The sequence below is a fragment of the Micromonospora sicca genome, from assembly GCF_003172935.1.
GTDB lineage: Bacteria > Actinomycetota > Actinomycetes > Mycobacteriales > Micromonosporaceae > Micromonospora > Micromonospora sicca.
Genome location: NZ_QGKS01000494.1, coordinates 1 through 42,909, shown reverse-complemented (window position 1 = coordinate 42,909; position 42,909 = coordinate 1). Strand labels below are relative to the sequence as shown.

The 42,909-nt window shown below is 73.0% G+C and carries 35 protein-coding genes and 3 pseudogenes; 19 read left to right on the top strand and 19 right to left on the bottom strand.

Annotated features, from left to right (window positions below):
• Positions 1-622 (top strand): SDR family oxidoreductase (locus DKT69_RS36040; protein WP_109805830.1); only part of this gene is annotated, 622 nt, incomplete at its 5' end.
• On the opposite strand, the gene DKT69_RS36035 is transcribed toward DKT69_RS36040, so the two are convergent.
• A complete protein-coding gene (locus DKT69_RS36035; protein WP_109805828.1) occupies positions 607-1,335 on the bottom strand; it encodes a dTMP kinase in 729 nt (242 codons plus the stop codon). The two genes, DKT69_RS36040 and DKT69_RS36035, sit on opposite strands and share 16 nt — an antisense overlap.
• Positions 1,336-1,434: 99 nt before the next feature.
• Between DKT69_RS36035 and DKT69_RS36030 the strand changes: the two genes are divergently transcribed.
• From DKT69_RS36030 to DKT69_RS39300, 4 genes and pseudogenes are all read left to right on the top strand, one after another.
• Entirely contained in the window at positions 1,435-2,073 is a 639-nt protein-coding gene (locus tag DKT69_RS36030) for a nucleotidyltransferase (protein WP_255420265.1), read from the top strand.
• Positions 2,070-2,339 (top strand): hypothetical protein, encoded by a 270-nt coding sequence (locus DKT69_RS36025; RefSeq protein ID WP_109805826.1) that lies wholly within the window; start codon positions 2,070-2,072, stop codon positions 2,337-2,339. Before DKT69_RS36030 ends, DKT69_RS36025 begins: the two co-directional genes overlap by 4 nt.
• A gap of 10 nt (positions 2,340-2,349) precedes the next feature.
• Positions 2,350-3,128 (top strand): annotated as a pseudogene (locus tag DKT69_RS36020) (metallophosphoesterase family protein).
• Entirely contained in the window at positions 3,119-3,265 is a 147-nt protein-coding gene (locus DKT69_RS39300) for a GPGG-motif small membrane protein (protein WP_201750034.1), read from the top strand. The pseudogene DKT69_RS36020 and the gene DKT69_RS39300 overlap by 10 nt, the downstream one beginning before the upstream one ends.
• A 156-nt stretch (positions 3,266-3,421) precedes the next feature.
• Here the strand turns inward: DKT69_RS39300 and DKT69_RS36015 are convergent, their stop codons facing one another.
• Positions 3,422-4,195 (bottom strand): M23 family metallopeptidase, encoded by a 774-nt coding sequence (locus DKT69_RS36015; RefSeq protein ID WP_109805824.1) that lies wholly within the window; start codon positions 4,193-4,195, stop codon positions 3,422-3,424.
• Between the two features lie 261 nt (positions 4,196-4,456).
• Here DKT69_RS36015 and DKT69_RS36010 point away from each other — a divergent pair, with 261 nt between their 5' ends.
• The 5 genes from DKT69_RS36010 (at position 4,457) to DKT69_RS35990 (ending at position 10,758) form a co-directional block, all read left to right on the top strand.
• Positions 4,457-5,800: an ABC transporter substrate-binding protein gene (locus DKT69_RS36010; RefSeq protein WP_109805823.1), complete on the top strand. Its 1,344-nt coding sequence runs from the start codon at positions 4,457-4,459 to the stop codon at positions 5,798-5,800.
• 72 nt (positions 5,801-5,872) lie between these two features.
• Positions 5,873-6,922: a carbohydrate ABC transporter permease gene (locus DKT69_RS36005; RefSeq protein WP_109805822.1), complete on the top strand. Its 1,050-nt coding sequence runs from the start codon at positions 5,873-5,875 to the stop codon at positions 6,920-6,922.
• Position 6,923: 1 nt separating this feature from the next.
• Complete coding sequence (locus DKT69_RS36000) at positions 6,924-7,886, top strand: carbohydrate ABC transporter permease (RefSeq protein WP_109805821.1); 963 nt, start codon at positions 6,924-6,926, stop codon at positions 7,884-7,886.
• A 61-nt stretch (positions 7,887-7,947) separates the two neighbouring features.
• Positions 7,948-9,021, top strand: coding sequence for a LacI family DNA-binding transcriptional regulator (locus DKT69_RS35995; RefSeq protein WP_109805820.1), 1,074 nt, complete (start codon positions 7,948-7,950; stop codon positions 9,019-9,021).
• Positions 9,022-9,102: 81 nt separating this feature from the next.
• Complete coding sequence (locus DKT69_RS35990; RefSeq protein WP_109805819.1) at positions 9,103-10,758, top strand: glycoside hydrolase family 13 protein; 1,656 nt, start codon at positions 9,103-9,105, stop codon at positions 10,756-10,758.
• An 87-nt stretch (positions 10,759-10,845) separates the two neighbouring features.
• Here the strand turns inward: DKT69_RS35990 and DKT69_RS35985 are convergent, their stop codons facing one another.
• The 3 genes from DKT69_RS35985 to xylA all read right to left on the bottom strand — a co-directional run bounded on the left by DKT69_RS35985 (position 10,846) and on the right by xylA (position 14,982).
• A complete protein-coding gene (locus DKT69_RS35985) occupies positions 10,846-12,258 on the bottom strand; it encodes an MFS transporter (RefSeq protein WP_109805818.1) in 1,413 nt (470 codons plus the stop codon).
• Between the two features lie 64 nt (positions 12,259-12,322).
• Positions 12,323-13,783, bottom strand: coding sequence for a xylulokinase (gene xylB / locus DKT69_RS35980; protein WP_109805817.1), 1,461 nt, complete (start codon positions 13,781-13,783; stop codon positions 12,323-12,325).
• A gap of 11 nt (positions 13,784-13,794) precedes the next feature.
• Positions 13,795-14,982, bottom strand: a complete 1,188-nt coding sequence (xylA, locus tag DKT69_RS35975) for a xylose isomerase (RefSeq protein ID WP_109805816.1) — start codon at positions 14,980-14,982, stop codon at positions 13,795-13,797.
• Positions 14,983-15,030: 48 nt separating this feature from the next.
• Between xylA and DKT69_RS35970 the strand changes: the two genes are divergently transcribed.
• A complete protein-coding gene (locus tag DKT69_RS35970; protein WP_109805815.1) occupies positions 15,031-16,290 on the top strand; it encodes an ROK family transcriptional regulator in 1,260 nt (419 codons plus the stop codon).
• A gap of 57 nt (positions 16,291-16,347) precedes the next feature.
• Here the strand turns inward: DKT69_RS35970 and DKT69_RS35965 are convergent, their stop codons facing one another.
• The gene (locus DKT69_RS35965) at positions 16,348-16,878 is read right to left on the bottom strand and encodes a MarR family winged helix-turn-helix transcriptional regulator (protein ID WP_109805814.1); all 531 of its coding nucleotides are present in this window, start codon (positions 16,876-16,878) and stop codon (positions 16,348-16,350) included.
• A 95-nt stretch (positions 16,879-16,973) separates the two neighbouring features.
• Between DKT69_RS35965 and DKT69_RS35960 the strand changes: the two genes are divergently transcribed.
• Positions 16,974-18,104 carry a PP2C family protein-serine/threonine phosphatase gene (locus tag DKT69_RS35960; protein ID WP_109805813.1) on the top strand — a complete coding sequence of 377 codons (1,131 nt, stop codon included), beginning with the start codon at positions 16,974-16,976 and terminating at the stop codon, positions 18,102-18,104.
• Between the two features lie 42 nt (positions 18,105-18,146).
• Here DKT69_RS35960 and DKT69_RS35955 read toward each other — a convergent pair whose 3' ends face one another.
• The 9 genes and pseudogenes from DKT69_RS35955 to DKT69_RS41305 all read right to left on the bottom strand — a co-directional run.
• Positions 18,147-19,631 carry a sugar transferase gene (locus tag DKT69_RS35955; RefSeq protein WP_109805812.1) on the bottom strand — a complete coding sequence of 495 codons (1,485 nt, stop codon included), beginning with the start codon at positions 19,629-19,631 and terminating at the stop codon, positions 18,147-18,149.
• 208 nt (positions 19,632-19,839) lie between these two features.
• A complete protein-coding gene (locus DKT69_RS35950) occupies positions 19,840-21,591 on the bottom strand; it encodes a VWA domain-containing protein (protein WP_109805811.1) in 1,752 nt (583 codons plus the stop codon).
• Between the two features lie 187 nt (positions 21,592-21,778).
• Complete coding sequence (locus tag DKT69_RS35945) at positions 21,779-22,816, bottom strand: lactonase family protein (RefSeq protein ID WP_201750033.1); 1,038 nt, start codon at positions 22,814-22,816, stop codon at positions 21,779-21,781.
• A gap of 113 nt (positions 22,817-22,929) precedes the next feature.
• Entirely contained in the window at positions 22,930-23,532 is a 603-nt protein-coding gene (locus DKT69_RS35940; RefSeq protein WP_109805809.1) for a GTP-binding protein, read from the bottom strand.
• Positions 23,513-23,902, bottom strand: coding sequence for a DUF742 domain-containing protein (locus tag DKT69_RS35935; protein ID WP_109805829.1), 390 nt, complete (start codon positions 23,900-23,902; stop codon positions 23,513-23,515). Before DKT69_RS35935 ends, DKT69_RS35940 begins: the two co-directional genes overlap by 20 nt.
• Positions 23,892-24,314, bottom strand: a complete 423-nt coding sequence (locus DKT69_RS35930; RefSeq protein ID WP_109805808.1) for a roadblock/LC7 domain-containing protein — start codon at positions 24,312-24,314, stop codon at positions 23,892-23,894. The genes DKT69_RS35935 and DKT69_RS35930 overlap by 11 nt, the downstream gene beginning before the upstream one ends.
• Positions 24,314-26,656 carry a sensor histidine kinase gene (locus DKT69_RS35925; RefSeq protein ID WP_109805807.1) on the bottom strand — a complete coding sequence of 781 codons (2,343 nt, stop codon included), beginning with the start codon at positions 26,654-26,656 and terminating at the stop codon, positions 24,314-24,316. The genes DKT69_RS35930 and DKT69_RS35925 overlap by 1 nt, the downstream gene beginning before the upstream one ends.
• A 235-nt stretch (positions 26,657-26,891) precedes the next feature.
• Positions 26,892-27,350 (bottom strand): annotated as a pseudogene (locus tag DKT69_RS35920) (catalase); the annotation flags it as partial.
• A gap of 24 nt (positions 27,351-27,374) precedes the next feature.
• Positions 27,375-27,507, bottom strand: a pseudogene (locus DKT69_RS41305) (hypothetical protein); the annotation flags it as partial.
• Between the two features lie 298 nt (positions 27,508-27,805).
• Here DKT69_RS41305 and DKT69_RS35915 point away from each other — a divergent pair.
• The 4 genes from DKT69_RS35915 to DKT69_RS35905 all read left to right on the top strand — a co-directional run bounded on the left by DKT69_RS35915 (position 27,806) and on the right by DKT69_RS35905 (position 29,988).
• Positions 27,806-28,399: a hypothetical protein gene (locus DKT69_RS35915; RefSeq protein WP_109805806.1), complete on the top strand. Its 594-nt coding sequence runs from the start codon at positions 27,806-27,808 to the stop codon at positions 28,397-28,399.
• A gap of 13 nt (positions 28,400-28,412) precedes the next feature.
• The gene (locus DKT69_RS35910; RefSeq protein ID WP_109805805.1) at positions 28,413-29,315 is read left to right on the top strand and encodes a hypothetical protein; all 903 of its coding nucleotides are present in this window, start codon (positions 28,413-28,415) and stop codon (positions 29,313-29,315) included.
• A gap of 9 nt (positions 29,316-29,324) precedes the next feature.
• A complete protein-coding gene (locus DKT69_RS40790; protein ID WP_255420264.1) occupies positions 29,325-29,453 on the top strand; it encodes a hypothetical protein in 129 nt (42 codons plus the stop codon).
• Between the two features lie 160 nt (positions 29,454-29,613).
• A complete protein-coding gene (locus DKT69_RS35905; protein WP_109805804.1) occupies positions 29,614-29,988 on the top strand; it encodes a hypothetical protein in 375 nt (124 codons plus the stop codon).
• Positions 29,989-30,101: 113 nt separating this feature from the next.
• Here DKT69_RS35905 and DKT69_RS41670 read toward each other — a convergent pair whose 3' ends face one another.
• Positions 30,102-30,350 (bottom strand): hypothetical protein, encoded by a 249-nt coding sequence (locus DKT69_RS41670; RefSeq protein WP_497529442.1) that lies wholly within the window; start codon positions 30,348-30,350, stop codon positions 30,102-30,104.
• A gap of 1,560 nt (positions 30,351-31,910) precedes the next feature.
• Between DKT69_RS41670 and DKT69_RS35890 the strand changes: the two genes are divergently transcribed.
• Both DKT69_RS35890 and DKT69_RS35885 read left to right on the top strand, forming a co-directional pair.
• Entirely contained in the window at positions 31,911-32,411 is a 501-nt protein-coding gene (locus DKT69_RS35890) for a hypothetical protein (RefSeq protein WP_109805802.1), read from the top strand.
• Positions 32,398-33,177 (top strand): class F sortase, encoded by a 780-nt coding sequence (locus tag DKT69_RS35885; RefSeq protein WP_109805801.1) that lies wholly within the window; start codon positions 32,398-32,400, stop codon positions 33,175-33,177. Before DKT69_RS35890 ends, DKT69_RS35885 begins: the two co-directional genes overlap by 14 nt.
• 69 nt (positions 33,178-33,246) lie before the next feature.
• Here DKT69_RS35885 and DKT69_RS35880 read toward each other — a convergent pair whose 3' ends face one another.
• Positions 33,247-38,304, bottom strand: a complete 5,058-nt coding sequence (locus tag DKT69_RS35880) for an NAD-glutamate dehydrogenase (protein ID WP_109805800.1) — start codon at positions 38,302-38,304, stop codon at positions 33,247-33,249.
• A 286-nt stretch (positions 38,305-38,590) separates the two neighbouring features.
• On the opposite strand from DKT69_RS35880, the gene DKT69_RS35875 reads away from it, so the two are divergent.
• On the top strand, positions 38,591-40,558 hold the full coding sequence (locus tag DKT69_RS35875; RefSeq protein WP_109805799.1) for a penicillin-binding transpeptidase domain-containing protein: 1,968 nt from the start codon (positions 38,591-38,593) through the stop codon (positions 40,556-40,558).
• Positions 40,559-40,685: 127 nt separating this feature from the next.
• On the opposite strand, the gene DKT69_RS35870 is transcribed toward DKT69_RS35875, so the two are convergent.
• Together DKT69_RS35870 and DKT69_RS35865 are read right to left on the bottom strand one after the other, a co-directional pair.
• Complete coding sequence (locus tag DKT69_RS35870) at positions 40,686-42,011, bottom strand: arginase family protein (protein ID WP_438361910.1); 1,326 nt, start codon at positions 42,009-42,011, stop codon at positions 40,686-40,688.
• A gap of 66 nt (positions 42,012-42,077) precedes the next feature.
• Positions 42,078-42,909, bottom strand: an 832-nt coding sequence (locus DKT69_RS35865) for a tetratricopeptide repeat protein (protein ID WP_109805798.1), incomplete at its 5' end; no start/stop codon positions are given.

The window sequence follows — 42,909 nt, the reverse complement described above, 5'->3', positions numbered from 1 at the left end:
CCTCCGGGCCGGCTGGCGAGTGGTCGTACCGGAGCGTGAGGGCGCGGCGACGGAGCCGGCGGGGGCCGGACCGGTCCGGCTCACCGCGGACCTGCTCGAACCCGCCGGGGCCGCCCGGGCCGTCGAGCTGGCCGCGGCCGACCCCGCCGCGCCGCTGCGCGCCGTGGTCAATCTCGTCGGCGGGTACGCCAGCGGCGGGCTGGTGCACGAGACCCCGGTCGAGGAGTTCGACCGGATGCTCCGGATCAACCTGCGCCCGACGCACCTGGTCACCCAGGCGGCGCTGCCGCACCTGGTCGCGGCCGGCGGCGGCGCGGTGGTCTGTGTCTCGGCCCGGGCCGCGGTGGCCCCCTTCCCCGGCGCGGCGGGCTACGCCACCGCCAAGGCCGCCGTGCTGGCCTTCGCTAACGCGGTGGCGGTGGAGTACCGGCCGCGCGGGGTCCGCTGCAACACGGTGCTGCCCAGCGTGATCGACACCCCGGCGAACCGCGCCGCCCAGCCCGACGCCGACCACCGGCGCTGGGTCTCCCCGGCCGAGATCGCCGCGGTGATCCGCTTCCTGGCCTCCGACGAGTCGGCGCCGACCAGCGGCGGGAGCATCCCGGTCTACGGCCGGGCCTGAGCCCTCACCGGACCGGCCGGCGCCGCGCCGTTCGACGGCGGGCCGGCCGGCGGCGCGGTGCCGGGGTCGGCCGGCGGCGTCGCCGGCAGCCACTCGGTGAGGTGGGCCCGGATCCGACGGGAAACCTCCTCCGGGGAGTCGCCCGCGTCGACCACCACGAAGCTCGGATACTCGGGCAACGTCCGGTACGCGGTGGCGGCGGCGGTGAGCCAGCGCATGCTCTCGTGGTCGGTGCCCCGCCGTTCGATCCGCCGGTACGCCTCGGCCGGGTCCACGGTCAGCAGGAAGGTCACCCGCGGGGCCGGGAAGAGCCGGTAGCCGGCCCGGGCCAACCGCTCCCACCGCTGACCGCCGTGCGCCCGGATGCTCGCGTACTGGCAGGCGGAGTAGCGGTCCATCACCGCGGTTCGGCCGGTGATCAGGCAGCTCAACAGGGCGAGGGCGATGGCGAGCCAGCGGAGCGCGGACTCGATCGCGAGCATCCCGTTCCGCCCGACGAGCCGCTGGGCGTCCGGGCGCCCGACCCGGTGGGCGAGCCGGCCGAGCCACCGCCGACCGCCGGCGTTGCGATGGTAGGTGGCCGGGTGGCCGGCCGCGCTGAGCGCCTCCGCGAGCCGGTGCGCCTGGGTGGTCTTGCCCGACCCATCGATGCCGATCAGGGCGACCGTACGCAGTCGGGCCCTGCCGCGCCACGCCCGCAGTGATCCGCCCACCTTCCCGAGGCTATCCGACCCGCGCTCGCCCCTCGGCGATTTGTCCCTTCCCGTGCCCGTCGACGCCACACCGTGTCACGGCCAGGTGTGGCCGACCGGATTGCCGGGTACGCAACTTCATTCCCACCGCCGAGACGACGACGGGAGACCCAGATGGCCGAGCGCGGGGACGAGACCCTGGTCCACACGCTGAAGAAGGTCGCCGCCGTGCTCAAGCAGTCCGAGATCCCGTTCGCCCTGGGCGGCAGCTTCGCCGTGTACGCCCACGGCGGCCACTCCAGCGACCACGACGTCGACTTCCTGCTCCGCGAGCAGGACGTGGACCGGGCCCTGGAGGCCCTGGTCGCGGCCGGCTTCACCGCCGAGCGCCCGCCCGAGGACTGGCTGGTCAAGGTCTACGACGAGGGTCGGATGGTGGACCTCATCCACCGGCCGATCGAGACCCCGGTCACCGAGGAGACGTTCGCCGACACCATCGTGCGCCCGGTCGACGCGATCCACATGCCGGTGCTCTCCGCGAGCCAGCTCATGGTGCACAAGCTGCTCAGCTTCTCGCAGCACTACTGCGACTTCGCCCGGGCCCTGCCGCTCGCCCGCTCGCTGCGGGAACAGATCGACTGGGAGCGGGTACGGAAGGAGACGCAGCACTCGCCGTACGCGGAGGCGTTCCTGGTGCTGCTCGACCGGCTGGACGTGCTGCCGCACGACGGCACACCCGGAGGAAGGGAGACACCGTGACCGAGGAGCACGGCGGCGCGCCGCCCGACGAGTACGTCGAGGCGGAGATCCACCGGCTGCTGGCCGAGGATCCGGCCGTCGCCGAGCAGGGGATCACCGTGGTCCACCGCGAGCGGGGCCTGGTCCTCTACGGCGAGGTGGAGAGCCCGCACCGGCGCGAGGAGATCCTGCGCCGGGTGGCCGAGCGGTTTCCCGACCTCCCGATCACCAGCGACATCGGGGTGATCCGGGCGCAGGCGCCCACCCAGGCCGAAGAGCTGCCGTGAGGGAGGTGGGATCGTGATCCGGATCGCCGCCGTCGGCGACGTGCACCTGGACGAGGACGTGGTCGGTCGGTTCCGGCCGGCCCTGGAGGAGTTGCCCGGCTGCGCCGACGTGCTGCTGCTCGCCGGCGATCTGACCCGCCACGGGACCGAGTCTGAGGCGCGTTGCGTGGCGCAGGAGTTCGGCAATCTCGGGGTGCCGGTGATCGCCGTGCTCGGCAACCACGACCACCAGTGCGACCAGGTGCCGCAGGTGGTGAAGGTGCTGGAGGACGTCGGAATCACCGTGCTGGAGGGGACCGGGACGGTGGTGGAGTGTGCCGGCGGGCGGCTCGGCGTGGCCGGGGTGAAGGGCTTCGGCGGGGGCTTCGCCGGGCGGTGCGCCAGCGACTTCGGCGAGCCGGAGATGAAGTCGTTCGTCCGGACCACCAATGAGAGCGCGGAGGCGCTCGCCGAGGCGCTGCGCGGGCTGGAGTGCGACCTGCTGGTCGCGCTCACCCACTACTCCCCCGTGCCGGACACGCTGGCCGGCGAGCCGCTGGAGATCTACCCGTTCCTCGGCTGCTACCAGCTGGGCCAGGCGATCGACGCGGCGCCGACCGCGCTGGCCCTGCACGGGCACGCCCACCACGGCACGGAGCGGGGCACCACCCCGGGCGGGGTGCGGGTCCGCAACGTCGCCCACCCCGTGATCAAACAGGCGTACAGCATCTTCCACCTGGGAGATCATCTAGTCGGGTGACCCAGGTTTCCAGGGTCGGATGGCCGGGTATTCAGCGGCCATGGAGCTGATTCTCTGGATTATCGCAGTGGTACTCGTGGTCGCCGGCATCCTCGCGCTGTTCCGCCGGCAGATCCTGTGGGGCATCGTCCTCATCGTGGTCGGCCTGCTGGTCGGCCCGGGTGGCGTCAGCATCTTCAACAATTAGACGCCGGTTCCGTACCATCCCTGACCCGCCGGGGTCGTCGGGTCCGGTGCTCCGTCCTCCCAGACCGGAGCAACCGGGCACGACGACCCCGGCGTCGTGCGGTCCGGCGGGCTGTCCCGGATCCGGACCGAGCCCGAGTCCGGCCGGCCCGCAGGGTCAGCAGCGGGGGACGTTCGGGATGTAGCCGTCGTAGCCGGTCTGCACGTACGCGTCGGAGACGTACCGGCCGGTGCCGATCCGGTCCCAGATCGAGCTGGTGCCGTACGTGCCGGTGACCGTGGTGCCGGAGGTCTGGCAGTAGATGGTCACCGTGGTGCCGTCGGCGACCGAGCCGACCGCGCTGTAGCCGGTGCCCGGCCCGGAGCGGACGGTCAGGTCCGCGCCGGCGGTGTTCACCGTCCCGGTGGCGGTGGTCGAGGAGCAGTTGTTGTCGCTGGTGTACGTCTTGGTGCCCCAGTAGAGCGCGAGCGTGCCGTTGAACCGGGCCTGGATGTCGTTGCCGTTGAGCCGCTGCTCGTAGTGCAGGTGCGGGCCGGTGGAGCCGCCGGTGCTGCCCACCCAGCCGATGACCTTGCCGTAGCCGATGCTCTGGCCGACCGAGACGTTGAAGCCGTTGAGGTGGGCGTAGTACGTGGTGTACCCGCCGCCGTGGTCGATCCGGACGTATTTGCCATAGCTGGTGCCACCGAGGTCGGTGACCCGGTCGACCGTGCCCGGCGCGCTGGCCACCACGGGGTCGCCCAGGTCGTCGGTGCGGTTGAAGTCGATCGCGTACGCCGGGCTGTGGTCGGAGCGGGTCTGCCCGGACCAGGACTGGCCGCAAGGGAAGGGCACCTTGAAGGTGGGCGCGGCCATCGCCGGGGCCGCGGGCAGCAGGGTCGCCGCGACCAACAGGCCGGCCGCCACGAGGCTGAACCACCGTCTACGCATCCAGCACCTCCTATGTCGAAATCCTTCGATCCGATCGGTTCAGCGTGACAGAAACTTGCATCGATGGGAAGGGGCCGGAGCGGGCCGGAAAGTGCGGCTGGTGGGAGCGCGCCCACGGCCGGTGAGCGGGTTTCGGGATTGTTACCGGGCCGTGTCCGGCAGGGGGTGGACTCGGGCTGATGCAAGCGCTTACATGTGGGGACGACCATCGGACCGGCGCGGGTTCGGTTCCCCCACGCGCCGGCAAGGAAGGAGATCGGCATGGCGTTTGCCAGATCACGCCAGGCTCTCGCGATCGCCGGCGTACTGGGGCTGGCGCTCGGCGCCACCGCCTGCGGCACCGGCAACGACAAGAAGAGCGACAAGGCGAGCTCCCCCGAGTGCGCCGCATACGAGAAGTACCAGGGCCACGACGGCAAGAAGGTGACGATCTACTCGTCGATCCGGGACCTCGAGGCCGACCGCCTCGATCAGTCCTGGAAGCAGTTCGAGGACTGCACCGGCATCGATATCGACCACGAGGGCAGCGGCGAGTTCGAGGCCCAGCTGGGTGTCCGGGTCGACGGCGGCAACGCCCCCGACCTGGCCTTCATCCCGCAGCCGGGTCTGCTCAAGCGGTTCGTCGACTCGGGCAAGATCAAGACGGTCGGCGCCGACACCAAGGCGCTGGCCGAGCAGAACTTCACCCCCGACTGGCTGAAGTACAGCACCGTGGACGGCAAGCTCTACGGCGTTCCGCTGGGCTCCAACGTGAAGTCCTACGTGTGGTACTCGCCGAAGACCTTCAAGGAGAAGGGCTGGCAGGTCCCCACCACCTGGGACGACCTGATCAAGCTCAGCGACCAGATCGCGGCGAGCGGCACCAAGCCGTGGTGCGCGGGCATCGAGTCCGGTGACGCCACCGGCTGGCCGGCCACCGACTGGATCGAAGACCTGATGCTGCGGACGCAGACCCCCGAGGTCTACGACCAGTGGACCACCCACGGCATCCCGTTCAACGACCCGAAGGTCGCCGAGGCGCTCGACAAGGCCGGCACCATCCTCAAGAACGAGAAGTACGTCAACGGCGGCTTCGGCGGCGTGAAGAGCATCGCCACCACCTCCTTCCAGGAGGCCGGCACGCCGATCACCACCGGCAAGTGCGCCCTGCACCGCCAGGCGTCCTTCTACGCCAACCAGTGGCCGCAGGGCACCAAGGTGGCCGAGGACGGCGACGTCTTCGCGTTCTACTTCCCGGCCGTCGACCCCGCCAAGGGCAAGCCGGTGCTGGGTGCCGGCGAGTTCGTCTCGGCGTTCGCCGACCGTCCCGAGGTCCAGGCGGTGCAGACCTACCTGGCCTCCGGCGAGTACGTCAACAGCCGCGCCAAGATCGGCGACTGGCTGTCGGCGAACAACAAGCTCGACATCAACAACGTGCCGAACCCGGTGGACAAGCTCTCCGTCCAGATCCTGCAGGACCCGAAGACCGTCTTCCGCTTCGACGGCTCGGACCTGATGCCGGCCGCGGTCGGCGCGGGCACCTTCTGGAAGGGCATGGTCGACTGGATCAACGGCAAGGACACCGCCACGGTGCTCCAGGGCATCGAAAGCAGCTGGCCGAAGTGATCTGAGACGGTGGTCCGGCCCGCTCGCGCGGGCCGGACCACCGTCCCCGACCGAACCCTTGAAGGAGGGTCGATGGAGTTCGACTTCGCGGAGGAACAGCCCAAGTTCCTCATGCTGATGTACGGGCTGATCGCTTTCGTCGCGGTGGTGGGCGGCCTGCTCCTGCTCCTCGACGCGGTGCCGGCCTGGTTCGCCCGCCGTCGCGAGGCTCAGCTGATCGCCGCCTCGGCGAGCGGCACCCCGCTGCCCCGCCGGCGCAAGGAGCGGGAGGGGCTCTTCGCGCTCTTCTTCCTGCTGCCGACGCTGCTGCTGCTCACGATCGGGCTGGTGGTGCCGGCGATCCGCACCACGCTGCTCTCCTTCATGGATAGAGGCAGCAACGACTGGGTGGGCCTGCGCAACTACGGCTGGATGTTCTCCGAGGGCTCGATCATCCGGGTCCTGGTGAACACCCTGATCTGGGTGCTCCTGGTCCCGCTGGTGGCCACCGCCTTCGGCCTGCTCTACGCCGTGCTGGTGGACAAGGCCCGGTTCGAGGCGGTCGCCAAGTCCCTGATCTTCCTGCCGATGGCCATCTCGTTCGTCGGCGCCACCATCATCTGGAAGTTCGTCTACGCCTACCGAGGCGACGGTCAGGAGCAGATCGGTCTGCTCAACCAGATCGTCGTCGGCCTCGGCGGAGAGCCCAAGCAGTGGCTGCTCGAGTCGCCGCTGAACACCTTTCTGCTCATCGTGATCATGGTCTGGATCCAGGCCGGCTTCGCCATGGTGGTGCTCTCCGCCGCGATCAAGGCCATCCCGGCGGACATCGTCGAGGCCGCCAGGCTCGACGGGGTCACCCCGTGGCAGATGTTCTGGCGGATCACCATGCCGAGCATCCGGCCGGCGCTGATCGTGGTGGTGGTGACGCTCTCGATCGCCACGCTCAAGGTCTTCGACATCGTCCGGACCGCGACCAACGGCAACTACGACACCAGCGTCATCGCGACCGAGATGTACAACCACGCGTTCCGGTACGGCGAGAACGGCCAGGGTTCGGCCCTGGCGGTCTTCCTCTTCGTCCTGGTCATCCCGATCGTGATCTACCAGATCCGCAACCTGCGTCAGCAGCGGGAGGGCTGAGATGACCACCGCCACGCCCACCGTTCCGGCCGGCACCCAGGCCACCGAGAAGACCACCCGCGCCGCCCGCGTCCGCAAGCGGCTGAACAGCCGTACGGCCACGCTCGTCTCGATCGTCATCGCGCTGGTCTGGACCATCCCCACCTTCGGCCTGCTGATCTCGTCGGTCCGGCCGGAGAACGAGATCAAGACCACCGGCTGGTGGACGTTCTTCACCAACCCGCAGTTCACTCTGGACAACTACCAGCAGGTGCTCTTCAGCACCTCCTCCTCGTCCGGCCAGCTCGCCAGCTACTTCATCAACTCGCTGGCGATCACCATCCCGTCGGTGCTCTTCCCGCTCGCCTTCGCGTCGCTGGCCGCGTACGCGCTGGCCTGGATCAACTTCAAGGGTCGGGACTGGCTCTACATCGCGATCTTCGCGTTGCAGATCGTGCCGCTGCAGATGGCCCTGGTGCCGCTGCTGAAGTTCTTCTCCACCGGCGTCACCGTCGCGGGGGTCACCGTGCTCCCCGCCTGGGGCTTGGTCGACGAGCAGAAGTTCGCCCAGGTGTGGTTCGCGCACACCTGCTTCGCGCTCCCGTTCGCCGTCTTCCTGCTGCACAACTTCATCTCGCAGCTGCCCAGGGACCTGATGGAGGCGGCCCGGGTCGACGGGGCCACCCACCCCAAGATCTTCCGCACCATCGTCCTGCCGCTGGTCACCCCGGCCCTGGCGGCCTTCGGCATCTTCCAGTTCCTCTGGGTCTGGAACGACCTGCTGGTCGCGCTGATCTTCGCCGGGGGCGGCGACGAGACCGCCCCGCTCACCGTCCGGCTGGCCGAGATGGCCGGCACCCGGGGCAACGAGTGGCAGCGGCTGACGGCCGGCGCGTTCGTGTCGATCGTCGTACCGCTGACCGTCTTCCTGTCCCTCCAGCGCTACTTCGTGCGCGGCCTGCTCGCCGGCAGCGTCAAGGGCTGACCCGTCGGTCCGCCGCCGCCGGTCCCCCGGCGGCGGCGGGCGCGGATGGAGCGGGGGAACGATGACCAAGATTGACGACGTCGCCCGCCTGGCCGGGGTCTCCACGGCCACCGTCTCGCGGGCGCTGCGCGGTCTCCCGACCGTCTCGGCCGCGACCCGGCGCCGGGTCCTCGCCGCCGCCGAGCAGCTCCAGTACGCGGTCTCCCCGAACGCGTCCCGATTGGCCGGCGGGAAGACCGGCACCGTGGCCGTGGTGGTCCCCCGGATCACCCGGTGGTTCTTCGGCACGGTCGTCGAGGCGGTCGAGGAATTCCTCCACGAGTCCGGCTACGACCTGCTGCTCTACAACCTCGGCGGCCGGGAGCAGACCCGGCAGCGGGTGCTGCGCACGGCCAGCCTGCACAAGCGGGTGGACGCGGTCATCCTGGTCGCCACGCCATTGCGCCCGCCGGAGGTGGCCGCGCTGACCGCGCTGGACCTGCCCGGCGTCACCATCAGCTCCGGCACTGATGTGCCCGGTTGGCCGTGCGTCCGGATCGACGACGTGGCCGCTGCGCGGACCGCCACCCGGCACCTGCTCGACCTCGGCCACACCCGGATCGCGCACATCTCCGGCGACCCGGACGACGAGCTGGCCTTCACCACCCATCTGGACCGGCGGCTGGGCTACCAGGCGGCGCTGCGCGCGGCCGGGATCCGCCCCGACCCCAGTCTGGACGTGGAGTCGCAGTTCACCATCGACGGCGGCAACCGGGCCACCGCCGAGCTGCTGGCCCGGGGCGAACCGCCGACCGCCATCTTCGCGGCCTGCGACGAGATGGCGATGGGCGCGATGACCGCCCTGCGGGACGCCGGGCTCCGGGTGCCGCAGGACGTCAGCGTGATCGGCATCGACGACCACGACCTGGCCAAGGTGCTCGGGCTGAGCACCATCGCGCAGCCGGCGGCGGAGCAGGGCCTGCTCGCCGCGCGGATCCTGCTCGACCCGCTCGGCGCCCGCACCGTCGAGCCGTACGCCGGGCGCCTGCCGGCGCCGCGCGGCGGCGACGCCCCCGGCAACTCGCCGGCGCCGCCAGTGATCCTGCCCACTCGGCTGGTCGTGCGGGAGTCGACCGCCCCGCCCGGGGCAAACTGAAGAATTCGGCCGTCCCGCGGACGGCAGGGCAGCAACCGTCCGACCACCGGGCGGCACGGTTCGACACAAGGGGAGAAGGCTCTGAACACCGACGTGACGCAGCAGGAAACGGCCGGCGGCCCGGCCACCGGCTGGTGGACCGAGGCCGTCATCTACCAGATCTACCCGCGTTCCTTCGCCGACTCCGACGGCGACGGCATCGGCGACCTCCCCGGCATCACCGCCCGCCTCGGTCACCTCGCCGAGCTGGGCGTCGACGCGGTCTGGCTGTCGCCGTTCTACCCGTCCCCACAGGCCGACGCCGGGTACGACGTGGCCGACTACCGGGACGTCGACCCGCTCTTCGGCACCCTCGCCGACGCGGACAAGATGATCGCCGAGGCGAAGGCGCGCGGGCTGCGCGTCATCGTCGACCTGGTGCCGAACCACACCTCGTCCGCGCACCACTGGTTCGCCGAGGCGCTGGCCGCCGCGCCGGGCAGTCCGGAGCGGCAGCGGTACGTCTTCCGGGACGGCAAGGGACCGCAGGGCGCCAAGCCGCCGAACGACTGGCAGAGCGTCTTCGGCGGGCCGGCGTGGACCCGGGTGCCCGACGGGCAGTGGTACCTGCACCTCTTCGACACCGGCCAGCCCGACCTCAACTGGGACAGCCCGGACGTCCGCGCCGAGTTCCTGGACATCCTCCGGTTCTGGCTGGACCGGGGCGTCGACGGCTTCCGGGTGGACGTGGCCCACGGGCTGATCAAGCAAGCCGACCTGGCCGACTGGCAGGAGCCGCACGAGATCCTCTCCGGCCAGGAGGTGGACAAGCCCCGCCCGCCGATGTGGGACCAGGACGGCGTGCACGAGATCTACCGCGAGTGGCGGCGGCTGCTCGACTCGTACGGCGGGGAGCGGATCCTGGTCGCCGAGGCGTGGGTGGAGCCGGCCGAGCGGCTGGCCCACTACGTCCGTCCGGACGAGATGCACCAGGCGTTCAACTTCGAGTACCTGCTCGCCGCCTGGACCGCCCCGGCCCAGTACGCGGTGATCACCCGCTCGCTGGAGGCCACCGACGCGGTCGGCGCCCCCACCACCTGGGTGCTCTCCAACCACGACGTGGTGCGGCACGCCTCCCGGCTCGCGCTGCCGATCGGCGCGCCGCGGCCGAACGGCATCGGCATCGGCGACCCGCAGCCCGACGCCGCGCTCGGCCTGCGCCGGGCCCGGGCGGCCAGTCTGCTGATGCTCGCCCTGCCCGGCTCCGCCTACCTCTACCAGGGCGAGGAGCTGGGGCTGCCGGAGCACACCACGCTCCCCGACGAGGCCCGGCAGGACCCGACCTGGGAGCGCAGCGGGCACACCGAGCGCGGCCGGGACGGCTGCCGGGTGCCGATCCCGTGGGAGGCCGACGCCCCGTCGTACGGCTTCGGGCCGACCGACGCGAGCTGGCTGCCACAGCCCCCGAGCTGGGCTGAGTACGCCCTGGACCGGCAGCGCGGGGTGCCCGGCTCGACGTACGAGCTGTACCGGACCGCGCTGCGGCTGCGGCGCGAGCACGGGCTGGCCCGGGGCCCGCTGGAGTGGCTCTCCACCGGCGACGAGGTGCTCGCCTTCCGCAACGGCGCCCTGACCGTGCTGACCAACTTCGGCCCGGCCGCCGTCCCGGCGCCGGCCGGCGAGGTGCTCCACTGCAGCGCCCCGCTGGACGACGACGGGCGGGTCCCGACCGACGCGACCGTCTGGGTCCGCGCCTGACCACCACCCGGCCCGTCGGCCGCCGCCTCACAGCGGCGCCGGCGGGCCGGTCCGTTCCTGGACGCACCGCCTCGTCTCGTCTGGCGGTCAGAGGCGGTCGGCGCGGGCGTGCAGGAGGCCGTGCACCGACTCGATGTCGCCGGGTGAGGTGCGCGCGGCGAGCCAGTACATGACGCCGGTGGGGATGAAGAAGAGCTGGAAGGCGGCCAGCCCGACGGCGTAGTTCAGCGGCGGCGGGAAGGCCGCGCGCAGCCCGGCGAAGGCCACCCCGACCAGCCCGTTGCCGGCCGCCCGCCCGACCCCGTTGACCAGGTTGCCCAGGCTGTAGACGGTGCCCCGGTGCTCGGGCGGGTTGACGTCGGCGATCAGCGCGAACCAGTTCGGCGAGTTGGCCGAGGTGAGCGCGAGCGCGACCACCGCGGTCAGCAGGCTCAGCCCGACCGTGGGCTCGGTGACCACGCTGGCCAGCACCGCGGCGACCACCGCGCCGGAGCCGGCGCCGTCCGGCACGTCGATCCGGATCGGCACGAAGAACAGGACCAGGTAGAACGGCACGGCCGCGAGGATGCCGACCGCCGCGACCAGGGCCCGGCCGCTCGGCGTACGCCGTTGCAGCGCGTCGCCGACCAGGCCGCCCACGATGGAGAGGACCCCGCCGAGCTGGAACAGGGTGGCGAAGACGCTGCCCACCACCACGGCGGTGGCCGTCGAATAGCCCTGCGCCTCGGCCCGCTGGGCGAAGAGCACCGGCAGCCAGACCAGCGAACCGAACGCGGCCTGCGCGGTGAGCCCCTGCAGGATCAGCCACCGGTTGGTCCGCCGGGCCAGGATCCGCGGCAGGTCGGCCCGGGTGATCCGGTAGTCGTAGTCGGCGCCGGCCTCGAGCGCCTCGGCCAGCTCCGGCTCGCTCTGCCCGCGCCGGATGTCGTACGTGAACAGGTAGGCGACGGTGGCGGCCAGCCCGACCACCGTGAGCACCAGGAACGGCCGCCGCCAGTCGGTGGCGCCGAGGATCCCGCCGGTCAGCGTGCCGGCCAGGGTGCCGACGCCCTGAGACAGTCCCCAGAAGCTCATCACCAGGCCCCGGCGGCGGGGCGAGATCAGGTCGGTGACCACGGAGAAGCCGACCGAGCCGACCGCCCCCAGCCCGACCGCGGCGACGAGTTGAGCGGCGAGGAACGTCGGGTAGTTCTGCGCCAGCGCGCCGCCGCCGGTGCCGGCCGCCCAGATCAGCGTGCCGACCATGAGCAGCGGCTTGCGGTTGGTCCGGTCCCCGACGTACGCCCAGCCGACCGCGGCCACCGCGCTGACCAGGAAGCTCACCGCGGTGACCAGGCCGAGCAGCCGTTGCGGGACCCCGAGCGCGCCGGAGATCGGCCCGTACAGCGGCGGCACCAGCCCGATCGCCACGTTGTCCAGCGAGGCGAGGACCACGAAGACCACCACGCTGTAGAGGCGGTGGGCCGCGTTCCCGCGCCGGGCGATCTTTGTGCCGCTCATGTCGGGCAGCAAACCAGGAGCAGATCACGGCCCGGTGACGACCCCCACCGGGGCGGCGGGCGGGTCACTCCTCCGGTCCGCCGAGCCGGTCGACGGTGCGTTCGCGGGCCTGCGCGTAGCGGGCACGGACGGCGGGCACCGGGTCGGCGGCGTACTCCCGGGTGTCGACGAACGGCCACTCGGGTGGCGCCGCGCCGCCCAGGGCGATCCAGGCGGCCTGGCGGGCGGCGCCGTCGGCGACGTACTCCCCGGGCGGCGGCACGACCACCGGGCAGCCGAAGACCTGCGGCGCGATCCGGCGGACCGCCGCCGACCGGGCCCCGCCGCCCACCAGGACGACCCGGTCGGCCCGCGCGCCCTGGGCGGTCAGCGCGTCGAGGCCGTCGGCGAGCGCGCAGAGCATCCCCTCGACCGCGGCCCGGGCCAGGTGGCCGGCGGTGGCGTTGGGCGGGGTCAGCCCGTGCACCGAGCCGGTGGCCAGCGGCCGGTTCGGGGTCCGCTCCCCCTCCAGGTAAGGCACCATGACCAGCCCGTCCGCGCCCGGCGGGGCGGCCAGCGCCAGCTCGGCCAGCTCGTCCAGCCCGACCCGGAGCATCCCGGCGGCGGCGTCCAGCACCCGGGCCGCGTTGAGCGTGCAGACCAGCGGCAGGAACCGTCCGGTGGCGTCGGCGAACCCGGCCACCGCGCCCGTCGGGTCGGCGGCCGGGGCGTCGGCCACCGCGAAGACCGTGCCGGAGGTGCCGACGGACACCACGATGTCGCCCGGGCCGGCCCCGACGCCGAGGGCCGCGGCGGCGTTGTCCCCGGTGCCCGGCCCGAGCAGCACGCCGGCGGCGCCGGCCCCCGCGCCGCCGCCCAGCGCCGCCGGGTCGAGCATCCCCGCCGGGTCCGCCGGCCCGAGCACGGCCGGCACCCGCACGCGCCGGCCGAAGGCCCGTTCCAGCAGGTCGAGGCGGTACTCACCGGTCCGTGGCGACCAGTAGCCGGTGCCGCTGGCGTCGCCCCGGTCGGTGCGCAGGGCGGTCAGCTCGGGGGCGCCGGCCAGCCGCCAGGTGAGCCAGTCGTGCGGCAGGCAGACCGCCGCCACCCGGTCCGCGTTCGCCGGCTCGTGCCGGGCCAGCCACCGCAGTTTCGTGGCGGTGAAGCTGGCCACCGGCACGCTGCCCGTCGCCTCGGCCCAGAACCGGCGGCCGGTCCCGTCGCCGCCGGCCTCCTCGACCAGGTCCCGGGCGGCGTCGGCGGACCGGGTGTCGTTCCACAGCAGCGCCGGCCGGACCACCTCCCCCGCCTCGTCCAGGCAGACCATGCCGTGCTGCTGGCCGGCGACCGAGACGGCGGCGACGTCGGCCAGCCCGCCGGCGGCCTCGACGGCCGCGCGCAGGGCGTCCCACCAGGCCCGCGGGTCGACCTCGGTGCCGCCCGGGTGCGGCGCGCGGCCCTGCCGGACCAGCGCGCCGGTCTCCGCGTCCCGGATGACGACCTTGCAGGACTGGGTGGACGAGTCGACCCCGGCGACGAGCGGCATGGCGACCCGCCTCAGCGCGCGCCGAGCACGTGCTCGACGGCGAGCTGGTTGAGCCGGACGAAGCCGAAGCCCTTCGCGGCCGTGGCGTCCACGTCGAACTCCTCGAACGCGGTGCGGTCGGCGAGCAGGTCGGCGTGGCCCTCGCCCGGGTTCAGCGTCGGCGTGGCCAGGTCGCCGACCTTGCTGGCCGCGAGGGCCTCGGCCACCTCGGGGTCGGCCCGGAACGCCGCGGCCCGCTCCTTGAGCAGCAGGTACGTCCGCATGTTCGCCGCCGCCGAGGCCCACACCCCGGTCATGTCCTCGGTGCGGGAGGGCTTGTAGTCGAAGTGCCGCGGCCCGTCGTACGCGGGACCCCCGTCGGGACCGCCGTGCTCCAGCAGGTCCACCAGGGCGAACGCGTTGAGCAGGTCGCCGTGGCCGAAGACCAGGTCCTGGTCGTACTTGATGCCGCGCTGGCCGTTGAGGTCGATGTGGAACAGTTTGCCCTGCCAGAGCGCCTGGGCGATGCCGTGCGCGAAGTTCAGCCCGGCCATCTGCTCGTGGCCGACCTCGGGGTTGAGCCCGACGAGGTCGGGGCGGGCCAGGGTGGAGATGAACGCCAGCGCGTGCCCCACGGTGGGGAGCAGGATGTCGCCGCGCGGCTCGTTCGGCTTGGGTTCGAGGGCGAAGCGCAGCTGGTAGCCGTTGTCGACGACGTACTGGCAGAGCAGGTCGACCGCCTCGCGGTAGCGGTCCAGCGCCGAGCGGACGTCCTTGGCCAGGTCGTACTCGGCGCCCTCCCGGCCGCCCCACATCACGAAGGTGCGGGCGCCCAGCTCGGCCGCGAGGTCGACGTTGCGCAGCACCTTGCGCAGCGCGTAGCGGCGGACGTCGCGGTCGTTGCTGGTGAAGCCGCCGTCCTTGAAGACCGGGTGGGTGAAGAGGTTGGTGGTGACCATCGGGACCACCAGGCCGGTCTCGTCGAGCGCCTTGCGGAACCGGGTCAGCCGGGCGTCGCGGGTGGCCGCGTCCGCGCCGAAGGGGACCAGGTCGTCGTCGTGGAAGGTGATCCCGTACGCCCCGAGCTCGGCGAGCCGGTGGACCGCCTCGACCGCGTCCAGCTCGGGCCGGGTGGCGTCGCCGAACGGGTCGCGGGCCTGCCAGCCCACCGTCCAGAGACCGAAGGAGAACTTGTCGGCGGGGGTGGGACGGGGTGCCATGGCAGACCTCCGATGGTGTCGCCGCAATTTGTTCAACGGTTGAATTAAATGATCGCCGTGTGGCACTGTCAAGGGGTGACCAGCCCCAGCACCGCCGGCGCCGTCCGGCAGGGCAGCCTCCGCGAGCTCAACCTCGCGGTCGTGCTCCGCCGGATCGCCACCGCCGACCGGCCGCCCTCCCGGGCCGAGATCGCGGCCGAGACCGGCCTCACCCGGGCCACCGTCTCCGCGGTGGTCGACGACCTGATCGGCGGCCGGCTGGTGGCCGAGGCCGGCCCCGCGCCGCGTACCGGCGCCGGCCGGCCCGCCCGCGGCCTGGTGCTGGCCGGGGACGGCCCGGCCGGGCTCGGCCTGGAGGTCAACGTCGACTACCTCGCGGCCTGTGTGGTGGACCTGGCCGGCACGGTCCGGCACCACGTCGTGCGCCGCGCCGACCTGCGCCCCGTCTCCCCCGCAGACGCGCTGGCCCGGCTCGCCGCGCTCGCCGCCGACGCCCGCGCCGCGGCCGCACGGCAGGGGCTGACCCTGGCCGGCGCGGCCCTCGCCGTGCCGGGCCTGGTCGACGCCGGCGGCCTGGTCCGGCTCGCCCCCAACCTCGGCTGGCGGGACGTGGACGTGCCCGCGCTGCTCGCCGGGCACCGGCTGACCGAGCCGGTCGACGGGGTGCCACCGCTGGTGGTGGAGAACGAGGCCAACCTGGCCGCCCTCGGCGAGCTGCACGCCGGTCCGCCCGGGTCGGCGAGCTTCCTGCAGATCTCCGGCGAGATCGGGATCGGCGCCGGGATCGTCCTCGACGGACGGCTGTACCGGGGCGCGCGCGGCTGGAGCGGCGAGATCGGTCACATCCCCGTGCATCCCGAGGGACGGCCCTGCCGCTGCGGCGGCCGCGGCTGCCTGGAGCGGTACGCGGGACAGGAGGTCGTCCTGGCCGCGGCCGGACTGGCCGGCGCGGACCTGCCCGCGGACACCGCCGCGACCCGGCTGGCGGAACTCGCCGCGGCCGGCGACCCGGCCACCCGCACCGCGCTGGCGGACGCCGGGACCGCGCTCGGGGTGGCCGTCGCCGGTGTGGTGAACCTGCTGGACCTGGACACCGTGGTACTCGGCGGCGGGTACGCCCCGCTCGCCCCCTGGCTCCGGCCGCCGGTGGTCGCGGAGCTCTCCCGCCGCGTGCTCACCGCGGCCTGGTCCCCGGTGACCGTACGGCCGGCGGCCCTCGGCGCGCGGTCCGCGGCCGTCGGCGGGGCCGCGTCGGTGGTCCGCCGGATCGTGGACCGGCCGGTCGGCTGGCTGGCCCACAGCGGCTGAGACCACCGAGGGCGACCACCTGGCGCCCGCCTGACCCGGGCCGCGGGGCTCGGCGGATCAGGCCGTCCGGGCCACCGGTGGCTCACCGGCCGGGTCGCCCGCCCACTCCGCCGCCGGCTCTTCGCGGCGGGACCCCTGCGCCACCGGCCAGCCGGCCTCCGAGACCGCCGTGGGCTCCTGGCGCCGGGCGCTCTCGTCGAACTCGCGCATGCCGCGCAGCAGCGCCTCCCGCCCGTCCGGAGTCATCGCGGTGAGGACCCGGTCCAGCCGCTGCCGGCGGTCGGAGCGCAGCTCAGCGAGGAGCCGGACCGCCTCCGGGGTGAGGTGCAGGGAGATCTCCCGCCGGTCGAAGCGACCCGGCTCCCGCTCCAGCATCCCGGCCGCGACCAGCCGGTCGCAGAGCCGGCTGGCCGAGGAGAGCAGCATGTCCGTCAGCGTGGCGAGCCGGCGGAGATTGATCCCGTCGTGCTGTTCGACGACCATGACCGCACGCAACTGGGCGCTGGAGAGCCGGCTCGTGGTCCGTTCCCGGGCCGCCTCCCAGACGGCCAGCAGGGTGCCCGCCGCCTCGTCCAGGGCGGCGGCCATACTCGCATCTGGTCCGTAGGGACCGGTTTCTTCGGCCATGGTGGGCCCGAGACTACCCGCCCCACCAGGGCATCGACCTGTGCAAAGGAGCAAAGATGAGCGGACCGGAGGATCTGGCCCGCCGGACCCTGACCGAGGCTCCGGCCGACCTCCTGATCGACCGGCTGGCCGGCGAGCTCAAAGAGGCGTACCAGATCACCCGGGTGGAGCTCTACCAGGTCGACTACCGGTTGGCGGAGCTGCTGCCGCTGGCCGGCGGCGAGCCGATCGCCAGCCCGGGCCACCCGGCCTGGCGGTGCTTCGACCACCAGGAGCCGATCGTCGCCGACGGGGTCGGCTGGTTCCCGGTGGGCATGCGGGGCGAGCGACGGGGTGTGTTGCGTCTCTCCCCGGTGCCGGACGACCCGGCCGCCGTCCATGAGCTCGACGCGATCGCCACCGCGCTCGGGCACGAACTGGCCGCCGTCTCGCCCAGCACGGACATCTACCTGATCGCGCGGCGCAGCCGGCGACTCACCCTCGCCGCCGAGATGCAGTGGGAGCTGCTGCCCGGGCGCAGCCGGATCCGCCCGTCGTTCAGGCTGGCCGGGCAGCTCGAACCGGCGTACGCGGTGCGGGGTGACAGCTTCGACTGGTCCGACGACGGCCACCGGCTCCTGCTCTCGGTGATCAACGGCTCGGGCGAGGGGGTGGCCGCCGCCATGCTGACCTCGCTGGGCACCCACGCGCTGCGCAACGGCCGCCGGGCCGAGCTGGGCCTGGCCGACCAGGCCGCCCTGGCCGACCAGGCGATCTACGCCCTGCACCGGGGCGCCCAGCACCTCTCCGCACTGCTGCTCGAGCTGGACCTGGCGTCCGGACTGCTCACCGTGGTCGACGCCGGATCGCCGCGCCTGGTGCTGCTGCGCGACGGCGAGGTCAGCGAGCAGGTCCTGGAGAAGCAGTTCCCGCTGGGCATGTTCGAGGGCACGGACTACCGGGAGCAGAAGTTCCAGCTGCGCCGCGGCGACCGGCTCTTCGTGGTCAGCGACGGCGTCGTCGACGCGACCGGGCAGCAGGTCCGGTACGGCGAGACGGCGCTGGACCGCTTCCTGCGGCGTACCGGGCCGATGGAGCCGCTGGACGCGGTCCGGTCGTTGCTCGGCGACCTGCGGGCGTTCGTCGCCGGCGACCTCGTGGACGACGCCGTGGTGGTCTGCCTCGACTGGCTCGGGCCGCAGCCCTGACCGGAGCGCCGGCCCCGGCGTCGACTCGCCGGGGCCCGTGGCTCAGTACGCGCCGCGGCTGTTGACCACCGCGCCGAACGTCTTCCAGAGGATGGTCAGGTCGGCGGCGAGCGACCAGTTCTCCACGTAGTAGAGGTCGAGCCGGATGCCGTCCTCCCAGCTCAGGTCGGACCGGCCGCTGACCTGCCAGAGACCGGTCATGCCGGGCTTCACCAGCAGCCGCCGGGCCACGTCGCCGTCGTACCGGGCCACCTCGGAGGGCAGCGGCGGGCGCGGGCCGACCAGGCTCATCTGGCCGAGCAGCACGTTCACCAGCTGGGGCAGCTCGTCCAGGGACCACTTGCGCAGCAGCCGGCCGATCCGGGTGACCCGGGGGTCGTCGCGCATCTTGAACATCAGGCCGTCGGTCTCGTTGCGCGCGGCCAGCTCGGCCAGCAGGGCGTCGGCGTTCACCACCATGGTGCGGAACTTGAAGACGCCGAACTCCTCGCCGCCCTGACCGACCCGGGTCTGACGGAACAGCACCGGCCCCCGGCTGCCCAGCTTGATGGCCAGCGCGATCACCACCAGCAGCGGCAGCAGCAGGGTCAGCGCCACGAACGACAGGGACCGGTCGACCAGACCCTTGACCAGCTTGCGGGCGCCCCGGAACTCGGGGGCCTCCACGTGGATCAGCGGCAGGCCGGCAACCGGCCGGGTGTGGATGCGGGGACCGGCGACGTCGGTGAGCGCCGGGGCGACGACGAGGTCCACCCCGGTCCCCTCGAGCTGCCAGCCGAGCCGGCGCAGCCGGGTCGCGGTCAGCTCGCCGGAGGCGGTGACCGCCACGGTGTCCGCGCCGATGGCGGTGGCCGCCTCGGGGATGCCCCGGAACGAGCCGACCACCGGCACGTCGCCCAGCCGCTGCGGCACCGGGGCGAGCAGCGCGTCGGGGATGCACGCCCCGACCACGTGGTAGCCGGCGTACGGCTCCCGGCGCAGGGTGTGCACCAGCTCCAGCACGTGTGCGGTGTCGCCGACGACCAGCACCTTGCGGCTCCAGCCGGTGCCCCGGTCGCGGGCGCGGTGCAGCCGCTTGCGGGCGGCGAAGCGGGCCACCTCCAGCCCGACCGTGCCGACCGCGAAGGAGATCGCCAGGAAGCCGCGGGAGACGCCGACATCGGCGATGTAGCCGGTGATGGCGATGCCACCGGCCAGGCGCAGGCTCGCCGAGCTGACCCGCCGGTACTCGTCGGCCCCGTAGCCGAGCACCCGGTCGTCGTAGCAGCGCAGCACACGCAGTGAGATCAGCCAGGCCAGCAGCAGGCCGGGGGCGACCACGACGTACGGGATCTCCGAACCGCTGGGTTCCTCGTCGCCGAAGCGAGCGACGTATCCGACGAGGATGGCCACCGCCAGAACGGCGGTGTCCAGCACCGCCAGGAGTCGGATGTAGGCCCGCTCGTCGGCACGCGCCGCCGGCCCGGGGCGGTCGCCCCTCGGCCGCGACGGGGTCCTGGCGGGGGTCAACAGTGTCGCCGAGGTCACCGGCCCTCCCCGTTTCGCTCAGGACGGCTCCGGCCGGTCGGTCCCGATCGGGACCGGCGGCGGAGCACTCCGACATCTTGCCTGGATAACTATGGACGCCGATTGCTTCGGACGTATTGCCGTCAGTTTTCCCGGCCCGCGTGGGCCGGGAAGGGTTCCGCCGTACCGGTTCTCCCGGTACGGCGGAACCCTCTCGCTGAGTGGCGGATCAGCGGGGCGCGGGCGGGCGGGCCGCGATCGCCTGCAGGAAGATCTCACCGATCTTGGTCGGGTCCGTGGCGACGAAGGCGACGCCATCGGCCTCCTTCGCGATCGTCTCGAGCTCGGACCTGCTGACTTCGGTACCGATACCGATGATGATCACCCGCACTGGCTGCTCCGGGTCCTTGATCTTCTTCAGCTGCTGAAGCAGGTCCGCCCGGGAGATGCCGTTCTTGTCGTCGTTCTGGCCGTCAGTGAAGAGCACCACGGAGTTGACCTTGCCCGGCTCCCACTCCTTCTGGACCTCCTTGTAGGCGGCCAGCATGGTGTCGTAGAGGCCGGTGTCGCCGCTCGACGGCTTGATCCCGGCCAGCCCCCGCGCCAGGGCGCCCCGGTTGCTCGACAGTGGCTTGATCGGGACCACGGGTCGCCAGTCCTGTGAACCGACCAGCTCGGTGGAGAACGTCCACAGCCCGATCGCCCAGGAGTCGTCGAAGAGGTTCAGGCCCTGGCTGGCCGCGGCCACGGTGACCTGTTCCCGGGTGGCGCCGTTCGCGGTCGCCACCGGCTTCTTCATCGAGCCGGAGACGTCGACGACGGCCAGCATGCGGCCGGACTGGGTGGCGGCCGCCCAGGTGGTGGTGGCCTTCGCGATGGCGACCGGATCCAGGCCGGCCGCCGCGCCCTGACCGGTCGGCGCGCTGGTGGCCCCGCCGCCCGCCGGGCTCGGCGCGCCCTGCGGTGCCTTGAACCCCGCACCCCAGTTGCCGTCCGGCGAGCGCAGCGCCTGCGCGGCCAGCCGGTTGCGGAAGCCGGGGGCGGTGAGCACCTCGAAGAGCACCTTCGCGGCCGACCCCTTGGCCGGCTCGATACCCGGCAGCACCGCGAACGGGTAGTCCAGCGGCATCGGGGGCGGATCGAGGTAAAGGGCCGCGAGCTGGATCGGCGGCTTGGTCTGGTTGTACGCGATGACGTCCTCTTCGGAGAGCGCAGCGGCGCCCAGTCCGTTGGCGATCGCGGTCGGGTCGGAGGAACGCGGGAACCGCGCGAGGAGGTCCTGCCTTATCGACGACCGGTTGGTGGCCAGCGCCCGCAGCGCGCCCACCATCGCCTCCTGCGCGTCCGGCGACCCCGGGGAGCCGGTGGAGCTGGCGGCCGCGGTCAGCGAAAGCAGGCCGGAGAGGCCGGCCGCGTCCTGGGTCGGCTCCACGATGCCGGCGTGCAGCGGCGACTTGCCGGTGGTGACCTGCGCGAGCAGGTCGGTCCATTTGAACTTCTTCTCCGGCCAGCCGGCCCGGGTGGCTACCGGCTCGGGCATGGCGACCACCACGGGGCTGCGGGCGATCGAGGCGCCGTTGGCCGGGGCGAAGGCGGTGGCGCCGCCGTTCTTCAGCCGCAGCAGCCAGGTGGAGGAGTCCGGCACCCAGACGTCGGGGGTGACCGCCGTGCCGCTGGCCTGCCCGACACCCGCCAGCGTCGCGCCGTGCTTGCTCGCCACGGCGGCGGCCACGTCGACCGGCTCGGAGGAGGAGACGTTCACGCCGATGCAGGTGCCCCCCACCGCCGCCCCGTCGGCGACCCACTGGTCGGCGGCCGCCTTGACGGCGGGTTCGATCTCCGGGGCGGCCGCGACGGACAGCTGGATCCGTCCGGAGCAGGACGGCCCCGCCAGTTGCTGGTAACCGAACCAGGAACCGACGACGACGACGAGCACGGTTGCCGCAACGGCGGCACCTGCCCCACGAAGGCTTGAACGCATGCGATGGCGGCCAGACACGGTGACCATCTTGCGTATCTCGTGGGGTTACTGCCACAACCGTTCGGTTGAAAGTTACGCAGAAGAAACAGTTGATCGCAAAACCGCAACCATGAGTGAGCAGTCAGTCATCCGGTGTGGCGGAAATCCACTACGGACAGTCAGTTGAGTCGCTTCGGTGAGCGTCCGACTACGGCCGGACACAGGTCGGGCTCGCCACCGGCACCGGTTCCCCCACCGCCGTCGGCACCCCGGTGTCCGGGTCCACCCGGAAGATCCTGATCATGTCCGCCCGCTCGTCGGCCACGTAGAGGTGCTCCCCGGTCAGTGCGAAGTGCCGGGGCCACTCCCCGCCGGTGTCGACCTCGGCCACCAGCCGCGGCGACCCGTCGGCCACCGAGAAGACCGCGATCGTGCCGACCCCGCGGTTGCCGACGTAGAGGAAGCGGCCGTCCGGCCCGACGGCGACCTCGCTGGGCTGCACGTACCCGGTCCGCCCGCTGGCGTCCAGGCGCTCGCGCTGGTGCAGCGCGCCGTCGACGGTGAGGTCGTACCCGGTGACCGTCGCGGCCAGCTCGCCGACCAGCCAGCAGCGCCGTCCGTCGGGGTGCCGGGCCAGGTGCCGGGGCCCGGTCCCGGCCGGCGTACGCAGCCGCGGGGCCCGGGGCACCAGCCGGCCCGAAGCGACGTCGAGGTCGTACCGGTAGACCGAGTCGGTGCCCAGGTCGACGGCGAGCAGCGGCCCGGCGCCCGGGTCCGGCGAGACCATGTGGCAGTGCGCCTTCTCCTGCCGCTCCGGGTCCGGCCCGTGCCCCTCGTGGTGGACCAGGTCGCTGCGCTCCCCCGGCACGCCGTCGGCGTCGAGCGGGAAGACCGCCACGCTACCGCCGCCGTAGTTGGCCACGAAGAGGTGCCGCCCGCTCGGGGCGACCGCCAGGTGGCAGGGTTCGGCGCCCCCGGTCGGCTGGACCCCGAGCGGACTCAGGTCACCGTCCGGGGCGGCGCGGAACGCGCTGACCTGCCCCTCCGCCAGCTCGTTGACCGCGTACAGCACGGGCAGCGCCGGGTGCCGGACCAGGAACGACGGCGACGCGGTGACCACGGCGGTGCCCAGCGGGGTCAGCTCCCCCGACGCCGGATCGCGCCGGGCGGCGACGATCCCGGCCGCCCGGCCGCCGCTCTCCGCCGTGTAGCCACCGATGTGGACGATCGTCGCCTGCCCGGTCACCAAGCCCACCTTCCGCCGCTTCCTCCGTCGATCCAACCAGAGGCTTCCCGGGAAGCCGGCGGTTCAGCCCTGATTCCCGGGACCAAATCGGCGGCCGGGCGCGGCCCGCCGGGTCAGGCCACCGGCACCGGCTCGCCGCGCTGCCGGGCGACGTGCTCGACCAACGAGATCAGCACCAGCTTCCCGGACTGCCGGTCCCGGACGTCGCAGAGCACCAGCGGCACGTCCGGGTCGAGGTCGAGGGCGTCGCGCACCGACTCCAGGCTGAACCGGCGGGCCCCGTCGAAACAGTTCACCCCCACCACGAACGGGATACCGCGCTGCTCGAAATAGTCGATCGACGGGAAGCAGTCGGCCAGCCGACGGGTGTCCGCGAGCACCACGGCGCCGAGGGCCCCGAAGGCCAGCTCGTCCCAGAGGAACCAGAACCGGTCCTGGCCGGGGGTGCCGAAGAGGTAGACCTGCAGGTCCTCGTTGATGGTGATCCGGCCGAAGTCCATCGCCACCGTGGTGGTCGACTTCTGCTCCACACCGGAGACGTCGTCGGTGCCGATGCCGGCCCCGGTCAGGACCTCCTCGGTCTGCAGCGGCCGGACCTCGCTCAACGCGCTCACCAGCGTCGTCTTGCCGGCCCCGAAGCCACCCGCGATGAGGATCTTCAGGGCCAACGGGATCCGCTGACCGGACCCCTCCCGGTCATAGCGCACGGAGTCCATTGACCACCGCCTTGAGGATGTTGTCGTCGGGCAGGTGTGCGGCGGTCGGCGGCCGGTGCACCGCGACCAGGCCGCGGGCGAGGAGGTCGCCGAGCAGCACCCGGACCACGCCGACGGCGAGGTCCAGGTCCGCGGCGAGGTCGGCCACGGCGACCGGCCGGCGGGCCAGCTCGACGAGCCGTCGGTGCTCCGGCTGCAGCCCGGGGTGCCCGGCGGCATCGGCGGTCGGCGCGGCCAGCACGAACGCCACCAGGTCGAAGCCCTCGACCGCGGGTCGGACCCGGCCGCCGGTGAGGGTGTACGGGCGGACCACCGGACCCGCGGCGGCGTCCAGCCACTCGTGCTGCGGCCCCGGCGACTCAGCCCGCATCGGCCGCACCCAACGCCGTCCGGGGCGGGGCGGTGAGGTTCTCGCCGACCCGGATGACCAGCATCGCCATCTCGTACGCCACCAGGCCGATATCGGCGTCGGCGTCACTGACCACCGCCAGGCAGGCGCCCTGCCCGGCGGCGGTGACGAACAGGTACGCGGACTCCATCTCCACCACGGTCTGCCGCACCGCGCCGCCCGCCAGGTGCCGGGTGGCCCCCTTGGCCAGGCTGGAGAAGCCGGAGGCCAGGGCGCAGAGGTGTTCGGCGTCACTGCGGCTCAGCTCGGCCGAGGCGCCGAGCAGGAGCCCGTCCGCCGACAGCACCACCGCCTGGCGGGCGGCGGGCACCCGCCCCACCAGCTCGTCGAGCAACCAGTCGAGATCGACGTTCTGCCTCGTCGTGTGCACCACTAGGCGTCCCTCTCCGTTGCGGTAGGCGGTTCCGGAGCCGGCGTCGGCGGGGCGGCGCCGGCCGCCGGATCGGAAGCGGTGTCGGCGGTCGGCGCGGCCGGGTTCGCGGTCGCCCGCGCGCCGTCCCGGCGACCGCGGGCCGTGCCGGCCTGGAGCGCGGACATCGTCCGGCGGGCTTCCTCCGGCGGTCGGTGGGCCGGGGCGTCGGCGACCGCCGGCCGGGGACGCGCCGCCGGCCCGCGGCGACGGACCCGTCGGGGCAGGCCGTCGCCGTCCGGGGCGACCTCGACCGAGGAGCCGCGGCCGGCGATGAAGGGCACCACCGGGGTGGCCGACTCGGGCCGTTCCCGGCCGGGCCGGGTGGACCTCGGCCGGGGCAGGGAGTTCAGCCGGGTCACCTTGGCCATCCGGCGGTCGTCGCCGGTCGCCGCCGCGGCCTCCGGGCCGGCCGGTCCCACGGCCGGCTCGTCCGTGACCAGGTCGGCCGGGATGAGCACCACCGCCGTGGTGCCGGCCGGGGTGGCCGGCCGGAGCTGGACCCGTACGCCGTGCCGGGCGGCGAGCCGGCTCACCACGAAGTGGCCGAGCCGGGCGCTGTCGGCCGGGTCGAACTCCGGCGACCGGGCCAGCTTGCGGTTGACGTCCTCGAGGACCCGCGGGGACATGCCCAGTCCCCGGTCGGTGATCTCGACGGCGTACCCGTTCGGCACGACCTGCCCGGAGACGTCGACCCGAGTGCCGGGCGGGGAGAAGACGGTGGCGTTCTCGATCAGCTCGGCGAGCAGGTGGATCACGTCACCGACGGCCCGGCCCAGCACGCCGGCCGGCTGCACCACACCGACGTCCACCCGGTCGTACGACTCGACCTCGGAGATCGCGCCGCGGATCACGTCGACCGCGGCGACCGGGTTGCGCCAACCCCGGCCGGGCGCCGCGCCGGCGAGGATGACCAGGTCCTCGGCGTGCCGCCGGAGCCGGGCGGCGAGGTGGTCGACCTGGAAGAGGCCGGCCAGCTCGTCCGGGTCCTCGGTGCGCCGCTCCAGCCGGTCCAGCAGCGCCAGCTGCCGGTGCACCAGCCCCTGGCTGCGGCGGGCGAGGTTGAGGAAGACCTCGTTGAGGCCCCGGCGCAGGGTGACCTCGTCGACCGCGGCCTGGACGGCGGTCCGGCGCACCTCGTTGAAGGCGTGCCCCACCTGGCCGATCTCGTCGCCGCCGTGGTCCAGCTCGGGCGCCTCCCGGGCGACGTCGACCTCCTCGCCGCGGCGCAGCCGGGCGACCACGTCGGGCAGCCGGTGCTCGGCCATCTCCAGGGCGGCGGTACGGACGCCGGTCAGCCGGCCGGCCAGCGACCGGCCGACGCGGAGCGCGACCAGCACGCAGACCACGACGGCGAGCAGACCGAGCACCCCGGCGGCGGCCAGCCGGACCAGGATGCCGATCGCCATCGGCACCGAGCGTTCGGCCAGCTTGTCGGCCCCGCTCAGCTCGAACGCGCGCAGGCCCTGCTGCACCGCGGCCTGGCTGGACTCCCAGCTGCGGACGTCGAGCCGGGGCGGCAGGCCGTCGGCGCGGATCAGCGCGTCCTGCAGGGCGCTCAGCCGGACGAAGGCCTCTCCCTCGGTCAGCCGCCGGTACGCGGTCCGTTCCGGCGCGGGCAGGTCGGCCACTGCGGCCTCGGCCAGGAACCGCTGGTTGTCGATGGTCCGGACGAGCTGGTCGTGCTCGCCCTCGGCGAACCGGCCGGCGGTCAGCGCGCCGGCCAGCAGCGCGTCGCCCTGGCCGAGCAGTTCCCGGGAGCGGCCGAGCGCGGTGAGCGCCAGCGCCTGCCGGTTGAGCTCGGTGTCCGGCAGCATGGCCATGGCGGAGAACGCCTGGAAGGCCGAGGAGATCATCCCGCTGTAGAGGCCGACCGCGCCGGACCGGTCCACCTTCCGGCCGTCGATGAAGCCCCGGCCGGCGGGCAGCGCGTCCAGCGCGGCGACCAGTTGGTCGAGCCGGGTGTCGAGCAGGTCGTCGGCGGCGTCGCGCAGGTCGTCCCCGGCCACCCGGCGGCGCAGCTCGGCGACGGCCCGGTCGGTGCGCAGCCGCTGCTCGGCCAGGGCGGGCAGCGTGGTGTCGCCGGCGAGTTGGACCACCGAGAGCCGGCGTTCCCGTTGCAGCTCGGCGACGACGGCCTCGCCGGGGCGGCCGAGGTCGTAGAGGAGGGTGCGGGCGGCGAGCAGGTCGAGGGCGGGGCCGAAGGTCAGCGTGGTGGCGAAGATCCAGAGCGCCAGCAGCGCGGTCACCGGGCCGATGACCAGCGCGGTCAACTTGGCGCGGATCGGCCAGTCGCGGGTGTTCAATCAGACCTCGCCCGGAAGGTGTCGCAGGGGTCGCGCCGGCGCCGGCCGGGCGTGCCACCCGGCGACGGCGCCGGGCCCCGGCTCGGGCACCTTCGGCAGGATACGTAATCCCCGGCGGATGCACTACCGGCCGTCTCGCCGATCACTACTGTCCGGGATGCTCCGCTGTGGACACCGTTCGCAGGCGAGCGCCCCGCCGGACGGACCGGCGGGGCGCTCGTGGCCGGCGTGGGGGTCAGGCGTTGACCGAGATGCCGAGGCCGTCGGCGACCCGGCGGCCGTACGCCCCCCGGTAGGAGTCGTCGGCCTCCCGCAGGCCCGCCACTGAGGACGGCTCAAAGTTGATGTGCGGGCCGCCGCCCCGATTGTCCACGTGGTACGACATCTGGCCACCGTCCTGGTTGGTGCTGACCTGGACGTCCTCCTGCGGCGCGTTGATCGGCAGCTGGAGGTGGTTCGGGCCGACCCGGTAGCGCTGGGTGTCCGAGTAGGAGAACGTCGGGCCGACCAGCATCTTGTCGTCGGAGAGGTCCAGCCCGTCCACCAGCACGCCGGCGCCGAAGGCGATCTGCTCGTTCTCGTTCTGGAAGTTGGTGACGTTGCGGTTGAGCGTCATCACGCCGACCGGGCGCAGCGGGAAGACGTCCTCCGGCCAGGTCTTGGTGTCGTCCAGCGGGTCGAAGTCCAGCTCCGGGGATGCGCTCGCGGTCGAAGTGGCTGATCTTCTCCAGGAAGTGGTAGTTCTCCAGCGTCGCCGGGCCGCGTGAGCCGACCGTCCGCTGCTGCTGGTTGTTGTGGACCGGGTGGCCCTGACGGGTGGTGAGGATCGGCTTCCCGGCCTGGTCGCTCATCGCTCTCCTCCTGATCGGCCGCCCGGCTCGAACCGGGCGGGGCCGCCGGCCGGGGCGATCCGGCGCAGCAGTCGGCGTCACGCGCAGCCTGGTCGCACGGAGGCGTTCGGCGTCGGACTCGACCGGCATCACCCCACCCAAGGGCGTTTTCCGGAATGAGTCAAGTTTGTGGGACGGGTGGTCGGTGGGCCTCGCCATGCCCGGCGAGGGCCCGGGCGGGCGATCGGCCAGGAAAGTCCCCCGGATCGGGATTGGCGATCAGTGGGCGGAGGGAATACCAGCGGGCGAAGGAGGAGCCATGTCGCCCACGCAGGTAGTCGTCACAGTCATCGTCGTGTTGGTGCTCGCGGCGCTGGCCGCGGTCGCCGTGCTGGCGGCCCGCCGCCGCTCGCTCCGGCAGCGCTTCGGCCCCGAGTACGACCGGGTGGTCGCCGAGCGGGACAGCCGCAGCGCGGCCGAGCGGGAGCTGCGGGACCGGGAGCGCCGGCACGCCGAACTCGAACTCACCCCGCTGGAGCCCGAGTCCCGGGCCCGGTACGCGGCCGCCTGGGAGGAGCTCCAGGTCCGCTTCGTCGATTCCCCGGCCGAGACCGTGGGCGACGCCGACGAGCTGGTCAGCCGGCTGATCGCCGAGCGTGGGTACCCCACCGGGGACTTCTCCGACCAGATCGCCCATCTCTCCGTCGAGCACGCCCGCACCCTGACCCACTACCGGGACGCCCACGAGATCCGGCTGCGCACCGAGCGCGGCGAGACCAGCACCGAGGAGCTCCGCCAGGCGGTCGTGCACTACCGGGCCCTCTTCGCCGATCTGCTCGGCGAGGACCCGGTCGGGCACCAGCCGCCGGCGCAGCGCCGCCCCGACCACCCGCACGACGCCACGAGCCGCTGAGGAGGCTGCCGCGATGCGCCAGGAAGAGCAGCAGGTCACGAACGACCACCCCGAGGCCGTACGATCCGCGCCGGTCGCGGTGCCGCCGCCAGGCGATGACGCCCCGCACGGCGACCGGCCCGACCGGGCAGGGCGGGCCGACGTACCCGAGGACGCGCTGGACGACCGGGGCACCTTCGACGACCCGGCCGTGGCCGGCGCCCGGGACCCGGACGGCGAGGCGGCCGACACCGACCGGGCCGGCCGACCCGAGTTCCACGAGCCGGCGCCGCTGCCCACCGCCTTCGGGGCGACCACCGTCAGTGACGCGGTGGCCGCCTCGGCGATGGCCAGCGGCCGGCCGGAGGACGAACGGGACCCGCGCGGCGAGGACACCGCCCGGCCGGGCGACGGCGCCCCGGGGCGGACCGACGCGTTCGACGACGAGCGGGCCGACCCGACGGCCGGCGACCGGCTGCACGACCCAGACCGGTGGGCGGCCGCACATCCGAGCGACCGGGACGACGCGGTGGCCGCCGGCGCGGCGGGCTACGGCCGCGCCGAGCCGACGATGGTCGACCCGGACAGCGGCACCGCGGCGGCCGGCGCCGCCGCCGGGGCGGGCCTCGCCGGGGCGGCCCGGCCGGCCCCGGGCGCCGTGCCGGCGGACGCCGCCACGCTCTTCGAACCGGAGACCGCCGAGGGCTTCCGGACCCGCTGGCGGGACGTCCAGCTCCGCTTCGTGGACGACCCGCGGGCCGCGGTCGGCGAGGCGCAGTCGCTGGTCGAGGAGGCCATCGAGGCCCTCTCCGCCGCGCTGCAAGCGCAAAAGACCAAGCTGGGCGGCTGGCAGGACGCCGGCTCGGCCGACACCGAGCAGCTCCGCATCGCCGTCCGCGGCTACCGGGACTTCCTCGACCGCGTCCTCGGCCGCTGAGCGGCACCCGTGGCGCCCCGGCCGGTCACCGGCCGGGGCGCCGCCGTCTCGCGGTTCGGCCTGGTCAGGCTCTTCGACTCGGCGGCCGAGATCGACAAGGCCCATGGGGTGCGGATCAACCTCTGGGCCGGGCGGTGATGCTCGTCTTCGGCCTCCTGATGGTCCTCTGGCAGTGGCTGCGCCCGGCGGAGCCGCCGGCCACCGAGGAGGCCCGGGAGATCTGACCTTCCCGGCATGGCCCGGTCCGGACGGGGTACGCGAGACGAGGGAACGCGTCTGCGGACAGGAGGGCAGCAGCATGAGCGATCGTGACCGACCGCTGGAGGAGAGCCCCGAGGTGGCCGCCGCGGTGGACGACGACAGCACGGTGCCGCAGCTGAGAACCGGTGGCGGCGCCGACCGGGACAATCCGGTCTTCACCGAGCCCGACGGCGCGGTGCCCGACACCGGATCCCCGGACCTCCTCGGTGACCCGTACGCGGCGGGCACCGGGGCCACCGGAACCGGCACCGGCGCGGGTGGGGACAACATCCGTACCGGCGCGGAGCAGCCGTGGGAACCGGAGGACCTGGTGATGGCCCGGGGCCAGGACCTCACCCCGGAGAACCTGGAGCGGGCCCGCCGGGACCTGGCCGAGCTGGGCCGGGCCGCGATCGAGAAGACCGTCCCCTGAGCACGTTCCGGGTGTCCGAACGAGCCGACCCGGGCGGAGGACACGGCGGGGCCCCTGGCCCGACCGGTGGACGGTCGGATCAGGGGCCCGGGGAACCTGCCGCTGGTGGTGCCTCACTCCCGCCGCGGCGGGTGGGCCTGCCGGTGGGTCAGGACAGCGGCGGGGTAGGCGTTGCGCTTGAGCTCCTGGAAGTGAGCCGGGAACCAGGCGCCGGAGATCGGCGCGTTCGGCAGGGCGCCGCTCATCTGTTGCCGTGGCGGGCCTTGCCGGTGTACGTCGGGTCGCACCTCCGGTCGAAGCCCTTGCCCTCGTCGTTCGGGATGAAGGCTGCCGGAGCCGTCCGACTCGCCCGGGGGCTTCACCCAGACGTACGCGTCGACGCCCGGCTCCCCCGAGACGAGCCTGTTGCCGAACGTCTGGGCGAACGAGACCTCGTCGACGTACTGGTTCGTTTCGATCCCCGTTGGACTGCCGCACGGTCTGGCCGTTCACCGCGCCAGTGATCTTGAGGTACGGCTCCTTGAGCGCCGAGTAGTCCGCCGTGTTGGTGATGAAGCCCTGCACGTTGTGCACGGTGCTGCCGGAGGCGGTGGCCGCCGCGAGGAGCTGGTTGGCGGTCGGGCCGGAAGTTGCTGTCCCAGCCGATCCAGCCGTGGCGCGCGGCGTCGATGTAGTTGTAGACGTTGCCGATCGCGCCCAGCTTGGCCAGGGCAGGTCACCAGCCCGACCGCGACCAGGACGCTCGCACCGGTCAGCGCGATCGTCCGCTTTCGGCCGGACAGCCTTCTCCACACATTCATGCCACTGATCTCCTTGGGCGGGACCGGATCCGCGTACGGCCCGGCGGAATGGCCCGTTGGACGTCCGGCGCGGACGGCCGGCGGCGCCACGGGTTTTCTTCGGGGGTGCCCGACCCGGCCGGGCGTGGTGGTGCGCGACCTGCGTGGGGACCGCCGGTCGGCTGGTCGGATGTCGCCCGGCGAACCGGGTGCCCTCGACACCTGACGTCGGCTCCCCCAACCGCCTCCAGAAATTCTTGAATGAGAGCGCTTCCATAGTAATGGCTCGATGATCACCGTTAACGGTAAGGGGAGAACCACCCTGCGGGGACGGGGCGGCACAGCGGGGCCGGATCGCCGCAGGCCGACCGAGCGGGACAGGGTCCGGCGGATTGAGGAATCTCCGCACCCAGCGAGGCCGCAGCCGCCCGGGCGGCACGGAAGGCCGCCCCGCGTCCCTAACCCCAGCATAAGCCGCGTAGCACTCCTATGCCCCGTATCGTCAATAAACTCTAGAACACGAATCTTTCCTCGCATAGGTCACGAAACGGTCTAACGTCGGTCGTAGCTCGACTGCCGTCGGGCTCAGGACAAACAGGGATGGAGTGACGCAGGTCATGGGAAAGAAGATGCTCGGGAAGGTCGTTGCGGGTGCCGCTCTCGGCGGCGCGTCCCTGCTGCTGTTCTCGCCCGGGGCGGCGTACGCGGCCGGACACGCGTACACGGGCAACGTCGTGGCCAAGCCGCAGGTCAGTCTTCTTGAGTTCTGCCCTGGGGACCACGGGGACTGGGACAACAAGGACTGGGACCGCAAGGACTGGGACCGCAAGGACGAGGACCGCAAGGACTGGGACAACAAGGACCACGACGGCAAGGACCACGACCGCAAGGACGAGGATCGCAAGGACTGGGACAACAAGGACCACGACGGCAAGGACCACGACGCAAGGACGAGGACCGCAAGGACGAGAACAACAAGCACGACGACGGCAAGGACGAGAAGAACAAGCACGACGACGGCAAGGACGAGAACAACAAGCACGACGACGGCAAGGACGAGAAAACAAGCACGACGACGGCAAGGACGAGAAGAACAAGCACGACGAGACCTGGCAGTCGGGGTCCGGCGGCCATGGCGGGGACATGGCCGACGACCAGTCGAACGAGGACCGCAACGACCGCGACAACAAGGACCACGACCGCAAGGACGAGGACCGCAAGGACGAGAACAACAAGCACGACGACGGCAAGGGCGAGGACCGCAAGGACGAGAACAACAAGCACGACGACGGCAAGGGCGAGGACCGCAAGGACGAGAACAACAAGCACGACGACGGCAAGGGCGAGGACCGCAAGGACGAGAACAACAAGCACGACGACGGCAAGGACGAGGACCGCGACAACAAGGACCACGACGGCAAGGACCGCGACCACAGGGACTGGGACAACAAGGACCAGGACCGTCGGGACCACGACGACCGGGACGGCTGCATGCCGCGTGGCCACGTCGACGGGGGTGACGGTGGCATGACCACCACCAGCCTCGACCGCGGCATGGCCGCCAGCGGGGTGGGCGTGATCGGCGCCGCCGCCCTGGGTGGCATGGTCCTGCTGCGTCGGCGTCGGGCCAATGACCTCGGCTGACACGACGGCGACACCGGCCGGCGGCCGTCACGGGAGACCGTGGCGCGCCGCCGGCGCGGCCGTCGTCGTCCTCCTCGCCATGGTGGGCGCCGGCCTGCTCGGGGCGTCCGTGCGGACCGTGCCGCCGCCCCGCCCGCCCCAGCCGCTGGCCCAGGCCGGTCCCGGCGACCCGACCGCCGCCCAGGCCGGGCCGGGCGATCCGACCACCAGCGCCCCCGCCGCCGTCGACGGGACCCAGTCCGCCGACCAGGCGTCCGCCGCCGAGGAGGCGACGGACGCGCCGAACCCGGACCTCGCCCCCGTCGGCCTGGACCGGTCGAACCCGACGACCATCTCGATCCCGCGGATCGGGGTGGACGCCAAGATCATGTCGCTCGGCACCAACCCCGACGGCACGGTCCAGGTACCCCCGCTCGACCAGGCCCAGCTGGCCGGCTGGTACTCCCCTGGCGCCAGCCCCGGTGAGGTCGGCAACGCGGTGATCGTCGGCCACGTCGACTCGGCCAAGCTCGGGCCGGCCGTCTTCTTCAACCTCGGCGCGCTCCAGCGGGGGGACACCATCACGGTCGCCCGGGAGGACGGCCGGAGCGTCACCTTCGCCGTCGACGAGGTGAAGTCCTACCCGAAGACGGCGTTCCCCACGGAGCTGGTCTACGGCCCCAGCGACAAGCCGAGCCTGCGGGTGGTGACCTGCGGCGGGGTGTTCGACCAGAGCGCCGGCAGCTACCTGAACAACATCATCGTCCTCGCCACCATGACGCAGTGACGCGGACGCCCCGGCGCGGCCCGGTGGTCGGGTGACCGACCGACCGGACCGCGCCGGGGCATGTCCGGGTCAGGCGGCGGCCGAGGTCCGCACCAGAGTACGGATCTGCCGCAGCAGCACCGACAGGGCGGACAGGTCGGCCCGGGACTCGTCGAACTCCCCCATCGCCCGGTGCGCCCGGTGGATCGAGGTGGCGTTCGCCTGCTCCCACTCCTGCACCCGCTCCTGTGGCGGGAGGGTGTCCGGGGTGGATCCGAGGACCTCCGCGGTGAGCGCGGCCAGCGCGGCGTACAGGTCGTAGCGCAGCGCCATCCGGGCCAGCGTCTGCCAGCGGTCCTCCCGCGGCAGTAGCGAGATCTTCGACAGCAGGGCGTCCACCCGGAACCGGTCGGAGAGGACGAAGTAGACCGAGGCCACCTCGCCCACGTCCCGGCCGGCGGACCGGGCGGTCTCCACGACGTCGAGCAGGCCGAAGCTGTACATCAGCCGGGTCGCCTGCTCCGCCAGCTCGCGGGGCAGCCCCCGCGAGGTCAGCGAGTCCATGTGCGCCGCGATGGCCTCGCGCTCGCTGCCGTAGAAGAGGTTCTCCAGGCCGGGCAGCAGCCGGGCGACCCCGTCCCGCAGCCGGTCGATCTCCCCCGGCACGTCGATGGGCGAGCGCCGGTTGCTGACCAGCCAGCGCACCGCCCGGTCGAGCAGCCGCCGGGTGTCCAGGTAGACGCTGGTCTGCAGCTCGGGCGAGACCTTGTTGTCCAGGGCCTCCACCGCGTCCCAGAGCGCACCCAGGCCGAACACCTCGCGCACCACCACGTACGCCCGGAGCACGTCCGCCGCCGAGGCGGCCGTCTCCTCGACCACCCGGAAGACGAACGAGATGCCGCCCCGGTTGATCGCCTCGTTGACCAGCACGGTGGTGACGATGTCCCGGCGCAGCCGGTGCCGGCCCATCCGGTCGGCGAACCGCTCGCGCAACGGGGTCGGGAAGTAGTTGACCAGGACATCGGTCGTCCACTCCTCGTCGGCCAGCCCGTCGGCCACAATCTCGCGTTCCAGCACGATCTTGACGTACGCCAGCAGCACCGCGAACTCCGGCGCGGTCAAGCCGTCCTCGGTCCGGACGGCCAGTTCCTCGTCCGGCGGGAGCGCCTCCAGCGCGCGGTCGAGCTGGCCGGACCGCTCCAGCTCGTTGAGCATCCGCCGGTGCACCGGGAGCAGCGAGGCGGCCTGCGCCTGGGCGTTGTTGATCGCCCGGGCCTGGTCGTAGTTGTCCCGCAGCACCAGCTCGGCGACCTCGTCGGTCATCTCGGCCAGCAGCCCGTCCCGCGCCTCCATGGTCAGCTCGCCGTCGGCGACCGCCGTGTTGAGCAGGATCTTGATGTTCACCTCGTGGTCCGAGGTGTCCACCCCGGCCGCGTTGTCGATGAAGTCGGTGTAGATCCGGCCGCCGTTCTGCGCGTACTCGATCCGGCCGTGCTGGGTGAAGCCCAGGTTGCCGCCCTCACCGACCACCCGGCAGCGCAGGCTCTTGCCGTCCACCCGGATCGCGTCGTTGGACTTGTCGCCCACCTCGGTGTTGGTCTGGCTGGACGCCTTCACGTAGGTGCCGATGCCGCCGTTCCAGAACAGGTCGACCGGCGCGGTGAGGATGGCGCGCATCAGCTCCTGCGGCGACAGTTGGTTGACGTCGTCGTCGAGGCCGAGCACCGCGCGCACCTGCGGGCTGACCGGGATCGACTTGGCGGTCCGCGAGTAGACGCCGCCGCCGGCCGAGATCAGCTCCGGGTTGTAGTCCTCCCAGGACGAACGGGGCAGGTCGAACAGCCGCTTCCGCTCGGCGTACGAGGTGGCGGCGTTGGGATCCGGGTCGAGGAAGATGTGCCGGTGGTCGAAGGCGGCCACCAGCCGGATGTGCTCCGACAGCAGCATCCCGTTGCCGAACACGTCGCCGGACATGTCGCCGACGCCGACCACGGTGAAGTCCTCGGTCTGGGTGTCGTGGCCCAGCTCGCGGAAGTGCCGCTTCACCGACTCCCACGCGCCCCGGGCGGTGATGCCCATCTTCTTGTGGTCGTACCCGGCGGAGCCGCCGGAGGCGAACGCGTCGCCCAACCAGAAGTTGTGCGCGGTGGAGATCTCGTTGGCGATGTCGGAGAAGGTCGCCGTGCCCTTGTCGGCCGCCACCACCAGGTACGGGTCGTCCGCGTCGTGCCGGACCACGTCGTCGGGCGGGACGATCTCGCCGCCGACGATGTTGTCGGTGACGTCCAGCATCGCGCCGACGAACTCCTTGTAGCAGACCACCGCCTCGTCCCGGTCGCCCGGCTTCTGCTTCAGCACGAAGCCGCCCTTGGCGCCCACCGGCACGATCACGGTGTTCTTCACCATCTGCGCCTTGACCAGACCCAGCACCTCGGTGCGGAAGTCCTCCCGCCGGTCCGACCAGCGCAGCCCGCCCCGGGCCACCGGCCCGAACCGCAGGTGCACGCCCTCGAAGCGCGGCGAGTAGACGAAGATCTCGAACTTCGGCCGCGGCGCCGGCAGGTCCGGTATGGCCTGCGGGTCCAGCTTGAACGCCACGTACGACTTGGGCCGCCCGCCGGCCGGCTTCTGGTAGAAGCTGGTCCGCAGGGTCGCCTGAATCAGCGTCAGGTACGACCGCAGGATGCGATCCTGGTCCAGGCTGGCCACGTCGTCCAGCGCCGCGCCGATCGCGGTGACCAGCTCGTCGCCGCGCTGCCGCCGCTCGTCCAGGGTGGTCGCGCCCGGGGCGAACCGGGCCTCGAAGAGCTCCACCAGCAGCTCGGTGATCCGCGGGTACGCGATGAAGGTCTGCTCCATGTACTCCTGGGAGAAGACGGTGCCGGCCTGGCGCAGGTACTTCGCGTACGCCCGCAGCACCACCACCTGCCGCCAGGTGAGCCCGGCGCGGAGCACCAGCTCGTTGAAGCCGTCCACCTCGGCCTCGCCCCGCCAGGCGGCCGCGAAGGCGTTCTCCACGTGCGGGCGGACCTCGGCCAGCTCCTGGTGCGCCTCGGGCAGGCGGAGCCCGAAGTCGTAGAGGAAGACCCGACCGTCGATCCGGTCCACCTCGTACGGGTGCTCGTCGACCACCCGGACGCCGAGCGAGTGCAGCACCGGCAGCACGGCGGAGAGCATCATCGGCTCGCCGTACCGGTAGACCTTGAACCGGACGTCCATCGTCTCGTCGACGTCCCCGCCCGGCCGCCCCGGCCGCGGCGCGAGCTGCTTGCGGAACAGGTGCATCTCGAGCTGGCCGGGCTCCTCCAGCAGCTCGAGCTTGGCCAGGTCCTTCATCGCCTCGTACGGCGTGTGCCCGTCCTTGTAGCCCTCCGGGAACGCGTCGGCGTACCGGCTGAACAGGTGCTTGGCCTGCTCGTCGCCGAGCTTGCGCTCCAGCACCAGCCGGTAGTCGTCGTCCCAGAGCCGGGTCGCGTCGGCCAGCTCCTCGGCGAGCAGGTCGGCGTCGATGTCCCCGGGCGGGTTGGTCGGGTCGGTCCGGACGATGAAGTGCACCCGGGCGAGCATCGACTCGGTGACCCGGGTGGTGTAGTCCACCCCGACGCCGTTCAGCTCGCGCAGCAGGATGTCCTGCATGCGGAGCCGGTTCTGGGTGGTGAACCGGTCCCGGGGCAGGTAGATCAGGCAGGAGATGAACCGCCCGTACCCGTCCCGGCGCAGGAAGACCCGCAGCTGCCGGCGGCCGGCCATCCGCAGCACGCCGATCACCGCGTGGTACAGGTCGTCGGTCTTGATCTGGAACAGCTCGTCGCGCGGGTAGGTCTCCAGGATCTGCAGCAGGTCCTTGCCGGAGTGGCTGCGCTGGCTCAGCCCGGAGCGGTCGAGCACCTCGGCGACCTTGCGGCGGACCACCGGCAGCTCGCGGACGCTGGTCCGGTACGCCGCGGTGGAGAAGAGACCCAGGAAGCGCCGCTCCCCGACCACCTCGCCGGCGTCGTTGAAGATCTTGAAGCCGATGTAGTCCAGGTAGGCCGAGCGGTGCACGGTGGCCCGCGAGTTGGCCTTCGTGATGATCAGCAGGCGCTTCTCCAGCACCTTCTCGTGCGCCTCGGGAGTCATCGACGACAGCGCCCGGGCCTCCGGCGAGTCGGAGCGCAGGATGCCCAGCCCGGTCCCGAGCACGGCCTCCAGCGCCTGCCCGCCCTCCCCGCCGTCGGTGTCGACCAGCCGGTACTCGCGGTACCCGAGGAAGGTGAAGTGGTCGTGCGCCAGCCAGCGCAGCAGCTCCACCGAGTCGGTGATGTCCTTCTCCGGCACCGGCGGCCGGCTGTCGGAGGTCCGGGCGGCGGCCAGCTCGTCGGCGAGCGCGAGGGCCCGCTGCCGCATCTTGGGCCAGTCCTCCACGGCCTCCCGGACGTCGGTGAGCACCCGCTGCAACTCCCGGCGGAGCTTCTCCCGCTCGGCCGCGTCGCGCACCGGGTCGATCTCGATCCGCATCCAGCTCTCGACCAGGTCGCCGGCGATCGCGTCGTCCGGCTCGACGTCGGCCGACACCTCGGTCAACCGGCCGAGCGGCTCCCGGCGGACCACCACCAGCGGGTGGACCAGCAGGTGCACGTCGAGGTGGTGCGAGTTGAGCAGGGCGGTCACCGAGTCGACCAGGAACGGCATGTCGTCGGTGACGATCTCGATGACGGTGTGGTGCTGTTCGGCGTCCGGCTCGTGGATGCGCAGCTTCAACTCGCCGGGAACCCGCTGCTGGGCCAGGTCCCGGTGCGCCCGGGCCGCGTCGAGCATCTCCTCGGCAGTGAAGCCGATCAGCTCCTCGTCCGGCGCGAACCGCCAGAACCGGCCGACCAGCGTCGCCGCGTCGTGGTCGTCCCCGGCGAGGGCGACCGCCTGGGCCACCAGGCGCTCGGCGTTCGGTACCGGTTCGTCGAACTCGGCGTCCTCCACGTCGTCGCCCAGCGCCCGCGCCGGCAGGCCCAGGTCGTAGAGGGTGTCGACGCTCGAACCGGTCATTCCGGTCACTCCTGTGTCGAGACGGCCGAAACCATCCCCGTCGGTCGCCGAATCGAAGCTGTCGTCCCGGCCGGTGTCAGCCTGCCGGAGGTCGGGTCCCGGTTTGATCGCCGGACGCCGGTCCATCGGTGCCACTCCCCTCGACCCACCGCGTTGTGGGTCACTCTGCCGCCCAGCCTAGGCCTGCCGCTCTGCCCGTTCGTCGGCGGACCACCGGCCGGACGTCCGGTTCGGGACTCTGTCCTTTCACCCGTTGCGGGTACGTGGTCGGCCGGTCGCGGAGTACCCCGGCTCGCGATGTTCATCACACTGCCACAGCGCGTCTTTCCGCACGTCGGAGCGGTGGCGGGGCAGTGGCGGAGCGCGGCCCGTACTAGCGTGCAGGGCAGTTTCGTACCGGAGGGACAGCTTCATGCTCGTGTCGTACCCCGTTGGTCGCCGCCGATCACAGCTCCGACCCGTCTTCGCGGCGGTGACCGCCGCCGTGCTCGCCGCCGGCGCGCTGGCCGGGTGCTCGGCCGAGGACGGCCCGGAGCGCAGCGTCGACGCGTTCCTGGCCGGCTGGCGCTCCGGCGACCTGCACACGGTCGGCTTCATCGACGCGACCGGCGCCCGGGTGCCGGCGGCCGAGGTGACCAAGCAGATCCGGGCGCTCTCCGGGGAACTGGTGGACACCCCGCCGGCGGTGAAGCGCAAGGGCGACGTCAAGGTCACCGCGGACACCGCGACCGCCCAGGTGGAGGTCGTCTGGACGCTGCCGGGGCAGACCCGTTGGGCGTACGACCGGCCGGTACGCCTCAAGCGCGGCGGCGACGACCAGTGGCAGGTGATCTGGGAGCCCACGCTGGTCCAGGAGCAACTGGAGGAGGGCGACCGGCTGGCCCTGCGCCGGGACGCCGCGCGCCGGGCCGCGGTGCTGGACGGCGCCGGCGCCCCGATCGTGGCGCCCCGGCGGGTGGTCCGGGTCGGCGTGCAGCCCGGCGAGGTCACCGACGTGCCGAAGCTGGTGCGGCAGCTCGACGCCGCGTTCAAGGCGATCCGGCCCGCGCTGGTGCCGCCGGTCGACCTGTCCGATCTGCCGAAACGCCTCGCCGAGGCCGAGCCGACCGCCCTGGTCGAGGTGGTGACCCTGCGCGAGGAGGCGTACCGGCAGATCAAGCCGCGGATCTACGACCTGCCGGGCACCAAGTTCCCGACCGACACGCTGGACCTGGCACCGACCCGGGAGTTCGCCCGCGCGCTGCTCGGCTCGGTCGACGCGGCGCAGGCCGACGACCTGAAGGCGCACCCCGACAAGTACGTCGCCGGCGACCTGGTCGGCCACGGCGGCCTCCAGGGCCGGTACGACGACCGCCTGCGCGGGGTTCCGGGGCTCACCGTCGTCATCGAGCGGCCCAAGCCCGGGGAGCGGGGGATGACGACCGGCCCGGAGGTGTTCCGCAGCGAGCCGAAGACCGGCCAGCCGCTGAAGACCACCCTGGACGTGGCCACCCAGAACGCCGCCGACGCGGCGCTGCGCGGGGAGAAGCGGCGGTCGGCCCTGGTGGCGCTCCGGATCAGCGACGGCGCGGTGCTCGCCGCCGCCAACGGGCCCGGTCCGGCCGGGGAGAATCTCGCCTTCACCGCCCAGGTGCCGCCCGGCTCGACGTTCAAGACGGTCAGCGCGCTCGCCCTGCTGGACCGGGGGGCGGTGACCCCGCAGGCGACGGTCGCCTGCCCGAAGACGTTCGTGGTGGACGGCCGCCCGTTCAAGAACTCCGACAATTTCGAGCTGGGGGCGGTGCCGTTCAGCACCGACTTCGCGAAGTCCTGCAACACCGCCTTCACCTCGCTGGCCCCGAAGCTGGGCCCGGACGGGCTCGCCACCACCGGCCGTACCCTCGGCCTGGAGGCGAAGTGGGACCTGGGCGCGGACGTCTTCACCGGCAAGGTCTCCACCGGCGGCTCCGCCACGGAGCAGGCCGCCGCGGCGATCGGCCAGGGCACCACCGTGGTCAGCCCGCTCGCGATGGCCGGCGCGACCGCCGCCGTGGCCCGGGGCCACTGGGAGCAGCCGAAGCTGGTGCTGGACCCGGCGGCGCAGCAGCCCGCCCCGGCGGGTCCGGCCCTCAAGGCGGAGTCCGTGGCGGCGCTGAAGACGATGCTGCGCGCGGTGGTCACCGCCGGGACGGCCAAGGCCCTCGCCGACGTTCCCGGCGAGCCGGTGTACGGCAAGACCGGCACCGCCGAGTACGACAACAACCCGGCGCACACCCACGCCTGGTTCGTCGGTTGGCAGGGGGATGTCGCGTTCGCGGTCTTCGTCGAGCAGGGCGGGTCGAGCACGGACAGCGCCGTGCCGATCAGCGAGCGTTTCCTCCGCGGCATCGCCGCCCGCTGACCGTCGGTGGCCTCGGTTCCCCGCCGAGGCCACCAGGTCCGGCGGGCACTGGTTCGTGCACCGGAACCTGCCGACGCAGGCAGGGACCGCTGACCGAGTAACCGGGCTCCGCGCGGCGTGGGTCGGGTCAGGCGATCCCGGCGCTGGGCCCGGGGGAAGCGTCGTCGCCCGGCTCGGACGCGGGCTCCGCCTCGGGCGACGTCCGGCGCACCGGCACGGGCCCGGCCGAGGCGGGCGGTTCCACCGGTTCCCGGCCCGCGACGACCTCCTCCTCGGGCGGGGCGACGCGGCGTAGCAGCCCGGGCCCCGCCGAGGCCCGCGGCCCCACCGGCTCCGGACCGGCCGACTGGATCGGCGGGGCGTCGTCCGTGGACGTGGCCTCCTCGGCGACCGGACCGATCGGCTCGACCGCCACCGCGGGAGCCGGCGTGACCACCGGTGCCGGGGCCACCGGCCGGCTCGGCTGGGGACGCCCGTTGCCCCGCCTCGGGGACGGTGGCGCCGGGGTGGCCGGCAGCAGCCGCGGCGGCATCGCGGCCGGCGCGGAGACCGGCGCCAACCCGGACACCACGGTGTTGACGATCTCCGCCGCGTACGAGCCGTCGGGATCGTAGTCCGGGTCGAAGACGGTCAGCTCGACGCCGAGGCAGTGCGGGGTGTCGACGAGGCCGGCGAGCAGGATCTCCAGCTCGGCGAAGGCGATGCCGCCCGGGTCCGGGGCGTCCACCGCCGGCATCACCGCCGGGTCGAGCACGTCCACGTCGATGTGCACCCAGTAGCCGGCGCAGTCGGCGAGCTGCTCGTGTGCCCACTGCGCGGTCCGCGCGGCGCCCTGGGCGCGCAGCGCCGGCACCGGCCGGGTGGTGATCCCGGCGGCCTGGAGGTCCAGGCGATATTCGTCCTGCGCCCGGATGCCGAGGACCACCACGTCGATGTCCCGGAAGTAGGGGCGGCGTCCCTCGATGGCGGCCAGGTCGGCCTGCCCCCGGCCGGTGACCAGAGCGAGGTCCTCCCCCGCCGCGGCCCCCACGTAGGAGGCGTTGCCGGGGTGCCGGAAGTCCGAGTGCCCGTCCACGAAGACCAGCCCGATCCGGCCGCCGACCGCCTCGCCGAGCCGATGCATGGCCAGCGCGGAACCGAGCAGCACCGAGCAGTCGCCGCCGAGCACCAGCGGGAACTCCCCCCGGTCGATGATCGCGCCGATCCGGTCGGCGAGTGCCACCGAGTACCCGGAGATCTCCGAGGCGTGGCAGACGCCGTCGCCGGGGCGCCAGTCGCCGGGGTCGTACCGGGGCGAGGTGAGGCAGCCGGCGTCCCGGGCCCGCAGCCGGGCGAGCAGGCCGTGGTCGCGCAGTGCGCCGGGCGCCTTGGCGCAGCCGGGGACGGAGGTGGCGGTGGGTGGGCGCAACCCCAGGTTGGTCGGCGCGTCGAGGACGGCGATCCGGCGCATCATGGGCTCCCGTCCTCGGTGGTCGGGCGGGCCGGCCGGAACGCCGGCCCGCGCTGGCGTGCTACGAACTCAGAACAGGGCGCTGGCCAGGGCCCGGCGGGCCGAGGCCACGGCGGGATCCTCCGGGCCGGCGATGGTGAACAGGCTGACCAGGTGCTGGCGTACCTTCTCCCGCTCGTCACCGGCGGTCCGGCGGACCAGGCCGACCAGCCGCTTGTAGGCCTGCTCGGCCAGGCCGCTGAGCACCTCGATGTCGGCGGCGAGGAGCTGGGCCTCGACGTCGTCGGGGGCGCCCTCGGCGGCGGTGAGCGCGGCCTGCGGGTCGGCGCCGCCGACCCGGCGGGCCAGTCCGACCTGGGCGAGCCCGGCCTCGGCCGCGGCGTCCGCCGGCGACTCCGCCAGGATCTTCTTGTACGCCCGCTCGGCGGCGTCCAGGTCGCCGCTCATCAGCGCGTCGTCGGCCTCGTCGAGGCGGGGGTCCTCCGGCTCGGCCACGGTGACGCCACCGGCCTTGAGCACGGCGGAGATCCACTGCCGGAGCTGGGCCTCCGGCACCACCCCGGAGAAGGCGTCGATCGGCTGCCCGCCGACCACCGCGTAGACCATCGGGATGCCCTGCACCCGGAACATCTGGGCGATCCGGGGGTTGGCGTCCACGTCCACCTTGGCCAGCACCCACGCGCCGGCGCCCTCGGCGGCCAGCCGCTCCAGCACCGGGGAGAGCTGCTTGCACGGCTCGCACCACTCGGCCCAGAAGTCCACCACCACAGGAGTGCTGAGCGAACGCTCCAGCACCTCCGTCTGGAAGGTCTCCTCGGTCACGTCGATCACGGCGGCTCCGCCGCCGGCGGCGGGAGCGCCGGGAAGGCCGGCAGGCGGCCCGGACTGGGCCGGGGCGGTG

Bases quoted from the DNA above. Each gene is read 5' to 3' on its own strand.
- DKT69_RS35910 (WP_109805805.1), top strand. From the start codon at position 28,413: ATGCGCCAGGAAGAGCAGCAGGTCACGAACGACCACCCCGAGGCCGTA.
- DKT69_RS35970 (WP_109805815.1), top strand. From the start codon at position 15,031: ATGATCGCCGTGTGGCACTGTCAAGGGGTGACCAGCCCCAGCACCGCC.
- DKT69_RS35890 (WP_109805802.1), top strand. From the start codon at position 31,911: ATGGCCGACGACCAGTCGAACGAGGACCGCAACGACCGCGACAACAAG.
- DKT69_RS36005 (WP_109805822.1), top strand. From the start codon at position 5,873: ATGGAGTTCGACTTCGCGGAGGAACAGCCCAAGTTCCTCATGCTGATG.
- xylA (WP_109805816.1), bottom strand. From the start codon at position 14,982: ATGGCACCCCGTCCCACCCCCGCCGACAAGTTCTCCTTCGGTCTCTGG.
- DKT69_RS36000 (WP_109805821.1), top strand. From the start codon at position 6,924: ATGACCACCGCCACGCCCACCGTTCCGGCCGGCACCCAGGCCACCGAG.
- DKT69_RS35915 (WP_109805806.1), top strand. From the start codon at position 27,806: ATGTCGCCCACGCAGGTAGTCGTCACAGTCATCGTCGTGTTGGTGCTC.
- xylB (WP_109805817.1), bottom strand. From the start codon at position 13,783: ATGCCGCTCGTCGCCGGGGTCGACTCGTCCACCCAGTCCTGCAAGGTC.
- DKT69_RS35985 (WP_109805818.1), bottom strand. From the start codon at position 12,258: ATGAGCGGCACAAAGATCGCCCGGCGCGGGAACGCGGCCCACCGCCTC.
- DKT69_RS35965 (WP_109805814.1), bottom strand. From the start codon at position 16,878: ATGGCCGCCGCCCTGGACGAGGCGGCGGGCACCCTGCTGGCCGTCTGG.
- DKT69_RS35960 (WP_109805813.1), top strand. From the start codon at position 16,974: ATGAGCGGACCGGAGGATCTGGCCCGCCGGACCCTGACCGAGGCTCCG.
- DKT69_RS35950 (WP_109805811.1), bottom strand. From the start codon at position 21,591: ATGCGTTCAAGCCTTCGTGGGGCAGGTGCCGCCGTTGCGGCAACCGTG.
- DKT69_RS35870 (WP_438361910.1), bottom strand. From the start codon at position 42,011: ATGATGCGCCGGATCGCCGTCCTCGACGCGCCGACCAACCTGGGGTTG.
- DKT69_RS35935 (WP_109805829.1), bottom strand. From the start codon at position 23,902: ATGCGGGCTGAGTCGCCGGGGCCGCAGCACGAGTGGCTGGACGCCGCC.
- DKT69_RS36010 (WP_109805823.1), top strand. From the start codon at position 4,457: ATGGCGTTTGCCAGATCACGCCAGGCTCTCGCGATCGCCGGCGTACTG.
- DKT69_RS35875 (WP_109805799.1), top strand. From the start codon at position 38,591: ATGCTCGTGTCGTACCCCGTTGGTCGCCGCCGATCACAGCTCCGACCC.
- DKT69_RS35905 (WP_109805804.1), top strand. From the start codon at position 29,614: ATGAGCGATCGTGACCGACCGCTGGAGGAGAGCCCCGAGGTGGCCGCC.
- DKT69_RS35885 (WP_109805801.1), top strand. From the start codon at position 32,398: ATGACCTCGGCTGACACGACGGCGACACCGGCCGGCGGCCGTCACGGG.
- DKT69_RS36015 (WP_109805824.1), bottom strand. From the start codon at position 4,195: ATGCGTAGACGGTGGTTCAGCCTCGTGGCGGCCGGCCTGTTGGTCGCG.
- DKT69_RS35880 (WP_109805800.1), bottom strand. From the start codon at position 38,304: ATGGACCGGCGTCCGGCGATCAAACCGGGACCCGACCTCCGGCAGGCT.
- DKT69_RS39300 (WP_201750034.1), top strand. From the start codon at position 3,119: ATGGAGCTGATTCTCTGGATTATCGCAGTGGTACTCGTGGTCGCCGGC.
- DKT69_RS35995 (WP_109805820.1), top strand. From the start codon at position 7,948: ATGACCAAGATTGACGACGTCGCCCGCCTGGCCGGGGTCTCCACGGCC.
- DKT69_RS35940 (WP_109805809.1), bottom strand. From the start codon at position 23,532: ATGGACTCCGTGCGCTATGACCGGGAGGGGTCCGGTCAGCGGATCCCG.